Below are 57,400 nucleotides of genomic sequence, written 5' to 3'. Positions count from 1 at the left end.
TAATAAGACGTTTAGGCCGTTAACTTTTCGAAGTGAGTCTTTCGAGTCACACCTCGGCGGGTCGCAAAGGGCAGGGGCGGCGGGCCTTCATACCTGCTCTGCGCCGCCGGAAAAACTCCTAACGCAGCCCTGCCAGCTTCTTCGCCCTGCGCCGCTCGGCGCTCGATCCCAGCCCGATCGCCTCGCGATATTTCGCCACGGTGCGCCGGGCGAGGTCGAAGCCCTCGTGTCGGAGCATTTCGGCCAATTGCTGGTCCGACAGGATGTTTTTCACGGTCTCGGCATCGATCAGGGCCTTGATTCGCGCCTTGATCGCCGCGGATGATGCGCCTTCTCCGTCGGCCGACCCTACCCCGCTGGTGAAGAAATATTTCAGCTCGAACGTCCCGCGCGCGCAGGCGAGATATTTGTTGCTGGTCACCCGGCTCACCGTGCTTTCGTGCATTTCGATCTGCTCGGCCACTTCGCGCAAGGTCAGCGGGCGCAGTTCGGCCACACCGCGGCGGAAGAACCCGTCCTGCCGCTTCACGATTTCCGCAGCGGTCTTGAGGATGGTCTTCTGGCGTTGATCCAGCGCGCGAATCAGCCAATGCGCATCGGCCAGCTTCTCCTTGAGCCAGCCTTGTGACGATTTGTCCGCCGCACCCGTGGTGAGTTCGAGGAAATAGCCGCGATTCACGATCAGCTTGGGCAGGGTTTCCTCATTAAGCGCGATGTCCCAGCCGCCGGCTGCGTTGGCGGTGATCAGGATATCGGGCACCACGGTGCTGGTGGCCGACGGCGCGAAGGCGAGGCCGGGCTTGGGGTCGTAACTGCGCAATTCGCGCAGCATGTCGGCGAAATCCTCGTCATCCACCCGGCACAGGCGCTTCAGCCGCTCCACCTCGCCGCGCGCCACCAGTTCGAGGTTGGCGATCAGCGCCGCCATGCACGGATCGTATCGATCCGCCTCGCGCGCCTGAATCGCGATGCATTCCGCCAGACTGCGCGCGCCGACGCCGCTGGGGTCGAGCGTTTGCACCACGGCCAGCGCGTCTTCGGCTTCGAACAGATCGACGCCGAGATCGCTGGCGACCTCGTCGATCGGGGCGGCGAGGTAGCCCGCATCGTCGAGCAATCCGATAATGTGGCGCGCGATAAAGGCGCTGCGCGGGCCGGATGCGGCAGCGCCGATCTGGGATTCGAGATGTTCTGCCAGCGTCACTTCGGCGGCGCGCAGCTGCTCCCAATCGGGCATATCGCTGAAATCGGTGCCGTTTGATGCGGCCGCGCCCCATTCGGCATCCCGGCTGTTGCTGCCCGCGCCGTCACCGTCGCCGGTGTCCCAGTCGCGGTCGACCGAGGCGAGATCGAGCGGCGCATCGCCCTCACCGCCGCCCAGCGCCATTAATTGATCCGCGGGCGCATCTTCAGGCAGGACAACCGCGATCTCGCCGCGTTCCGGCTCGGCGCCGTCGGCTGGCCCGCCGGTGTCGAGCAGCGGGTTGGCCTCGAGCGCTTCGGCGATGAAGCTTTCGATTTCGAGGTTGGAGGCCGCCAGCAGCTTGATCGCCTGCTGCAACTGCGGCGTCATCACCAGAGATTGCGATTGCCGTAGGTCGAGGCGGGGGCCGAGAGCCATCAATCAGGCCCTAAACGGGGAAGGGGGTCGCCCCCTCCATCACAGCGTGAAGCTCTCGCCGAGATACAACCGCCGCACGTTTTCGTCCGCCACCAGCTCCTGCGGCGAACCGGCGAACAGCACCTGTCCGCCATAGATGATGCAGGCGCGGTCGACGATGTCTAGCGTTTCGCGAACATTGTGGTCGGTGATCAGCACCCCGATGCCGCGCGCCTTCAGATCGCGCACCAACTCGCGGATGTCGCTGATCGACAGCGGATCGATCCCCGCAAACGGTTCATCCAGCAGCATGATCGAAGGCTTGGCCGCCAGCGCGCGGGCGATCTCGCAGCGCCGCCGTTCCCCGCCCGACAGCGCCATCGCCGGGCTTTCGCGCAGGCGCGCAAGGCCGAATTCGTCGAGCAGCCGTTCCAGTTCGGCGGCGCGGGTGGTGCGATCCGGCTCGACCAGTTCGAGCACGCTGTTGATGTTCTGCTCCACGGTCATGCCGCGAAAGATGCTGGTTTCCTGCGGCAGATAGCCCAGGCCCAGGATCGCGCGGCGATACATCGGCAGCTTGGTCACATCCTCGCCATCCATCAGGATGCGGCCCGAATCCGGTTTGACCAGACCCATGATCGAATAGAAGCAGGTGGTCTTGCCCGCGCCATTGGGGCCGAGCAGGCCGAGCACTTCGCCCTTCGCCACGGTCAGCGAAATATCGGTCAGCACCGCGCGCTTGTCATAGCTCTTGGCGATCGAGATCACCTCCAGCCCGCTGCCTGTCGGGTGGCTTGCCGGGGCGGTGTCGGCCACCGCGTCGGGGGAAAGGGAGTCGTTCATCTCAGCGGTCTTTAGCAGCCTTGAGGGTTCAGAAAAGACCCGCAACGCGTTTGGCAGGTTTTTTGCTTTGTCACGGTGCCGACCGGTTGCCGGAGAAAGCGCGCGCGCAAACTAGCTGCGAATTCCGATGCTTGCCATGCGGATCATGCGCATAACGCAACAAAATGACGATTTTTTTCGCCTTATTGCAACCTTCGGCGCGCTTTGCGATACTGCCGCTATTGCATCACACCGTTGGGGATCGGCAAAAGATGGGCAAAGCAACCGAACAGCGACAGGGCATGGCCTCCGCCGGAACGCGCGCGCGCGACTGGCGCAAGGCGATGAGCGATCATGTCGCCTACGGCCTGCTGGTCTATACCGGCCTGCAGATTTTCGTGACGGTCAAGGCGCTGAGCGAGGGCACCTCCAGCCTGCTGCCCTATCTTGCGCTGATCGTTCTGGTGGCGGGCATCATCCCGGCGCTGCGCTGGTTCGAGGGTCGCTGGATCGGCCTGAACGACGATGAGGCTGCAGACGAAGCCTATGCCGCCGCCTTCCGCCGCGATGTGGCGGGATTGTGGACGCTGGCAATCGGGCTACCCTTCGCACTGGCGCTGGCGTTCAAGGGTTTGCTGAGCATTTTTTGATTGCAAGCGGCCCTGCGGTCCCTGGTGCGATTGGGATCAGCTCTCAACTTTTAGCATTGCTGCGATCTTCGGTCGCGCCAGCGACCGTGAGGGCACGCGCCCGAGCCGCAGGTGCCCCGTTGCGCAGCAACGGGAATAGCGCCGAGGATGCGCGCACGGAGGTGCGCGCTACTTCGAAGAAGCGTAACGCTCGATCGAATCGATCACGATCTGACGCGCTTCGGCGGCGTCGCCCCACTTGCCCACGCGCACCCACTTTTCGGTTTCCAGATCCTTGTAGTGCGTGAAGAAGTGCTCGATCTGCTGGAAGATAATCGAGGGCAGATCGCTCGTTTCGACCACGTCGGCGTAGTACGGGAAGGTCTCTTTCACCGGCACGCAGATCAGCTTTTCATCTCCGCCCTGTTCGTCTTCCAGATTGAGCACGCCGATCGGACGGGCGCGCACCACGCAGCCCGGGATGAAGGGCGAACGCGCGATCACCAGCGCATCGAGCGGATCGCCATCGGGGCTGAGGGTGTGCGGCACGAAGCCGTAATTGGCGGGATAGCGCATCGGCGTGTGCAGGATACGATCGACGAACAGCGCGCCGCTATCCTTGTCGAATTCGTACTTTACCGGCTCGCCGCCGGTCGGCACTTCGATGATGACGTTGAGATCTTCGGGTGGGTTTACGCCAGTCGGGATCTTGTCGATGCGCATGATGGTCTCTTCTGTTGGGGCCGCGCGTGTTCGCTGTCGGCGGAGAGGATGAAACTTGCTACGCCCCTTAATGCGCCGCGCAGGATTGCGAAAGACCCTGTGTAAGCCTAATCGCGCGCCATATGAGCAAGAAAACCCCGCAAGCTATTCGTGGCACCCAGGACATTTTCGGAAGCGACGCCGAGGCGTTCGCTTTTGTGGTCGAGACGTTCGAACGCGTGCGGCGGCTGTACCGCTTCCGCCGTGTGGAAATGCCGGTGTTCGAAAAGACCGAGGTGTTCGCGCGCTCGCTGGGCGAGACGACCGATGTGGTGTCAAAAGAGATGTATTCCTTCGACGATCGCGGTGGTGAGAGCCTGACCCTTCGGCCCGAATTCACCGCCGGGATTGCGCGCGCCTTCCTTACCAACGGCTGGCAGCAATATGCGCCGCTGAAGGTGGCGACCCACGGCCCGCTGTTCCGGTACGAGCGCCCGCAAAAGGGCCGCTACCGCCAGTTCCACCAGATCGACGCCGAAGTGATCGGCGCGGGCGAGCCGCAGGCGGATGTGGAGCTGCTGGCGATGGCGGATCAGCTCTTGAAGGAGTTGGGCATCGCGGACGTGACGCTGCACCTCAACACCTTGGGCGATGTGGAGAGCCGGGACGCGTGGCGGGCGGCTTTGATCGATTACTTCCGCGCGGTGAAGGATCAGCTGTCTAAGGACTCGCAGGATCGGCTGGAGAAGAACCCGCTGCGGATTCTGGATTCCAAGGATCCGCGCGACAAGCCGTTCCTCGCCGATGCGCTCAAGATCGACGCGTTTTTGTCTGACGAGGCGCGGGCGTTTTTCGCCGCTGTCACCAGCGGTCTGGATGCGGCGGGGGTGAAGTGGGTGCGCGCGGAAAGCCTTGTGCGCGGGCTCGACTACTATCGCCACACGGCGTTCGAATTCATCCCCGACGAGGGCAGTGCTTCGGCTGCGGCCTTGGGGAGCCAGAGCACGGTGCTGGGCGGCGGGCGTTATGATGGGCTGATGGAAAGCCTCGGCGGCGCGGCTACGCCTGCGGTGGGCTGGGCTGCGGGGATTGAGCGGCTGGCGATGCTGGTGGGGGCGCGGGAGGAGGCTAAGGCTGATGCTGTGATCGTGGTCGAGAACGATGAGCGTCTGGATGATGCTATTTCGTTGCTCGGCAAGCTTCGCTCATGTGGTTTCTCGGCTGAAATGATTGCCAGCGGCTCGCCCCGCAAGCGGTTCGACAAAGCCAAGAAGATCCCGGCGCACGCCCTTGTGTCCTTCGTAGTGACTGACGAAGGCTCTCCTATGCGCATTATGGGCGATGGCGGCGAATGCCACACAGCGGTCGAGAGCTTTATTCTGACTGGCCGTTAGCCTCCCTCGTCACCCTGAACTCGTTTCAGGGTCCATCGCGCCGCATTTACCGCGGCCCGCAACGGCAAAATGGATGCTGAAACAAGTTCAGCATGACGAGTGAGAGAAGATCGAAATGCAAATCCCCCCTGAACGCCTTGACCAGATCGCGCACCGCTTTGCGGAGCTGGAAGCGCGCATGGCTTCGGGCACTCTCGAGGGCGAGGCCTTTGTGCGCGCCTCCCGCGACTATGCCGAGCTTGAACCCGTCGCCAAGATTGCAGCGGAAGTGAAATCGGCGCGGGAGGAAATGGCGGGGCTTTCCGAAATGCTCGCTGACCCCGAAATGAAAGCCATGGCCGAGGAGGAACTCGGCGAAATCAAGGCCACGCTGCCCGATCTCGAACGCCGCCTCGCCATCGCGCTGCTGCCGCGCGACTCTGCCGACGCAAAGCCCGCGATGCTCGAAATCCGCGCCGGGACGGGGGGCGATGAAGCCGCGCTGTTCGCCGCCGACCTGTATCGGATGTACGAGAAATACGCCGCCGAACAGGGCTGGAAGGTCGAAGCGGTCAGCATCAACGCCTCCGACATCGGCGGCTTCAAGGAAGTGATCGCCAACGTCACCGGCACCGGCGTCTTCGCCAAGCTGAAGTTCGAAAGCGGCGTCCACCGGGTCCAGCGCGTCCCCGTCACCGAAAGCGGCGGGCGCATCCACACCAGCGCGGCGACCGTGGCGGTGCTGCCGGAGCCGGACGACGTGGATGTTTCGATCGAGGAAAAAGACCTCAAGATCGATGTTTACCGCGCGTCCGGCGCGGGCGGGCAGCACGTCAACACCACTGACAGCGCCGTGCGCATCACTCACCTGCCGACCAATACCGTCGTCACGTGTCAGGATGGCCGCAGCCAGCACAAGAACAAGGAAAAGGCGATGCAGGTGCTGCGCACGCGGCTGTATGATGCCCAGCGCGAGGCCACGCAGGGCGCCGAGGCCGAGGCGCGTAAGGCGATGGTCGGCAGCGGCGACCGTTCCGAACGCATCCGCACCTACAACTTCCCCCAAGGCCGCGTCACCGATCACCGCATCGGGCTGACCCTGCACAAGCTCGAAGAAGTGCTCGCCGGGCCGGGGCTGGCCGAACTGGTAGACGCGCTGATTGCCGAAGACGAGGGCAAGCGGTTGGCGGCGCTGGCTGAGTGACCGAGGGCGGAATGACCGTCGCCGAAGCCATCCGCGCCGCCGTAACGCGCCTCGCCGAAACCAGCGATACCGCGCGGCTCGATGCCGAACTGCTGATGGCGCACGCGCTGGGGGTGAGCCGGTCGGACATGCTGCTGCGGGCGATGCGCGAATCGGTGCCAGAAACCTTTGCCGCGCTGGTCGCGCGCCGCGAGCGCCACGAGCCGGTCGCCTACATCACCGGAACCGCCGAGTTCTACGGCCTCACCCTTGCCGTCACGCCTGCCACGCTGATCCCGCGCGGGGACAGCGAGACGCTGATCGAGGTGGCGCGCGAGGCTTTCGCCAACCGCCCCGCTCCGCGACGCATCCTCGATCTCGGCACCGGATCGGGGGCGTTACTGCTGGCGGCGATGTCGATCTGGCAGTCCGCCGAGGGAGTGGGTCTCGATCAATCAGCCGCGGCGCTGGTCGTGGCGATTGGCAATGCGCAAACACACGCCAATACGGCGATCGGGGTCATGGGAAATCGAGAGGCCGACCTTCCCATGCCTCGGCTTGATCGCGGGATGGCCCGATTTATCCAGCGCGACTGGCGCAAGCGCGGCTGGGCCGAGGATCTCGGCACCTTCGACCTCATCCTGTGCAACCCGCCTTACGTCGAGGCCGAGGCCGTGCTCGAGCCGCAGGTGCGCGACCACGAACCCGCCACTGCGCTGTTCGCCGGGCCGGAGGGGCTTGACGACTACCGCGTGCTGATCCCGCAGCTTGGCAAGCTGCTTGTGCCCGGCGGAGTCGCAGTGTTCGAGATCGGCGCGGGTCAGGCCGACGCGGTCAGCGCCATTGCCTCCGCCGCCGGTTTCACGCCCGAATTGCGTCATGATCTTGCCGGGCGACCGCGCGTTTTGACACTTCGTTGAAGGAAAAACCGCGTGGGGCTTGGCAAAGCGCTTATCCATCGCTACTTCGATCTCAGGACAGACGAATTGCGAAGGGCGCAAATCGCTGAGCCAAGCTCCACTTTTCGCTTGAAACGGCCGTCTGGGCACGTCCCCGGTCATGTCAGCGCGGAGCGCGCTTCACGCGTTGGCACGGCCGGACCGGCAATGCCAAAACGGTGAGGTGCAAGGACAAGGGGTCTGTTGGCCGCGCGTGCATTCGTATTTCGCACCGGGCCGCTGATTAAGGAACAATTTCCTTGAATAACAATCGCAATAACCGTCGCCGCGGGCGCGGGAACCGTCCGCAGGGCGGCAATGGCAACCAGCTTAACCGGATCGACAGCCGGGCGCGCGGCAATGCCCCCCAGATGCTCGAAAAGTACAAGAAGCTTGCGCAGGACGCCCATCACAATGGTGACCGCGTGCAGATGGAACAATATCTGCAGTTCGCCGATCACTATTTCCGCGTGATCGCCGACAACAAGGTGCGTCAGGACGAAACGCGCGGGCCGCGCCGCAATGACGACCGGGATCAGGCCGAAGAATACGGCGACGATGATCTCGATTTCGACCGCGGCCGCCGCAACGAGCAATCGTCGCGCACCCGCTACGAACAGCAGGATAATGATTCGCGCGGCGATCAGGCCGAAGGCGAGCAGGGGCAGGAGGGCGAATCCTCCGCGTCCGACGACCGGGGCAACGACCGCAGCGATGATCGCGGCGGGCAGCCGCAGCGCCAGCAGAGCGCCCGCCGTCAGCCGCGCAAAGCCCGTGAGGACAATCGCGGCGAACGCCCCGAACGTGCTCCCCGCGCAGAACGCAGCGAACGGGCCGAGCGTCCGGAACGCAGCGAGGCTCCGCGCACCGAAAAGCGCGCCGAGAAAGCGGCTGACAAGCCCGACGCCAAGCCCGCGCCGCGCGCTCGCAAACCGCGCAAACCTGCCGATGATAGCCGCGCCAACGAACAGGGCGGCATCGACAGCTCGATCCTGCCGCCTTCGATTCGCAGCGACGATTCGGACAGCAAGGCCGGCAATGGCTCCGGCGACAGCGACGGCACGCTCGAGGCGGTCGGCTGATTGATTGCTGGCACGGCGTAATCCCGTGACGCTTTCCGCAAGGCTGGGCGCTTGGTTCGACCCGATCTTGGCGCTGATGCAACGCCGACCGGCGCTGTCGGCGATTGCGTTGGGGCTGATTGCCGCCTGCGCCTATCCGCCGCTGCATCTGTGGCCGCTGGGCCTGGTCGCGCTGGCGGGGTTCGTGTGGCTGATCCACACCGCGCCCGATTGGCGTGGCGCGCTGTGGCGCGGATGGTGGTTTGGCTGGGCGCATCTGACGCTCGCGAATAACTGGATCGCCACCGCCTTCACCCATCAGGCCAAGATGCCCGAGGTGCTGGGCTGGGCGGCGGTGCCGCTTTTGTGCGTCTATTTGGCAATCTATCCCGCACTTGCGGCGCTGGCTTCGCACCTGTTGGCGCGGCGTGCACCATCGTGGGCGTTCGGACTGGTGCTGGCCGGGACGTGGACGCTCACCGAATGGGCGCGCGGGACGTTTTTCACCGGCTATCCGTGGCCGCCGCTGGGGCTGATGCTGCTGGGCGGATGGGAGACGCAGGGGCTGGCGCGCTATCTGCCTTTCTTCGGTACCTATGCGCTGTCCGGTCTCACCGTGTTTCTTGCTGCGGGCCTCGCCTTCGGACTTGCCGAACGGCGCTACGCGGCGACCGGCGGTTTCGCGGCCCTGATTGCGGCGGGGATGCTGTTTCCGGCAAGCGCTCCGCGCCCGAACAGCGACATCCGCTACACTCTCGTCCAGCCTTACCTCCCGCAGAGCGAGATCAACGATCCCGCCAAATTCGACGAGCAGTTCGCCCGGCTGACCGCCTTGAGCGCGGGCGCGCGCGACCAGTCGCGGATCGTGCTGTGGCCCGAGAGCGCGGTTCCCGACTACCTTGAGGAAGGCTATCCCGAACGCTTCTATCTGCAGATGACCGCCGGCGGCGATCCCGTGGTTGCCCGGCGGCGCATCGGCACGGTGATCGGCCCGCAATCGACGCTGCTGACCGGCGTGGTCAATCTCGACATTGCTCCGCTGGCGCACGGTACTCTGGGCGCGGTCAGCGCGCGCAATTCGGTGATGGCGATCGATGGTGCGGGTCAAATCAAGGCGCAATATGCCAAGGCGCATCTGGTGCCTTACGGCGAATATCTGCCAATGCGCCCGCTGCTGGAACCGCTCGGCATTTCGCGGCTGGTGGCGGGCAGCATCGATTACCTGCCGGGGCCGGGGCCGGGCACGCTCGATCTGGGTGAACACGGCAAGGCGGGCATCCAGATCTGCTACGAAATCGTGTTTTCCGGCGAAGTGGTCGATGATGCAAACCGCCCGGATTATGTCTTCAATCCCTCCAACGATGGCTGGTTCGGCCATTGGGGCCCGCCGCAGCATCTGGCGCAGGCGCGGATGCGGGCGATCGAGGAAGGGCTGCCGGTGCTGCGTTCGACCACCACCGGGATCAGCGCGGTAATTGATGCGAACGGGATCGTGCGCGGCGCTATCGCGCGGGGCAAGGCCGACGCGCTCGAAGGCTTCGTGCCCGCAGCCAAGCCGCCGACGCTGTTCGCGCGGGCGGGCCACTGGCTGACGCTGGCATGGGCCGCGCTGCTGATCGCGCTGGGACTGGCCCTGCCAAGAGCGCTTGCGCTGGCCCGCGCGCGCAGCTAGGGCGGTTCGGCACGAAGCCGGACATAAAGGTTTCCTTATATCTGCATAAGGTGCCGCGTCCGGCGGATAACCGATCATCACAGCCCCTGGGGGACTCATGCGCACCGAATACCTCTTCACCTCCGAAAGCGTCTCCGAAGGCCATCCCGACAAGGTATCCGACCAGATTTCCGACGCGATCGTCGATCTGTTCCTGTCGAAGGACGCCGAAGCGCGCATCGCCTGCGAAACGCTGACCACGACGCAATTGGTCGTGCTGGCCGGCGAAATCCGCTGCAAGGGCGTGTTCGAGAACGGCGAATGGGCGCCGGGCGCCGAGGAAGAGATCGAAGCGACGGTACGCGAAACCGTGAAGCGGATCGGATACGAACAGGACGGCTTCCACTGGGAAACCTTCCGCTTCGAAAACAACCTGCACGGCCAGTCTGCGCACATCGCACAGGGCGTGGACGCGGGCGACAACAAGGATGAAGGCGCAGGCGATCAGGGTATCATGTTCGGTTACGCGACCGACGAAACCCCCGATCTGATGCCCGCGACGCTGTATTACAGCCACAAGATCCTGCAGCGCATGGCGGCCGATCGCCACTCGGGCGTAGCCCCGTTCCTCGAACCCGATGCCAAGAGCCAGGTGACGCTGCGGTATGAAGAATCGCTCCCCGTCGCAGCGACCGCTGTGGTAGTTTCGACCCAGCACAAGCGAGGCTATTGCCTCACCGGCGAGCACGCCGATCCGGCCAAGTACCGCGAGCTGGAAACCTATGTGAAGCGCATCATTTCGGAGGTGATCCCCCCGGTGCTGCTGCGCGGGACGAAGTATTACATCAACCCGACCGGTGAATTCGAAATCGGCGGGCCGGACGGCGACGCGGGCCTGACCGGGCGCAAGATCATCGTCGATACCTATGGCGGTGCGGCTCCGCATGGCGGCGGTGCGTTCAGCGGCAAGGATCCCACCAAAGTCGACCGTTCGGCCGCCTACATCACCCGCTATCTGGCGAAGAACGTCGTGGCCGCCGGCCTTGCGACGCGCTGCACGATCCAGATCGCCTATGCCATCGGCGTGTCCGAGCCGCTGTCGCTGTATGTCGACACGCATGAAACCGGCACGGTTGGTGACGACACAATCGAACAGGCGCTGCTCGGCATCGCCAAGCTGGGCGGGCTGACCCCGCGCAGCATCCGCACGCATCTCGGCCTCAACAAGCCGATCTACCAGAAGACCGCCGCCTACGGCCATTTCGGCCGTCAGCCGGATGGTGATTTCTTCCCGTGGGAACGGCTCGATCTGGTCGATGATCTGAAGGCTGCGCTGGGCTGACATCCGGGCTAGGGCGTCAGCGATGGTGACGCCCGCCACCCCCTTATCCGGACAGCGGATCCTCGCGCTCGATGCGCTGCGCGGGATCGCGGTGATCGGGATCGTGGGGATGAATGCCCACGCGTTCGCGCTGCCGGGGCCGGCCTATTACAACCCGGTGGCCTATGGCGGCGACAGCGCGGGCGATTACTGGGTGTGGCTGGCGAGCGTCATCTTCATCGAGGACAAGTTCCGCACGCTGTTCGCAATGCTGTTCGGCGCAGGCTGCCTGATCCTGCTGGAAAAGGGCGGCGCGCCGGATCGCATTGGCCCGTGGCGGGCGCATTATGCGCGGATGCTGGTGCTGTTCGCTATCGGCCTTGTCCACGCCACGGTGTTTGCCAGCAATGATGTGCTGCGCGCCTATGCGCTGGCCGGGCTAGCGCTACCGCTGCTGGCCGGGCTATCGGCGCGGGGGCTGATCGCGGTCGCGATCGGGTTGATCACCGTGCATTTCGGGCTGGGTCTGGTGGCTTTCGGCGGGGCCGTGATCGATTTCCACGTCGGACGCATGACCAGCGACGCGATGCTGTTTGTCGAGCGCAATTTCGGCAGCGACCCCGCGCAACTCGCCGCGCTGCTGGAGCAGGGGCGCGAAGGGCTCGCTGACCGGATCGTGCGGCGCGGCGCGGCAATTCCCGCCCAGCTGACGACACTGGTCGCTTCGCTACCGCTCAATCTGGCGGCGATCACGCTCGGTATGGGGCTGTGGAAGGCGGGGATGCTGAAAGGCGAATGGCGCACTTTCCGGCTGCAACGGCTGGCAGGGGTTTGCGCGCTGATGGCGCTGCCTGGGCTGCTGGGGCTGGCGGCGTGGCAGGTGGCGCAAGGCTTTCCCGCGGCGCTGGCCGGGGCTGCGGCGCTGGTGCTGTCGGCGCCGTTCGATACGCTGCTGGGGGTCGCCTATGCCGCGCTGGCGATGGCTTTTCTGGGGGCCGATAACCCGGTGACGCGCACGCTTGCCGCCGTCGGCCGAATGTCGCTCACCAATTATCTGATGACCAGCGTGATCCTGTCGGCGGTCTTCGCTGCGTGGGGACTGGGGCTGTTCGGCGAGGTCAGCCGGTGGCAGGCATTCGCGCTTGGTTTGGTGCCGGTGGCCGCGATGCTGCTGTGGTCGCCGCCGTGGGTGGCGCGGGCCGGGCAGGGGCCGTTCGAGCGGCTGTGGCGTGCCGGAGCGAAGGTGCTGTCCTAACCGTCCTCGCCGTGCAGGGGCGAGGGCCGGTCGAGCGCGAGTTCGGCGTCGGAGAACACGAACGGGCTGCGCACCCCCGCCATCCCGCCAAGATCGACGCGCAATCCGCGCGCCACCACCTGCGGGTCGGCGAACACCTCGTCCAGCCGGTTGATCGGCCCTGCTGGCACTCCGGCACCGTGGCAGGCATCGAGCAAGCCTTGCTTCGTCCACGCAGCCGTCGCCGCCGCGATTGCGCCGTCCAGCGCCGCAGCATTCGCCGTCCGGTCGCCATTGGTCAGGAAACGCGGATCGGCGGACAGGGGGCCGAGGTCCAGCACATCCATCAGCTTGTGAAACAATCCGTCGTTCGCGGGCGCAAGGATCACGTGACCGTCGCTCACCGCGAACACCCCGTAAGGCGCGACCTGCGCATGGGCATTACCCATCCGCGGCGGATTGGTGCCGGTGGTGAGGAAATAGGTCGCCTGATTGGATAGCAGCGCGACCGAGGAATCCATCAGGCTGATATCGATCTGCTGACCTCTGCCTGTCCGCGCCCGCATCAGCAGCGCCGCCTGAATCCCGTTCGCCGCCCACACCCCGGTGGAAAGGTCGGAGATCGAAATGCCCATCTTGACCGGATGCCCCTCCGGCTCGCCGGTCAGCGACATGAACCCGCTCATGCCCTGCACCACGAAGTCATATCCCGCCTCGTGCGCGCGTGGGCCGGTCAGACCGAAACCGGTGATCGAGCAATAGACGAGACCCGCGTTGGCAGCGGCGCAGGCAGCGTAATCGAGCCCGAATTTGGCGAGGCTACCGGTCTTGAAATTCTCGATTACCACGTCGGCGTCAGCGATCAGCGCCTTGACCCGCGCCAGATCCTCCGCCGCGCCGAAATCGGCGATGATCGAGCGTTTGCCGCGGTTGCAGGCGTGGTAATAGGCGGCTTCGCGGTGGACTGTGCCGCTCGCATCGGTGCGTTCGACCCACGGCGGCCCCCACATGCGCGTGCCGTCGCCTTCGGGGCTTTCGACCTTGATCACATCCGCCCCGAGATCGGCGAGGATCTGCCCGCAGAACGGCCCCGCCAGTACGCGGGCCAGTTCGACCACCTTGAGGCCCGCCAGCGGTGCGTCGGAATTGCGGGGCTGCGTCAACCACATGGCTATTCGCCCATCTGCGCCTTCAGGAACCGGGCGCTGTCGGCCAGCACCGGGCCTTTGCTGCGGAACGGTTTGGACAGCGCCATCACCACCTCTTCGTGATCGAGCGGGCCGTAATTGATGACTTCCACCGGCGCGCCCAGCTCCCGCAGCTTTGCGGCAAGGTTGTTGGTGTTGCGCGGCCGCACGGTTTCGTCGCCCTCCGACGTCACCAGCACCAGCGGCGGCGCGTCGGCGCTGGCATAGGTGATCGGCTGCGTCTCCTCAGGCTGCGGCCATTGGCTGAACGCCGCGATCGAACGCGGGCTGTCGAACGGGTAGAAATCATACGGGCCGGACAGGCCGACCGCCGCTTTGACGTTGGACGGATCGGCTCCGGCCGCGACCAGCCGCTTGCTATCCAGCGCCAGCATGATCGCCTGATAGGCGCCTGCCGAATGGCCCATGAACGCGAGCCGCGTCGGATCGCCGCCGTATTGAGCGATGTTGTCCTCCACCCACGCCGCCGCCTCGGCCCCGTCGTCGAGGAAGGCGGGAAAGCGCACTTGCGGCACCTTGCGGTAATCGGGAATCACCACGAGAAAGCCCTGATTTGCCAGCGCGCGCCCGGCAAAGGCATAGGCGGTGCGGTCCCCCTTGGCCCAGCCGCCGCCGTACCAGAAGATCACCACCGGCAGATCGGCGTCGCTCGCCGCGCTCTCGGGCAACCAGATGTCGAGGCTCTGGCCGTGGCTGCCGAAAGCGACTCCCTCTGCCACCTGCCGCGCCCCCGCGCCGCCGCCCGCCGCCCGGTCATACAGCGACAGCAGCCGCGGGGGCGAGGTGAAGGCAAGGATCCCGCCGATCACGACGACCAGCGCAAGGGCGGCGACTGCAAGGACACGCCGCATCAGGCCACGTAACGCGCGGTTGTGGTCGCCGCGATATCGGCTTCGGTCACGCCCGGTGCCATCTCGATCAGCCGGAACGGCGAGGCATGGTCGGGCCGCTGGAACACGGCGAGGTTGGTGATGATCATGTCGACCACGCCCGCACCGGTCAGCGGCAGGGTGCATTCGGGAATGAACTTGGGACTGCCGTCCTTGGCGGTATGGTCCATCACCACGATGATCTTCTTGACGCCTGCGACCAGATCCATCGCGCCGCCCATGCCCTTGATCATCTTGCCGGGAATCATCCAGTTGGCGATGTCGCCGTTCTCGGCCACTTCCATCGCGCCCAGCACGGTCAGGTCGATATGCCCGCCGCGAATCATCGCAAAACTGGTCGCGCTGTCGAAATAGGCGCTGTGCGGCAGTTCGCTGATGGTCTGCTTGCCCGCGTTGATCAGGTCGGGATCGACCTCGTCATCATAGGGGAACGGGCCGATGCCGAGCATCCCGTTCTCGCTCTGCAGCGTCACCAGCATCCCTTCGGGGATGTGATTGGCCACCAGCGTCGGGATGCCGATGCCGAGATTGACGTAGTAGCCGTTTTTCAGTTCGCGCGCGGCGCGGGCCGCCATCTGGTCGCGGCTCCAGCCTTCGGGAAGCGTGGTCATTGGTGCTGGTGTCCTTACTTGGCCGCGGGGAGGGCCGCAGGGAATAGGGGCTCGATCAGGAACCACCCGTCGCCGATCGCGGTTTCGATCGCAGCCCCCGCTTCGGGATTTTTGAGATATTTGAAGCGTTCGTCGAAATCGGCCTTTTCGTCGCCGGCGATCGCGACGATGCAGGACGTTGCGGCGAGCGATTCCTTGCGCGACTGTTTAAGGTCTTTGGGGTTGCGTTGCAGCGAGACGATATCCTCCCCGCGCGGGTCGAGGCCGGATTGCTCCAGCGTGGTGCGCACGGCACCGATCTGGCTGACCGGCACGTCGGATACCCAGGCGATCTGCACCCCGGCTTCGCGCAAGACCGCAAGCCCGAGCGCCAGACCATCATTCTTCACGATTTCGGCAGGCCGGGCGAAGAGGCCGCCTTGCGGGTCAAGAACGACGACCGCCACCGGCTGTTCGCCTGCATCGCAGCGCTTGCGCATGCCATCGAGCGCGATCGGATCGGCCAGCATCGCGGAAAGCGGCCTGCTGGCCTGCGCGCTGACCGCTGCCACGCCGCTACCATAGCGCACGAACTGGGCGAAGCCGAACCGCTCGGCGCGCGGTGCAGCGCTCGGCAAGACCGTGGCGGCTGAAATGGCTGGCGCAGCAGCGTTCGTGGTCGGGGCGCTTGGCACCGGAGCGACCGGCGCGGCGACTGCGGGAGCAGGTGCGGCAGCAGGGGCCGCAGCGGTTGTCGCTGCAGGCACGACCGTAATCGATGGCGCCGGAACCGGAGCGGCAGCCGCAATATCGGTTACGGGTCTGCTGGGCGCAGTCTGGTCCGGCCCCTGGCCATCCACGCGGCTGCCCACCATTGCAGTGCCAGCCAGCGCAGGGATCGCCACGGCAATACACCCGGAAAGCGATGTCCTTGCCAAAACCAGCAAGGGTAGCAAAACGATCCTGCGGTTCATCACGCCGTCTCCCTCTCCCGAACAGTACGGAACTCGATTCTTTTGTCATAGGGCGCGCCGCACACGATCCGGTTCACGAACACCCCGGCAAGGTGGATCTGATCGGGCTTGAGGCTGCCTGCGGGCACCACTTCCTCGACCTCGGCGACGCAAATCTTGCCGCAGGTCGCAGCGGGCAGGTTGAAATTGCGCGCGGTCTTGCGGAAGATGAGGTTGCCGGTTTCGTCCGCCTTCCACGCCTTGACGATCGACAGGTCGGCAAAGATGCCGCGTTCGAGGATGTAGGTCTGCATCACGCCGTCACGATCGGGAAAGTCCTTGTGTTCCTTGCCTTCGGCCACCGCGGTGCCGACGCCCGTGCGGGTGTAGAAGCCCGGAATTCCTGCGCCGCCTGCCCGCATCCGTTCGGCCAGCGTGCCTTGCGGACAGAATTCGACTTCGAGCTCGCCGGAAAGATACTGCCGCTCGAACTCCTTGTTCTCGCCGACATAGGAGCTGATCATCTTCTTGACCTGCCGGGTGCGCAGCAGCTTGCCGATGCCTTCGTTGTCGATCCCGGCATTGTTGCTGGCAAAGGTCAGTCCCGTCACGCCGCTGTCGCGAATCGCGTCTAGCAGCCGTTCGGGAATGCCGCACAGGCCGAAACCCCCTGCGGCAATCAGCATGTCATCACTCAGAACGCCTTCCAGCGCGCTGGCGGCATCGGGGTAAAGCTTTGTCATCGGGCCTGCCTGACTTGATTTGTGTTCAGCACGGACAATCCCAGCGGGATATCCCGAGGGTGATTAGTGCGTTCGGGCGCCGCTGTCACCACCGGGGCTACGCGAAGTTGAAAGCTAGTTCATGTTGCGGCGCAATATGACAAGTATGACATTTTTTGCCTACAAGTTGACCGAATGCCCGATTTTTAGGCAGAGAATGTGCGTTTCTGACACCAGCGGCTGTCCGCAACGCCTGCTAGTTGCGTGTGTTGCAACCTCACAAGCGCTTTACGCACTTGCACAAATTCCGAATCTGCTGCAAATGCGAAGTGCCTTTTAGGCATCCTCTCCCAAACTTATGAGCCCGGCCTCAGTGCCGGGCTTTTTTTGCCCGGTGCAATCGTAAGGCGTGCCGGGCTTTTTTTGTCCGGCACAATCGTGAGGCGTGAAGGGCTTTTTCGCCCGGCGCAGATCCGCGATGCGCCGTCGTCTTTCCGGACGAGAGCGACCTGTGGCGCATCCACGGTTTCGCTTACCTGCCGTCTGCGGCAGCCCGGCCAAGCTTGATTGCAATCGCCGGGGGCCATGCCTAGCTAATCGTGCACGTCACGCAAACACAGGCAAGCGCAGGAACACCCCATGGCCGAAGCAGAAACCTCCGCGCCCACACGCACCGTCCGCTTGCAGGTCGCGCCTGCACGGCAGGAGGAATCGGGGCAGGGCATCGCCCGCATGCCGCGCTCGGCGTTCCAGAAGCTCGGCATTACCGAGGGCGATGTGGTCGAGATCGTCGGCAAGCGCACCACCGCCGCGATCGCGATGGCCGCTTACCCCGAGGATGATGCGCTCGACGTGGTGCGGCTCGACGGGTTGCAGCGCGGCAATGCCGAAGCCGGATCGGGCGAGCATGTCGAAATCGCCCGCGCCGAATCGCGCCCTGCCACCCGCGTCGTATTCGCCCCGGCGCAGCGTGAAATGCGGCTGCAGGGGCCGACTCAGGCGCTGAAGCGCAATTTCTCCGGGAAGCCGCTGTTCGCGGGCGATCTGGTCGCCACCACCGGCCAGCAGCCGGTGCAGAACATGCCGTCCGACGTGCGCCAATTGCTGCGCGCGCCCGCCTATGCGCTGACCCAGATCCGGCTGTCGGTGCATTCGACCAGCCCCAAGGGCATCGTCCACATCGATGAGAACACCGAGGTCGAACTGCGCGCCGAGTTCGAGGAGCCGCGCGATGGCCGTGCGGTCGTCAACTATGACGATGTCGGCGGGATGGAGGACACCATCCGCCAGCTGCGCGAGATGGTCGAACTGCCGCTGCGCTATCCCGAATTGTTCATCCGCCTCGGCGTGGAACCGCCCAAGGGGGTGTTGCTGCACGGCCCGCCGGGCACCGGCAAGACCCGCCTCGCGCAGGCGGTGGCGAATGAAAGCGACGCGGAATTCTTCACCATCAACGGCCCTGAAATCATGGGGTCGGGTTACGGCGAGAGCGAAAAGCGCCTGCGCGAAGTGTTCGAGGAAGCCAGCCGCGCCGCGCCCGCGATCATTTTCATCGACGAGATCGATTCGATCGCGCCCAAGCGCACGCAAGTGCCTGGTGAGGCGGAAAAGCGCCTTGTCGCGCAGCTGCTGACGCTGATGGACGGGCTGGAGCAGCGCGCCAATCTGGTCGTCATCGCCGCCACCAATCGCCCCGATGCGATCGACGAGGCGCTGCGCCGTCCGGGCCGGTTCGACCGCGAGATCGTGATCGGCGTGCCCGATGAACGCGGGCGGCGCGAAATCCTCTCGATCCACACCCGCGGGATGCCGTTGGAAGAAACGGTCGACCTGAAGGAATTGGCGCGCGTCACGCATGGCTTCGTCGGTGCGGACATCGCCGCGCTCACCCGCGAGGCGGCGATCGAGGCAGTCCGGCGGATCATGCCGCGGCTCAACCTCGACGAACGCACCATCCCGCAGGACGTGCTGGAGGATCTGTGCGTGTTGCGCGACGATTTCCTCAGCGCGCTTAAACGCGTCCAGCCATCGGCCATGCGCGAGGTGATGGTGCAGGTACCGAATGTCGCGTGGAGCGATATCGGCGGCGCGGGCGAGGCGATCGACAAGCTGAAGGAGGGGATCGAACTTCCCCTGAAGAACCCCGACGCGTTCCGGCGGCTGGGCATCCGGCCCGCGAAAGGCTTCCTGCTCTACGGCCCGCCGGGCACCGGCAAGACCCTGCTGGCGAAAGCCGTGGCGAAAGAGGCCGAGGCGAATTTCATCTCGATGAAAAGCTCGGACCTCTTGTCCAAATGGTACGGCGAAAGCGAACAGCAGATCGCGCGCCTGTTCGCCCGCGCCCGCGCTGTGGCGCCGTGTGTGGTGTTCATCGACGAGATCGACAGCCTGGTTCCCGCACGCGGTAGCGGGCAGGGCGAACCGCAGGTGACCGGCCGCGTGGTCAACACCATCCTTGCCGAAATGGACGGGCTGGAGGAGTTGCAATCGGTGATCGTGATCGGCGCAACCAATCGTCCGACGCTGGTCGATCCGGCGCTGCTGCGTCCGGGCCGGTTCGACGAACTGGTCTATGTCGGCACCCCTGACAAGGCGGGACGCGAGCACATCCTTGGCATCCACACGGAAAAGATGCCGCTGGCGAACGGCGTCAATCTGGCGGCGCTCGCGGACAAGACCGAGCGCTTTACCGGCGCCGATCTGGAAGACCTGGTGCGCCGCGCCGGCCTGTCCGCGTTGCGGCGAGTGGGCGGCGACGTGAGCGAAGTCAGCCAGCAGGATTTCGACGAGGCGCTGAAGGATTCGCGTGCCACCGTCACCGAGGCGATGGAGAGCGAATACAAGAAGATGCGCGGCGAGCTGAAAAAGCGCGCTGCCGAGGTGCAGCCGATCGGCTTCATCACGCCCGAAATGCTCACACCGACGCGCGAGAAGAAGCACGATTGAGGTGGCGACCTTCCGCTAATGATTCACGTGAAACATTAGCGGAACATTGCTCTATCGTCGCTCTATCGGTTTCGCGCCATCAGCCCCGCGACCATCCCGACCAATCCCGCAGCGACAGCAAGCATCGCATAGGCATCAACCGATTGCTGGTGCACGACCACGGCGGTTTCGGGATCGAAATAGCGGCCTTCGCTGTTGAAGGGCAGGGTCCGGCGCGCATTCCAGATCAGCGCGCTACCGAAGGCGATGCCCAGTCCGGCCAGTGAGGCCAGTATCAGCAGGCCTCGCCGGATCAATGCGCCGCGTCCCAGCTTGCGCCGGTGCCGATATCGATGCCGAGCGGAACCGTGAGGTCGACCGATGGTAGCGCGGCTTCGGCCATGACCCGCCTGATGATCGGGGTTGCCGCTTCGACGCGGGCTTCGGGCAGTTCGAACACCAGTTCATCGTGCACCTGCAGCAGCATCCGCACATCGTGCAGACCTTCGTCTGCCAGCGCCGGGAGCATCCGCACCATCGCGCGTTTGATGATGTCCGCGCTGGTGCCCTGAATCGGTGCGTTGATCGCGGCGCGCTCCGACCCCTGCCGTTCGGCCTGGTTCTTTGAATTGATCCGCGGGAACCATGTCTTGCGGCCGAACAGCGTCTCCGAATACCCGCAGGCCCGCACACTTTCGAGCGTTTCGTGGATATAGCGCTGGATGCCGGGGAAGCGCTGGAAATAGGTGTCGATCATCGCCTGCGCCTCGTCCGGCGCGACTTCGAGCCGGGTCGCCAACCCCCAACGCGAGATGCCGTAAAGGATGGCGAAGTTGATCGTCTTGGCCCGCGCCCGGGTGTCGCGGGTGACTTCGCCGAACATCTCGCGTGCGGTGCGAGCGTGGATGTCCTCGCCCGCCGCGAAAGCCTCCTTCAAGCTGTCGACGTCGGCCATGTGCGCCGCCAGCCGCAGTTCGATCTGCGAATAATCCGCCGCCAGCAAGACGTTGCCGGGTTCGGGAACGAAAGCCTCGCGGATCTGGCGGCCGATGGCGGTGCGCACCGGGATATTCTGCAAATTGGGATCGGTCGAGGACAACCGCCCGGTCTGCGCGCCGACCAGACTGTAACTGGTATGGACGCGGCCCGTCGCCGGGTTGATCGCGGCCTGCAGCGCGTCGGTATAGGTCGATTTCAGCTTGGCGAGCTGCCGCCATTCCAGCACCTTGCGGGCGATCGGCGCGCCGTCTGCGGCAAGCTTTTCCAGCACCGAGACATCGGTCGAATACTGCCCGCTCTTGCCGCGCTTGCCGCCCTTGTGGCCGAGCTTGTCGAACAGGATATCGCCCAATTGCTTGGGGCTGCCGACGGTGAATTCCTGACCTGCGAGTTCGTGGATTTCACCCTCCAGCCGGCCGATCTCGACCGCGAATTCCTCCGACAGTTTGGCGAGGCGCGCACGGTCGACGCGGATGCCTTCGCGCTCCATCGCCGCCACCACCGGGATCAGCGGGCGGTCGACCCGTTCATGGATGCGCGTCCCGCCCTCGCTGGCGAGGCGCGGCTTGAGGTGGCGATAGAGCCGCAAGGTCACGTCGGCATCCTCGGCGGCGTATAGCGTGGCGCGGTCGATTGCGACTTCGCTGAACAGGATCGCCTTCTTGCCGGTGCCGCACACATCCTTGAACGGGATCGGGCTGTGGCCGAGGTGGCGCTGGCTGAGTTCGTCCATACCGTGCCCGCCGCCCATGCCTTCCTCGCCGCGCCCGGCATCGAGCGCGAAGCTGATCACCATGGTATCGTCGATGGGGGAAACGCCGATCCCCTGACGGGCGAGGACGTTGAGATCATACTTGCCGTTCTGGAACACCTTGAGGACGGAATCGTCCTCCAGCAGCGGCTTGAGCGCGGCGAGCGCGGCCTGCATCGGCACCTGCTCGGGCTTTTGCGCGAACATGTCGTCCCCGCCGTGGGCCAGCGGGATGTAGCAGGCATCGTTGGGGCCGATCGCCAGACTGACGCCGCACAGATCGGCGCGCATCGCGTCGAGCGAGGTTGTCTCGGTATCCACCGCCACCAGCCGCGCTGCTCGGGCGCGGGCGATCCAGCCTTCGAGCTGCTCCAGCGTCTGCACGGTCCGATAGGCGCTGTGATCGATGGGGGGCATGTCCGGCAGGGGCTGCTGGCTGGCCCCGTCATCGCCGTTGCCCTTGGCGATATCGCCAGCCGTCGTCGGTTTGGGCGGATTGAGATCGGTCTTTCGCGCCGGGCTGCCATTGCCGCCGCCCAGCCGCCTCAGCAGCGACGTGAAGCCGTGCTTTTCGAGGAAAGCGGCAAGCGGCTCGGGCGGGATCTTGCCGAGCTTCATCTCGTCGATCGGCTGGGGCAGAGTGCAATCCTCTTTCAGCGTCACCAGCACCTTGCTGAGTTCGGCGTCGGCCCGGCTTTCGATCAGGCGTTCCCTGAGCTTGGTCGGCTTCATGTCTGGCGCGGCGTCGAGCGCGGCGGTGAGCGAGCCGTGTTCGGCGATAAGCTTGCTCGCGGTCTTGGGGCCGATGCCGAAGATGCCGGGCACATTGTCCACGCTGTCGCCCATCAGCGCCAGCACATCGCCCACCAGCTCGGGCGGCACGCCGAATTTCTCCTCGACCTCCTCAAGGTAGATGCGCTGGTTCTTCATCGTGTCGAGCATGTCGATACGGGCCGGACCGTGCGGGCTGTCGGCCTCGCCCACCAGCTGCATCAGGTCCTTGTCGGACGACACTATGGTCACGTCCCACCCCATGCGCTGGGCTTCGCGGGCGTAGGAGGCGATGATGTCGTCGGCCTCCAGCCCCGCTTCCTCGATACAGGGCAGGCTGAAGGCGCGCGTGGCATCGCGGATCAGCGGGAACTGCGGGACGAGATCTTCCGGCGGATCGGGGCGGTTGGCCTTGTACTGGTCGTAGATGTCGTTGCGAAAGCTGATCGATCCGGCATCCAGAATCACGGCAAGGTGCGTCGGCCCCTCGGCTTCGTCGAGATCGGCGGCGAGCTTCCACAGCATCGTCGTATAGCCATAGACCGCGCCCACAGGAGTTCCCTCGGGGTTGGTGAGCGGCGGCAGCCGGTGATAGGCCCGGAAGATATAGGACGATCCATCGACGAGATAGAGATGTTGCTTGGTGGATTCTTGGGGTTCGGCCATGCGGTCTGCTAGCACCCGCAAGCTGTGCGGGGTAGCCGGTTTTCTTGAGGGTTCCGCCCCCGTCACCTGTCCTGAGCGAGGCAGTTGGCCTGCCCAATTATGGCGAGAAGATGGCAGAATTTGGGCGGCTACGCCTTATTTGCCTTGCATTGCCTCAATCCTGCCATTATTTGAGACCTCGAACCGGGGTTCAGATTCCGGTTTCGCCACGCTCCGAAAAAGGCGTGGGGTATTCATCGAACAAGGATTTCAGAATTATGCGCAAGATCATTCTCGCCGCCGCCATCGCCACTTCGGCTCTGGGTCTCGCTGCTTGCGGTGAAACCGCCACCACCGAAGAAGCCGCCACCGAAGAAATGGCTGCTGACGCCGAAGTCAACGCCGACGCTGCCGTGATGGAAGCCGAAGCTGCTGTCGACGCGACCGCTGAAGAAGTTGCTGATGCGACCGCCGAAGGCGCCGAAGCTGCTGCCGACGCCGCTGCTGACGTGGCTGCCGAAGCTGAAGCTGCTGCCGAATAATTCGGATTGATCGCGCCGCCCCGGCGGTGCAGATCAAACAGAAGGGCGGTGCCGCGAGGCGCCGCCCTTTTTGTTTGCCTTCTCAGGCCTCAGGCCGCAGCGGCATCAGCCGCCGGTGTTGTAAGGTGCTGCCGTCCAGTTGCGCACCGGGTTCTGCTGCTTGGCGCGAACGGTGAAGCCATCATACAGCGCGCGCGCAATCGCCGCGATCCGCTGCTCCCGCGCAAGGCGCGTGCCTTGGCCAGTGACATAGATCGCCACCGCAATGGTGCGACCATCGGGGCATTCGATCAGGCCGATATCGCTGGATGTGTTGTAGAGCGAACCGGTCTTGTGGCTCACCCGCGCATCGTCCGGGATGTGGGCAACGATGCGGCGCTTGCCCGTCACCGTACGGCTCATCGCGGAGAGAATGACGCGGCGGCTTTCGTCCGACAGGTAATCGCCGCGGTAAAGCCCCGACAGCAATTGCGCCATGGCACGCGGGGTCGCCGCGTCGCGCGTGTCGATATGGTTCGCCGGATTGAATTCGCCATCGTCGCGCACCAGTGTGGCGATGTCGCGGTTGATGCTGAATTCATTGATGCCGTTACGGCGCACCCAGTCGGTCACCACTGCCGGCCCGCCGACCGCTGCGAGCAGCGCATCGGTTGCCGGGTTGGACGACCGGGTGATCATGATCTCGATCAGGTCGATCGCGGGCATGTACTGCCCTTCGCGCACGGGCGCACGCGACGAAGAATATTTCGCCGAGCGCACCGGCAGCATCAGCGGGAATTCCGACGTCAGCGAATACCGGCCCTGTTCGACCATTTCGAGGAAAGTCGCAGCCACCGCGATCTTGCTGGTGGAGGCCATCGGAAACAGCTGGTCGCCCAGCACCATGATTTCCTCGCCCGTGGCCAGATCGACCGCGGCCACGCCGATGCGGCCCTGCGCGGGATCGGCCAGTTCGGCAATCCGCTGCGCAAAGCTGTTGGCGTAGATCGCCTCGAAGCTTTCTGGTTGGCGCGGATCGGTGCCGAATGCCTGATCGAAGTTTGCTTGCAGCTCGTTGGCGCCTGCCTGCGCCGGCATGGCGAGCATCGCGAAGGCGGCAGCAAGGCCGGTGACGAAAGCGGAAAGGCGGGTGCGTACCATGGCCTGATGTTACTCCTTCATGGTTGCCGGCAACTTAATGGTCATACTAGTCATGGGCGATTCGTCGCGGCAAGCCTTCGTTTCGCCTCGTGCGGTGAAAGGTGCGCATGACGCGACCGGGCTGCCGTGCGGCGCCCCATGCTCCTCCTCGGACAGAATCGTAATTCCGTCGAAAGCGGACTTGCCGCGTCATTCACTCTCTTGACTGCGCTGACATTGGAGGCAGGTTGTCCGTCAACCATTCCGGTTTGAAGGGACATCATGACCAACGCACCAGCCTTGCGCGCCTCGGGCGCCATCCTTTCCGCTTTGCTGCTCGGCACGTCGGGCCTTGCCCTGGCCCAGAACGTGCCGATCGTTCAGCCCGGCGCGCCGGGGCAAAGCAGCCGTACGCTGAGCGCCGAGGAAGCGACCAAGCTGGCCGCGGCGAGCTATGCGCCTGCCGATGTCGCCTTCATGCAGCACATGATCGTCCATCATAACCAGGCGGTGGCAATGGCGGTGCTGGTCAAGGATCGCACCAATACCGAGGAAATCGTCGCTATCGCGGGCCGGATCGAATCGAGCCAGGCGGACGAAATCGCCTTCATGCAGGAATGGCTGGCCGAGCGGGGCGAGCCGGTGGAAGACCCGGCGATGAAGGGGCACGGCCACCACATGCACCATATGATGGCGGGAATGGCATCGCCGGAGCAGATGCAGGCGCTCGCCGCAGCCGATTCGGTCGAGTTCGACCGCCAGTTTCTCGAACTGATGATTGCCCACCACGAAGGCGCGGTCGAGATGGTCGAGAAGCTGCTTGAGGAGCCGGGGACGGCTGCCGACCCGGTGCTCTTTCGCTTCATCGGCGATATCGAAAACGAACAGACCGGCGAGATCGAGCGGATGGACGTGCTGCTGGCCGGCCTTTCGGAAGACCCGCGCGCCGGGCTGGCCGCCGGGTTCGCCGACGCCGGCGAAGCGATCATGAACCTCGAAAAGGTCGCCAGTCTGCGTAAGCCCGCCGGGTTCTTCAACCCCGGCAACCCCGCCGACCTGCGCCCGCCGGTCGCTCCGAAAAAGGACGACAAGGCCAAGGCCGAGCCCGCTGCCGAAGCCACCCCCGCACCGGAAGCGGATGCAAGCGAAGCGTCCGAGCGCGGCGAGGAGGAAACCCTCACCGAATTCGCCGAGCGTTCCCCGCTGCTCGATTTCGCCAATACCGACATGGCATTCTTCGACGATATCATGGTGGCGGGCAGTTACCACGGCTTCAACATCTACAAGCTGGGCGCCGACGGTGTGCCGAACCTGATGAGCTCGGTCGTTTGCCCGGGCGGGCAGGGCGATGTCTCGGTGGTCGGCGACCTGCTCGTGATGAGTGTCGAGCAGACGCGCGGCCGCGTCGATTGCGGGCTGCAGGGCGTCGCCGGAGACGTCAGCGAAGAACGCTTCCGGGGCTTGCGCATCTTCGACATCTCCGATCTCAGCGCCGTGCGCCAGGTCGGCGCGGTGCAGACCTGCCGGGGCAGTCACACCCACTCGGTCGTGAGCAGCGATGCTGAAAAGATCATCGTCTACAATTCGGGCACCAGTCGGGTGCGCGAGACCGAAGAGCTTGCGCGCTGCGTCGACGACCCGTCGAGCACCCGCACCGCGCTGTTCAGCATCGATGTGATCGAAATCCCGGTGGCGGATCCGGGCAAGGCACGCATCGTCAGCAGCCCGCGCGTCTTTGCCGATGAAGAAACGGGTGAGATCGCCGGCCTGTGGAAGGGCGGCCAGATCGAGGAGGGCGCGCAGGATAGCCGCCAGACCAATCAGTGCCACGACATCACCGTGTTCCCCAGCCTCAACATCGCCGCGGGCGCGTGTTCGGGCAACGGCATCCTGTTCGACATCGCCGATCCGCTCAATCCCAAGCGGATCGATGCGGTGACAGACACCACCTTTGCCTATTGGCATTCGGCGACCTTCAACAATGATGGCACCAAGGTGATCTTCACCGACGAATGGGGCGGCGGCGGGCGGCCGCGCTGCAAGGCGTCCGATCCGAAGACCTGGGGCGCCAATGCGATCTACGATATCGTCGACGGCAAGCTGGTGTTCCGCGCCCATTACAAGCTGCCGGCCCCGCAGAGCGACATGGAGAACTGCGTCGCCCATAATGGCTCGATCATCCCGGTGCCGGGACGAGATCTGTTCGCGCAGGCGTGGTATCAGGGCGGGCTTTCGGTGATGGATTTCACCGACAGTGATGCGCCCAAGGAAATCGCCTATTTCGACCGCGGCCCGATCAATGACGAGCAGCTGGTACTGGGCGGATACTGGTCGGTTTACTGGTACAACGGCCACCTCTACGGCACCGAAATTACGCGCGGGATCGATGTCTTTTCGCTGGAGCCGAGCGATGCCCTGTCCGAGGCGGAAATCGCTGCGGCCAAGGCGGCGACATACGCAGATGGCCGCTTCAATCCGCAGACCCAGACGCAGGTGACGTGGGACGACGAAGTGATCGAAGCCGCCGAAGCCAGCCGCAAGGGCGGCTGACGGGGGAGCTTGCATCCCGCCTTCGGCTCACCCGTTCAAACTTGGCCGATGACGTCGACCCTTCGGCGTTCCCGTCCGAGGTGAAGGCCCACCGGCACGCAGACACCGATCAGTGCTGCGACCCACAGGCCGGACACCGGATCGGCGATCACCACCGCTGCGAACAGCGCGGTGGTGATCGCCAGGATCAGCGCGGGCAGCACCGGGTGCCCGATCGCGCGGAACGGGCGCGGCATATGCGGCCGTTTCAGCCGCAGCGCGAAGTAAGCCGCGTTGTAGAGCACGGCTGCCAGCAGTCCGGCGGCGACCTGGATCTTGAAAACGAAGACATAGGCGCCGGTCAGGATCATCGGGATCGCCACCACCGCCCCGATCAGCAGCGCCACCCACGGCGTGCCGCCGCGATTGACCAGTATGGCGCTGTGCAGGAACAGTCCGTCGCGCGCCATGCCATAGAGTATGCGCGGCTGGGCCATGATGATCGCATTGAGCGTAAGCAGTGCCATGATCGCCGCCGATAGGCCGGTTATCTTGAGTCCGACCGGCCCCAGCAGTGTCTCGATCAGCAGCGCCACCGGCAGATCCGACCCGCGCAATGTCTCGACATCGAGCACGCTGAACACGCTGAGATTGATGGCGAGATAGATCGCCATCAGCATCACGGCCGAAACGAAGAACGCGCGCGGGATGTTGCGGGCCGGGTCCTTGTCCTCCTCGGCGAAAAAGGCCGGCGCTTGCCAGCCGTCATAGGCGCCGAGCACGATCTGGAAGGCGGTGATGAAGGCGATCCAGCCGATTGCCGCCTCGCCAGGGGACACTAACGAGGCGGCGCTTCCGGCACTGGATGAACCGGAAGATTCGAGGGTGAAGGCGGCGACGATGACGCCCGACAGCAGCAGCAATTTGAGAGCGAGCCCGAAGATGTTAGAGATCCGGCCTTCTTCGACCCCGATCGCGTTGAATCCCGTCACCATCAGCAAGGCGGCGACCGCAACCGGCGCGGTGAAGGGCGACATTGCGGGGATGGCGACGGCAAGAAATTCGGCGAAGGCCAGCGACAACGCCGCCATGCCCGCCGCGCCGCCCGCCCACATGGCCCACCCCGCCAGCAACCCGAGACCATCGCCGAATGCTTCTCGAACCGGCACATACATTCCGCCCGCTCGCGGCAGGGCGGTGGTCAGTTCGGACGCGACATTGACCGAGAGCAGCACGTAAACCCCGCCCAGCGCCCATACCGCCATCGCCGCCCAGAACACTGGCACCTCGTTTGCGACCACGCCCGGCGTGCGCAGAATGCCTGCACCGATCACCGATCCGGCCATGATCGCGATGGCGAACGGCAGGCCGAGCCGTTTTTGCAGGGTGGTGGAGGCGGCCTGCCCGCTCATCATGCGACCGCGGTGTCGCGCCGCAGTGCGGGCAGTTCGCCATAGGTCAGGCCGCGCCACAGCCATTCGAGCGGGCCCATCCGGAAATGGCGCAGCCACAGGGGGCTGGCGATCAATTGCGCGCCCCAGATCGCAAACACGACATAATAAAGCTGGTGCCGCTCAAGCTGCCCGAAATAGCCCAGCCCGACGAACAGGGTCGCGCAGACCACCGAATGCGTCAGGTAATTGGTGAACGCCATCCGCCCGACGCTGGCCAACGCGTGCTGGAACCACGGGAAAATGCCCGAACGCGCGATCAGCAGCAGCAGGCCCAGATGCCCCGCCGTGGTGGCAAGACGGCCCAGATCATAGGTCATCTGCGATTGGCTGAAGGCGAGCATGCTGAAGCCGTTGTCGATGATCCAGCGGGTCTCGAACACGTTGACGGTCAGTCCGATGCCATATCCGATGACGACCAATGCCGCGTAGAACCGGGTGGAGCGTTCGAGCGTGAAGACGCCCAGTTTGAACAGCCCGAGGCCGATCAGCATCATGCTGAAGACATCGAAGAAGATGTAGCGATAGAACGCCCAGCTTTGCGCGCCCCGCGTTTCCTCGGCGACCTGCGCGAAGGCACTGGTATAGCTGGCGGTTCGCGCCGCGACATAGGCCTGTTGTTCTTCTGCCGTGTATTCGAACTGTTCGAGCGCGCCCTCCCACTCCTTGGCATGCTTCTCCTGCTCCGGCGTTGGCGCTCCGTCCTTGGCTGCAACCACTTCGTAGGCCGCGTGCTTTTCCAGCTGGTCCATGGTGTCCAGCACGCCCCAGCTGGCACCGAAGGCGAGCACGCCGGCCGCGATGGCGAACAGCCATTTGGGCGCGAGCTTGCGGAACGGAAATGCGATCAGCGCAATCAGGCCGTAATAGAACAGGATGTCGCCGCTCCACAGGAAGATGAAGCCGTTGACGAGGCCGAAAAAGGTCAACCACAGATTGCGCCGGGCATAGATGTCGGCGACATCGGTGCGGCCCTTCGCTTCGAGCCGGGACGTGAACAGGATGATTCCTGCGCCGAACAGCATCGAGAACAGCGCGCGCTGGGTGCCTTCGAACCCGACCACGATGATGATCCAGGACAGCAGATTGATCCCTTCTGCACCGCCTGCATTGGTGGGGTTGCCATAGGCGTGCGGCAGACCGAAGCCGGAAATGTTCATCAGCAGGATGCCGAACAGCGCCGCACCGCGCACGAAGTCGAGCGCCACGATCCGATCATTCGTCGGCCCGGTTCGCGGCGTATCGGGTGTCGCCTGCGCCGGGGCGATCAGCGGGGCTTCAGGGGCTGCGGTCGCCATAACTTGTCCAATGCTCAAAAGCGGTTGAGGTCAGAAGGCAGGATGCTCTTTCGATTGGGGCGAAGGTGCCGCCCGATCAGCCGTCAGCGCGATGCGCCATCAGGCGCACAGCACTTCGAGCCGCCCGCGGATCGGCGAAACCGGCGCGGCAAAGTCCATCGCCAGCAAAGCGGCATCGCTTTCCCCAGCGCGCAGCCGGGCCAGCCATTCGGCCGGATCATATTCGGTGCCGACCGGATTCTGGCCGATTTTCTCACCCGCGAAATAGTCGCGGCACTCGTCCTTGCTGGCAAAGCAATCGATGCTGAATTCCATCTGGTTGCCATCGGGATCGGCATAGTAGAGCGAGGCGCTCATGCCGTGATTGACGGCCCAATAGGGTTCGATCCCGTTGGCCTTCAGGTCTTCCCACGTTTCCAGCAGGGCCGTTAGCGAGGGCACTTCATAGGCGATATGGTCGACGCCGATGGGTGCCTGTGCGGTGTCCTCGGCGTCGGGCGCGATCACTGAAAGATCGGCAAAGGCAAGCCGGTGGTGATCATCATCGAAGGTCAGGAACGCCAGCGCCGGATTGCGATAGACGATGGTTGCGCCGAACACGTCGGCATACCATTGCAGCATCACATCCAGCTGGCGTGTGCGATAGACGACATGGGCGAGTTTGGGTGCTGGCATCGCCATGACGGGTCTGCTCCTGTTTGATTTGGGGGACGAACTCCGGCGGGCGATCGGGTCGCATCACCGCCCGCCGGAGCTCTGGTCGCGCATACCCCCCCGGGTCAGCGCGGCATGTATTCCTGCAGCAGCATCGAGCCCATCACCGTGCGATATTCGCCGCGGTTGCCGCTGGCGGCGGCCTGTTGCTGGTAAGTGGTCTTGGCCCAGGCATCATAGGCCTTGTTGCGGCGCTCCCCCTCGGCAGCGTCGGGCAGGCTGGCGAACTGGGTCACCAGATAGATATCGGGTTCGCCCTCGCGCGCATTGACGTTGGAATAGATGCCGTAATCGGTGATCCAGCCCTGCGACTTGGCGTATTCCGAATTGCGCTTCCATTCGGTCGCCAGCCATTCGGCATATTTCAGACCGCCTTCGCCGTCCTTAACCTCGATGCCGGTCATCTCGACATATTCGCCTGCCACCAGCGGGAATTCCTGCGCGGCTGCCGGTGCGGCAAACGGCAGTGTCATGGCCATGGCGGCCAGTGCGAGCGTGATCGTCTTCATCGGTTCTCTCCCTGTTGGACGGTTCACCCCTGAACCCGTCCGTCTTCCCCCCGAACCGCATCGGCAAACCTTCCCCGCGCGCGCCTGACCCCTCGGTCGGCGCGCTGCGCGATTTGGCTTGATTTCAGCTTGTTCTGGTGCAGCGAGAGTGCCCGCTCGGGGCAGGTGCGGTCAACCGGGGCGACCGTCAAAAAAGCGTCAATTCGTGCCGGTTCAGGCCCCGCGCGGGTCGGCGGGCATAAGGTCGGGCCAGCCGTGGCGGTTCCACGCTTCGATCAGGCCGACGTCTTCGGCGAAGTCCATGAAGCCCGGATGCAGGCGCACCTGCCGGATCGGTTCGGCATCGGCCCACAGGCTCATCAGACCGAACATGTTGGCCGGGTGGATGCATTCCCGGTAGATTGTCATCACCAGCTCGGCGTGCCCCATCCAGATCGCCGGGAAGGCGATCGTCGGATCACAGGGATCGGGCATGGTCTGGTGAAGCCCGTCGAGCATCGCGCAATAGGCTGCCCGTGCGACCTCGTCGCCGCTGCAGATGCCCCTTGCGGCGATCCCCCAATAGGCGTCGCGCATGGCTTCATTCATCGGCTCGGTCCCGGCGGGCGGCAGGATCACCGTGTTCATCAGCATCCGCTGGGCATAATAGGTCGCGACGGCTTTCTCGTGGTCGCCGTTGGCCGCCTCGAACACTGCCAGCCACATCCCCGGCATCCCCAGATCGACCGTGCGCTGTGCGGCTGCCAGCGCGCGCTCCATGTCCCCAAGGTTGAAATACGCGGTCGCCAGCAACACATGGTTGCGGCCATAGGCCGGGTCCTGCTCGACCCCCGCCTCGATGAACGGAAGCGCCGCGCGGGTCCGGCCAATATAGAGCAGGAACGATCCAAGCCGCAGCGCGACATCTGCGTTGCGGGGCTCGCGGGCATAGGCTTCGAACGCCAGATCCAGCGCACCAGCCGGGTTCTTGCGGCTCCATTCGTGGATCCCCTGGATAGCGAGGGCGTGGCCTTGTCCCGGATCGAGCGCCTCGGCGCGCCGGGCACATTCCGCCGCCTTGCGCGAGCGTTCGACCCGGTCGAGGCATGGAGTATAGACAGCATTGTGGACATGGGCATCGGCCAGCGCGGTCCAGCATTCGGCAAAGTCGGGATCGAGCGCCAGCGCCTGCTCCAGCAGTTCGACCGACTTCGCCGCCGCGCCGTCGGTCATCGAGCGCCGCACCAGCGAGCGCCCCTGCAGGTATAGGGAATAGGCCGTGCGGTTGGCGGTCATCCGCCGCATCGGTGCGGGCGAGAGCGCGAGGCCCAGAACCCGGCAGATCGCGGCGATGACGTTGTTGCCGATGACTTTGCGGGATTCGAAGAAATCCTCGATCGAGCCTTCCATCCGGTCGGCCCAGAGCTCGGTGCCGGTGGTGCCTTCGATCAGCGCGATATTCACTGTGATGCGATCGGCAGTGCGCCGCACCTCGCCTTCGATCAGATGCGTCACCCTGAGACTGGCGGCCATCTCGGTGAGCGTTTGCCCGCGTGCGGCCACGGCCAGCACCGATGTGCGCCCGGCCAGCATGATGCCTTCAAGCTTGCCCAGCCGCGAGACCAACTCGTCGGTCACGCCCTCGGCCAGAAAGAAATCCCCGCCGACCTGATCGATCTGGCCGAACGGCAGCACTGCCAGCGCCACATCGGCAAGGCTGCGGATCGCGGGATAGCGGGCCAGCACCGCGCCGCTCAGCCGCGCGCTGGTTCCGGTTTCGCCCGCGGCGCGCAATTGCCCCACCAGACGGGCGCTGGCGTGCCGCAGCCGTGCCTCGACTTCCTGCCGCTTCATTGCCAGCCAGCTATCGAAATCGGGATTGAAGGTGACCGCCTGCAGCAATGGCAGATTGCCGATCTGTTCGATCAGGGCCGCGGCATGCAGCGCGTCACCCTGCGCCAACGCATCTTCGAGCGCGGCCAGATCGGATTGCACCGCATCGCGGTTCAATGCGACCGCCGAACGCGTCACGACCAACAGATTGGGGCAACCTTCCACTTCGCATTGGCGGCGCAGATCGAGCAGGCATTGTCGCAAGCTGGCCTTGGCCTGCGCGGGGAATCTGTCCGGCCAGAGCAATTGGCACAATCGTTCGCGATCAAGGCTGTAATCGGGTTGCAGGCACAGCAGCGACACCAGCAACATGCCGCGCCGATTGCTTGGCAATAAAGGCGTTCCGCCTACAGTATCCAGCCGGAATTCGCCGAACATCCGGACAAGCGCTGCAGTCGCCGGCGAGACGCATTCTGATCGATCATGCCTCATTCCGTTCCCCCGCGTTAGTCGTAGTCAGTGCAGAGCATCTTGCAATGCTTTTTGCCTGCTACGTCGGCGGGGTCACGGTGCCGCGAGTGCTGGCTTGTCCCTTGTTACTCCGCTGCGACGATCGCCGATTCAATCCGATCGGTGGACTGTCCGGTAAGGGTCTTGTCGATCTCGCCCACCAGCCGCTGCTTGAGTTCGACGTGGTAGTGCTGGCGCATTTCACCCAGCGTCTTGGGATCGGCGATGATCAGCAGCGCCTCCAGATCGCCGGCGATGGCTCTGGCGTTGAGCCATTCGGCGGCGGCGGCTCCGTGGGCCAGTTCGTCCAGATCGGTGCTGTCGGGCTTGCGTCCCGAGTCCTGATGGCGAACCCCGGCGCTGTAATTGGTCACTTCGAGATCGGGCTTGTCCACTTCGACGAGGCTCGGTTCGAAAATCTGCCCGTCATTGCGGAACAGCGTGAAGCTTTCTCCGTCTATCAGCGCGACGTGGGCCTTGTGCGGGAGTTTCATATTGGTTGTCCTTGTGTTCGGATCTCGGTTCCCCTGCTTGCGGCCATGCATAACAGAAAAGCCCCGGAAGGTGCGACCTTCCGGGGCTTCCTGTAGTCGGATGTGAGCAACCGGCGGGCTTAGAAGCCCATCCCGCCCATGCCGCCCATGCCGCCCATGTCGGGCATGCCCGGCGAGGAGGACTTGTCTTCCGGACGCTCCACGATCGCCGCTTCGGTGGTGATCAGCAGGCCGGCGACCGAAGCCGCATCCTGCAGTGCCACGCGAACGACCTTGGTCGGATCGATCACGCCAGCCTTCACCAGGTTCTCGTAGGTGTCGGTCGCGGCGTTGAAGCCCTGCGTTTCGTCATTCTCGCGCAGCAGGTTGCCTGCAACGACGGCGCCATCATGGCCGGCGTTCTGGGCGATCTGCTTGATCGGGGCGGTAATCGCCTTGCGGATGATGTCGATGCCGCGGGTCTGGTCTTCGTTCGCGCCCTTCAGCCCTTCGAGAGACTTGGTGGCGTAAAGCAGAGCCGTGCCACCGCCCGGAACGATGCCTTCCTCAACCGCAGCGCGGGTTGCGTGGAGCGCGTCGTCGACGCGGTCCTTGCGTTCCTTCACTTCGACTTCGGAAGCACCGCCGACCTTGATCACGGCAACACCGCCAGCCAGCTTGGCCAGACGTTCCTGCAGCTTTTCACGGTCGTAATCGCTCGAGGTGTTGTCGATCTGGGTGCGGATTTCGGAAACGCGCGCCTTGATGTCGTCGGCAGCACCGGCGCCATCGACGATGGTGGTGTTGTCCTTGTCGATCGAGACCTTCTTGGCTTCCCCGAGCATGCCCACGGTGACGTTTTCGAGCTTGATGCCGAGGTCTTCGGAAATCATCTCGCCCTTGGTCAGGATCGCGATGTCCTGCAGCATCGCCTTGCGGCGATCGCCAAAGCCGGGGGCCTTGACCGCAGCAACCTTGAGGCCGCCGCGCAGCTTGTTGACCACGAGGGTCGCCAGCGCTTCGCCTTCGATATCTTCGGCAATGATCAGCAGCGGACGGCCCGACTGCACAACAGCTTCGAGGATCGGCAGCATTGCTTGCAGGTTCGACAGCTTCTTTTCGTGGATCAGGATATAGGGATTTTCCAGCTCCACGGTCATCTTGTCGGGGTTGGTGATGAAGTAGGGCGACAAGTAACCACGGTCGAACTGCATGCCTTCGACGACATCGAGTTCAAATTCGAGGCCCTTGGCTTCCTCGACGGTGATCACGCCTTCCTTGCCGACCTTGTCCATAGCTTCGGCGATCTTTTCGCCGACTTCACGGTCGCCATTGGCCGAGATGATCCCGACCTGCGCGATTTCCGAGCTGTCCGAAACGTCCTTCGAACGGCTCTTCAGATCGGCGACGACGGCGGTAACGGCCTGATCGATGCCGCGCTTCAGATCCATCGGGTTCATGCCGGCAGCAACCGACTTCATGCCTTCGGTGACGATCGCCTGAGCCAGCACGGTGGCGGTGGTGGTGCCATCGCCCGCGCTGTCATTCGCCTTGCTGGCGACTTCGCGCAGCATCTGCGCGCCCATGTTCTCGTACTTGTCCTTGAGCTCGATTTCCTTGGCGACGGTGACGCCGTCCTTGGTGATGCGCGGGGCACCGAAGCTCTTGTCGATCACGACATTGCGGCCCTTGGGGCCCAACGTGACCTTGACGGCGTTGGCGAGGATATCGACGCCGCGCAGAATGCCTTCGCGGGCATCGCGGCCGAACTTTACGTCCTTGGCAGCCATGATTGTTTCTCCTGAGATTGGTTTATGGATTGAAGGTAGCGAAAGGGATCAGGCGATCAGCCCATGATCCCCATGATGTCGCTTTCCTTCATGATCAGCAGGTCTTCGCCGTTGATCTTGACTTCGGTGCCCGACCACTTGCCGAACAGAACGCGATCGCCGACCTTGACATCGAGCGCGATGCGATCGCCATCGTCGTCACGTGCGCCTTCGCCAACGGCGACGATTTCGCCTTCGCTGGGCTTTTCCTGGGCGCTATCGGGGATAATGATGCCGCCAGCGGTCTTCTGGTCGGCTTCGATGCGACGGACCACAACGCGGTCGTGCAGCGGACGAAATGCCATGATGATGACCTTTCCTTGAATGGGTGGATTGCTTGGCACTCTCCTCTCGAGAGTGCCAACGAGCCGCATTTGGTCCTATCGGCAGCGTGAATCAAGGAGGCTGATGCAAATTTTTTTGCATCGCCGCGCGATTTTCCGGGCGGGGTGGCCACAGCGGCCCGGCTGATCTATCCCGCGTGGCCGAACCCGGAAGCGCGCACTTTCAAAGGGCTTCAGCCAGTGCGCGGCGATAATAATGGAGCAAACCCCCGTCCATGACCCCGCAAGACCTTGCCAACCTGCCGGCCAAAGTCACCAACGAACTGGATATCGTAGCCGCCGTCGTCGGATGGCTGCGCGAAAATCTGGTGCATATGGCCGGGGCGCTGGCTGTGCTGGTCATCGGCGTCATTCTGGCGCGGCTGCTGTCGGGCGCGGCTGACCGGGCGCTGTCGCGGTCTGGCCGGATCGAGCCGACGGTCGCCAAGTTCCTCGGCAACATCATCAAATATGCGCTGTGGGCCGTGGTCGCGGTAACCGTCCTGACCCAGTTCGGGGTGCAGACCACCTCCATCATCGCAGCGCTGGGCGGTCTGGCGCTTGCGGTCGGGCTTGCGCTGCAAGGCACGCTCAGCAACGTCGCGGCGGGCGTGATGATCCTGATCCAGCGTCCGTTTCGGGTGGGCGAGACGATCAGCGCCGGTCCGACGCTCGGCACCGCCACTGCCATCGGCCTGTTCACCACCGAGCTGGTGCAGCCCGACGGGCTGTACGTCATGGTCCCCAATAACGAGCTGTGGAACAAGCCGATCATCAATTTCAGCCGGATGCCGACCCGGCGGTTCGAGCTGCTGATCGGCATTTCCTATTCGGACAGCATCCAGCAGGCGCGGGAGGAATTGCTGGCCTTGGCACAGGGCGATGAGCGCGTGCTGGCCGAACCTGCGCCCGAAGTGTTCGTGGCGGCACTGGCCGATAGCTCGGTCACGATGGGCATGCGGGTGTGGTCCGCAAGCAGCGATTATCTGGTGCTGTCGCGCGACCTGACCGAAGCGGCGAAGGAGCGGTTCGACGCGGCCGGACTGACGATTCCGTTCCCGCAGCGCGAAGTCAGGACAATAGTGGCTCCGGCCGAGGCGGCGGCGTAACGGTGACGTTGCCCGCGCGGATCGTCAGACCCAGCCGTTCCCGGCGGAGCCAGCGGACGATCAGCAACAGCGCGGCGAAGAACAGCCCCGTGGCCAGCCCGATCCACACTCCGGTCCCTTCGAGCGGGGTGAAAAAACCGAGCCCGATGGCCGTGCCGATCCCCGGCACCCAATAGCTGAAGATCGCGATCCACATCGGCACGCGGGTGTCCTGCAAGCCCCTGAGCGCGCCCGCAGCCACCGCCTGCACGCCGTCGGCCAGCTGGAAAATCGCAGCCAGTACCAGATATTGCAGCGCGAACACCACCAGCGCGGCGTTGGCGGGATCGGACGGATCGACATAGATCGTCAGCAGCAATTCGGGCGCTAGCACCATGGCGAGCGCCGTCAGCGACATAAAGCCGGTGCCGATCGCGATCGCCACCCACCCGGCGCGTTTCACACCAACGGGATCGCGCGCGCCGTAGAAATAGCCGACCCGGATCGCCGCCGCCTGCCCCACACCGAACGGCACCTGAAACGCCAGCGCCGCAAGTTGCAATGCCACCGTGTGCCCCGCCAGCTCCGCTGCGCCGAAGCGGCCCATCAGGAAGGCGGCGGCACCGAAGATGCCCGCCTCTGCCGTGATCGTCAGCCCGATCGGCGTGCCGATCAGCAGGATCAGCCGGAACCGCTGCCAATCGGGCGCCCACCAGCGGCCGAACACGCGGTAGCGATGAAGCCGCAGATCATGCCTGATCGCCGCGACATAGGCGCCCAGCGTGAACAGCGAGGTGAGGATCGTCGCCACGGCGGCACCTGCAAGCCCCATTTCGGGCGCGCCAAGATTGCCGAAGATAAAGGCGTAGTTGGCGAGCGCATTAACGAAAATTCCGAGCCCGGTGATCGCGGTCGCGAAAATCGGGCGGCCCAATGCCGAGACGAAATTGCGCAGCACGGCAGCCAGCAGCATCGGCACCATCGAGAAGACGATGACGTTGTTGTATTCGTTCGCCAGATTGCGGATTCCGGCTTGCTGGCCGGAAATCTCCATCACCGGATCGAGCAGCAGGCACAGGCCCATGCCCACGATCCCGCTCAGCACCGCCAGCCACAAAGCCATCCGCACCGAACGCCGCACCGGGCGCACCGAGGGTGCGCCGGTGCCGAGCGCTTCCGCGATCAAGGGCGCTACCGCGCCCGTCAGCCCGGTCAGCGCCCACAGCACGAGGCCGAACAGCGACACGGCCAGCGCGGAGGCAGCCAACTGCTCTTCGCCCAGCCGTGCGATGAAGACGACATCGACCGCATAGGTCAGCATCTGCAGCAGATTCGCAGCCGCCAACGGTCCCGCAAGCGCCAGAGTCGCGCGGATTTCCTGCCCCCAGCCGGGCGTCGAGAGAGGTGCGGTGTGCTGCATGGTCGGTCTTTGCCCGCCAGCAGGCGAGCCGGTCGCCATACGGCGATGGGCGATTCGTTGAAAGGGGAATTGGTCGTCCCGGGATCCTAGCATGGTCGAGCAGGCACGGACCATTCATTAACGAATACGCCGCTGACATCGCCGGAGTTCTCATTGGGAGCCGGCGACCTTGGCTGGTCAGCAAACCCCGCTAACGCTCATGCGTGAGGCGGTGCCGATTTAAAATTTCCTGCGCCGTCAGGGCCGCGATCAACGCTGGAGATTATTTCTGAAGGTCGCCCGCAAGGTCGCCCGCCGGCGTGATGAACAAAAAAGGCGGCGCCGTTGCCGGCGCCGCCTCGTTGGTTATCCGACAGAGCCGGAAGAAGGCTTACTTGAGCTCGACGGTGCCGCCGGCTTCTTCGATCTTCTTCTTTATTTCTTCGGCTTCGGTCTTGTTGATGCCTTCCTTAACGGCCTTCGGCGCGCTTTCCACGAGCGCCTTGGCTTCGGTCAGGCCGAGACCGGTGATCGCACGGACTTCCTTGATGACCTGGATCTTCTTCCCGCCGTCGCCGGTCAGGATGACGTCGAATTCGGTCTGCTCTTCGACAGCCTCGGCAGCAGCGGCCGGGCCGGCAGCAACCGCGACAGCAGCAGCGGCGCTCACGCCCCATGCTTCTTCAAGGGCCTTGGCAAGGTCAGCCGCCTCGAGGACGGTCAGCTTCGAAAGTTCTTCAACAAGCTTGGCAATATCAGCCATGATGGTTCACTCCAATTTGTGGCGGGGCCGGACACCATGTCCTGAACCCCGAGATTGTATCGTCTGGCGAAAAGCGTCTCTTACGCTGCCTTGTCCGCGTACGCGGCAAACACACGGGCGACCTTCGCGGCGGGCGCGGTAACGACCTGGGCGATTTTCGTCGCAGGTGCGTTGACCAGACCGACGAGCTTGGCGCGCAGTTCGTCGAGGCTGGGCATCGAGGCAAGCGCCCGGATCCCGGCTTCGTCGAGAACGACCGAACCCATCGAACCGCCGACGATTTCGAGCTTGTCATTCGTTTTGGCGAATTCGACAGCGGCCTTTGCAGCCGCGACCGGGTCAGTCGACCAGGCCAGCCCGACCGGACCGGTGAGCATGTCACCGAGCCCGACATAGTCGGTGTTTTCAAGAGCGAGATTGGCGAGACGGTTCTTCGCAACCTTGTAGGTGGCGCCAGCATCGCGCATCTTCAGGCGCAGGGCGGTGGACTGAGCCACCGTCATGCCGACGTTACGGGTGACAACCACCACAGCAACTTCGGAGAAGACCGCATTGAGCTGGGCAACCGCGTCGGCTTTCTGCGAACGATCCATGCCATACTCCTTCACTAATGGCCGCGCAGGATGGCTCCTGAACGACCGGCTACGTTGTCCATGGCAGAGCCGGGGCTCCGTCACGGGCGAGTCCGTCGAAAGGGAAGGAGGGTGTGTGCCGCCATCATGGCAGAGCACGCGGGCGGCTGCTTGCGCTGGGCCGCCGGAATCTCGTTTCCCCGTCTAGGCTGGAAATTAAGAAGGCCAGATTGCCCTCACCAACTGTCTCGGACGGATGACCGGCGAAACCTAACAAGGCCCGCCGGACAATCCCGTTAAGGGATCGGGGCTGGCCTCTACGGATTTGCGGCCGATAGTCAAGCATGGAACATTCCGGCGCGAAACATCCTTCTTGTGGTGGTCAACAACAAGGAGAAGAACGATGGGACGGAATGTTACCATAGGACTCGGAACGCTGATCATCATCCTGATCGTGGTTGCGCTGCTGTTCTGATGCAGGGGCGGGGATGCGTTCGGTCGCATCCCCGCGAGCCTTTTCAGCTTTCGCTTTCGGTCCCGGCATAAGCGAGCAGATCGCCCGGCTGGCAGTCCAGCTCGCGGCAGATTGCGGCCAGCGTGGAGAACCGGATCGCCTTGGCCTTGCCGGTTTTGAGGATCGACAGGTTGGCGAGCGTCAGGCCCACGCGCTCCGCCAGTTCGGTCAGCGTCATCCGGCGGGCGTGGAGCAGGTCGTCGAGCTTCACCATGATCCGGGTTCCTTCGAGATCGTCGTTGATGGGGGGCATCACACGGTCCCTTCCAGATCATCGCGCATCGCAGCGCCTTGGCGGAACACGCGGGCGAGGATGAACAGCACCAGCACCATCAGGATGCCGGTCAGATCGAATCTGGCGTCAATCGTAATGTCCTCGTGTCCGGCTTGATCGGCCCACTTGGCCACCAGCAGGCCGAGGCCCGCGGCAGGCAAGGACAGAAGCTGGGTGCCGAGCAGCAGCCAGGCCATCAGGTTCAACCGGTCGGCATTGGCCGGTGCGAAGGCGTCCCCTTCGGCCACCGTATCGATGATGGCCCGCAACTTGGCGAAGAAGACGAACAGGGCGATCACGATCGCCAGCACAGTCAGCAGCAGGCCTGCGATCGCCAGCATCGGCGCCTGATCCACCGGCACGCCGCTGCCGTCGGCAAAGCCGCTGACGAAATCGGCGCCGAAAATCAGGGCGAGGGGCAAGGTGATGGCGACAACCACGGCTGCGAGCGCCATCAAACCTTGCATGAACAATACGATCACCTTGCCTGCAAGCAGCAGCGGGTCGTGTCCGGGAGCTTTCATGGATTGTCTCCTTGATGCGATGAGGCTTAGGCCAGCGCGGGCAGGGGCAGGGGCAGCGCGGCTGAGGCCTGCGCCGGCGGCACAGTCACGATCGCGCCGATCGAGCCGAATGCGAGCGCGACGGCGGCGAGGGCGGTAAGAGCGCTGTTTGCGAAGCGGGGACATATCGTTCTCCTTGATTGGGCATATTGCGATTCGATAAGGAGTGTCTATCGGTGAGCGCGCATATCGTCAACCAATAATATTGAAAAACGATGCGGTTCGCATTGGATAACGCTAAATGGAGGCTCTGCGGCGGGTCGAGCCGGTCGGGGCGTTGACACCGGGCGGCGGCGATCCTACATGCGCCCCTCACGCAAGCTTCGAGCAAGACCGATTCATACGCGGGGATCGGTCCCGAAATGGAAGCGGCGGATAGCCAATTTCGCGATGCAAACAGAATGCTGCGGCCAGCGCCCACCGAAGAGGGGGGATGGCAATGCGGCGTTTTTGCGTCGGATCCGGCACGTTTTCTGCGTCGAACGACAGCGATTTTACCCGTCCGCGTGGCACCGTCGCGCGGCCCAATCAAAGAGGCCAACTCCTCCATGGCAACCAAGGCGAAGACGCCCGTCATCCGCAGCCGCAAGGCGCAGGGCACCGCGAAAAAGCGCATCCGCAAGATCTTCGGCGACATCCACGAAGTGGTGCAGATGCCGAACCTGATCGAGGTTCAGCGCGAAAGCTACGAGCAGTTCCTGCGTTCGGACAAGGCGACCGGCTATGTCTCGGGCCTCGAAAAGACGCTGCGTTCGGTGTTCCCGATCCGTGATTTCGCCGGCACTGCCGAGCTGGATTTCGTGCATTACGAACTCGAAGAGCCGAAGTACGACACCACCGAGTGCCGTCAGCGCGGCATCACCTATGCTGCCCCGATGAAGGTGACGCTGCGCCTGATCGTGTTCGAAGTGGATCAGGAAACCGAAACCCGCTCCGTCCTCGATATCAAGGAGCAGGATGTCTACATGGGCGACATGCCGCTCATGACGGATAACGGCACCTTCATCATCAACGGCACCGAGCGTGTGATCGTGTCGCAGATGCACCGTTCGCCGGGCGTGCTGTTCGATCACGATCGCGGCAAGACCCATTCGTCGGGCAAGCTGCTGTTTGCTGCCCGCGTGATCCCCTACCGCGGTTCGTGGCTCGATTTCGAATTCGACGCCAAGGACATCGTCAACGTCCGGATCGACCGCAAGCGCAAGCTTCCGGTCACGGCGCTGCTGTATTCGCTCGGCCTCGATGCCGAGGGCATTCTCTCGCACTTCTACAACACCGTGGTGTGGGACCGCGCCAAGGATGGCTGGAAGATTCCGTTCGTGGCCGAACAATGGCGCGGGTCGAAGCCGACCTTCCCGCTGATCGACGCTGCGACCGGTGAAGAAGTGTTTCCCGCCGGTACGAAGATTTCGCCGCGCGCCGCCAACAAGGCTGCCAAGGATGGCCTCGCCGATCTGTTGTTGCCGACCGAAGAAGTCGTCAGCCGCTACGCCGCGTGCGACATGATCGACGAGTCGACGGGCCGCATCTACATCGAAGCGGGCGATGAACTCACACTCGAACACGTCGAAGCCTTCGACAAGGCCGGGATCGACCGGCTCGAACTGCTCGACATCGATGAAATCAATACCGGGCCGTGGATTCGCAACACGCTGAAAGCCGACAAGGCCGAAAACCGTGATGAAGGCCTCGAGGCCATCTACAAGGTCATGCGTCCGGGCGAACCGCCGACGAAGGAAACTGCCGAAGCGCTGTTCGAAGGCCTGTTCTTCGATGCCGAACGCTATGACCTTTCGGCCGTGGGCCGCGTGAAGCTGAATATGCGTCTCGGCCTCGATGCCGAAGACACCGTGACCACTTTGCGCAAGGAAGATATCCTCGCCGTGGTCAAGGAACTGGTCGGCCTGAAGGATGGCAAGGGCGAAGTCGACGATATCGACAACCTCGGCAACCGCCGCGTGCGTTCGGTGGGCGAGCTGCTGGAAAACCAGTACCGCGTCGGCCTGCTGCGCATGGAGCGCGCCGTGAAGGAGCGCATGTCGTCGGTCGATGTTTCGACCGTGATGCCGAACGATCTGATCAACGCCAAGCCGGCTGTGGCTGCGGTGCGCGAATTCTTCGGCTCCTCGCAGCTGTCGCAGTTTATGGACCAGACCAACCCGCTCTCGGAAGTCACCCACAAGCGCCGCGTTTCGGCCTTGGGCCCGGGTGGTCTGACGCGTGAGCGCGCAGGCTTCGAAGTGCGCGACGTTCACCCGACCCATTATGGCCGCATCTGCCCGATCGAAACGCCGGAAGGCCCGAACATCGGTCTGATCAACTCGCTGGCGAGCTTCAGCCGGGTCAACAAGTACGGCTTCATCGAAACCCCCTACCGCAAGGTGGTGGACGGCAACGTGACGACCGACGTGATCTACCTTTCCGCAATGGAAGAGCAGAAGCACACCGTCGCGCAGGCTTCGGCCGAGCTGAACGAAGACGGCAGCTTCGTCGAGGAACTGGTTTCGGCCCGCCACAACGGTGACAACCTGATGGCGCCGCGTGAACACGTGACGCTGATGGACGTTTCGCCCAAGCAGCTGGTTTCGGTCGCCGCCTCGCTGATTCCGTTCCTGGAAAACGATGACGCCAACCGCGCGTTGATGGGATCGAACATGCAGCGCCAGGCCGTGCCGCTGGTCAAGGCAGAAGCGCCTTGGGTCGGCACCGGGATGGAAGAAACCGTGGCGCGTGATAGCGGCGCGGCGATTGCCGCCCGTCGCGGCGGGATCGTCGATCAGGTGGACGCCACCCGTATCGTGATCCGCGCGATCGGCGATGTCGAACCCGGCCAGTCCGGGGTGGACATCTACACGCTGCAGAAGTTCCAGCGCTCCAACCAGAACACCTGCATCAACCAGCGTCCGCTGGTGAAGGTGGGCGACGTGATCGAACAGGGCGACATCATTGCCGATGGCCCCTCGACCGATCTCGGCGAGTTGGCGCTCGGCAAGAACAGCCTCGTCGCGTTCATGCCGTGGAATGGCTACAACTACGAAGACTCGATCCTGATCAGCGAACGTATTGTGAAGGACGACGTCTTCACCTCGATCCACATCGAGGAATTCGAAGTCATGGCGCGCGACACCAAGCTCGGGCCGGAAGACATCACCCGCGACATTCCCAATGTCGGCGAGGAAGCGCTGCGCAACCTCGACGAAGCGGGCATCGTCTATATCGGCGCAGAAGTGCACCCCGGTGATATCCTCGTGGGCAAGATCACGCCCAAGGGTGAAAGCCCGATGACCCCGGAAGAAAAGCTGCTGCGCGCGATCTTCGGTGAAAAGGCTTCGGATGTGCGTGACACCTCGCTGCGGCTGCCGCCGGGCGTTGCGGGCACCATCGTCGAAGTCCGGGTGTTCAACCGCCACGGGATCGAGATCGACGACCGTACCCGTGCGATCCAGAACGAGGAAATCGAACGCCTCCGCAAGGATGCCGCCGACGAACGTGCCATCCTCAACCGTGCGACCTACAACCGCCTGCGTGACATGCTGATCGGCCAGACCGCATCGGCTGCCCCGAAGGGTTCGAAGAAGGGCGTCGAGATCACCGAGGAAATGCTCGAGGAAATCGAACGTCACGAATGGTTCAAGTTCGCGGTCGCCGATGACAATCGTCAGACACAGATCGAAGCGGTGAAGACCCAGTACGACGAAGCCGTAGCGGTGATCGATGCCAAGTTCGCGGACCGCAAGGAAAAGCTGGAACGCGGCGATGAACTCGCCCCGGGCGTGCTCAAGATGGTCAAGGTGTTCGTCGCGGTGAAGCGCAAGCTGCAGCCGGGCGACAAGATGGCCGGCCGTCACGGGAACAAGGGCGTGATCAGCCGCATCCTGCCGGCCGAGGACATGCCGTTCCTCGAAGACGGGACACCGGTCGATCTGGTGCTCAACCCGCTGGGCGTGCCGTCGCGCATGAACGTCGGGCAGATCTTCGAAACGCACCTCGGCTTTGCGGCACGTGCATTGGGCCACGAGATCAAGGCAAAGCTGGAGGAATGGCATGCCGCCAATCCGAACGCTGCCGAAGATTACGCCAATGTTCCGCCGCCGGCTGCGGTCGTGGATCGTCTCAAGGACATCTACGGCGAGCAGTATTTCGAGGATCTCGACAGCCGCACCACGGCCGATATCGTCGAACTGGCGGGCAACCTCGAAGCAGGCGTTCCGATGGGGACCCCGGTGTTCGACGGTGCGCGCGAGCCGGACGTGTCGGAAATGCTGATCAAGGCAGGGATCGACTCCTCAGGTCAGTCCACGCTGTATGACGGCCGCACTGGCGAGGCGTTCGACCGCAAGGTCACCGTGGGCATCATCTACATGCTCAAGCTGCACCACTTGGTCGACGACAAGATCCACGCGCGTTCGATCGGGCCGTACAGCCTCGTCACCCAGCAGCCGCTGGGCGGTAAGGCGCAGTTCGGTGGACAGCGTTTCGGCGAAATGGAAGTCTGGGCGCTGCAGGCTTACGGCGCGGCCTACACTTTGCAGGAAATGCTGACGGTGAAGTCCGATGACGTGGTCGGCCGCACCAAGGTCTACGAAGCGATCGTCAAGGGTGACGATACCTTCGAGGCCGGTATCCCTGAGAGCTTCAACGTGCTCGTCAAGGAAATGCGCTCGCTGGGTCTGAACGTCGAATTGAAGTCGATCCTCGACGAGGATGACGGCGACCAGACCGATTACAGCGCGATCGCAGCGGAATAGAGGCGCGGCGGGCCGGGACGTAAGTTTCCGGCTCCCGCACCCCTCGCCCATCTGAATTCATCCCATCAGCGGGAAGCAAGTCATGAACGAACTCACGAAATTCACCAACCAGCTGGCGAAGCCCGAAACTTTCGACCAGATCCAGATCGGCATCGCCAGCCCCGAGCGTATTCGCTCGTGGTCCTACGGCGAGATCAAGAAGCCGGAAACCATCAACTACCGCACGTTCAAGCCCGAACGTGACGGCTTGTTCTGCGCGCGCATCTTCGGCCCTGTGAAGGATTACGAGTGCCTGTGCGGCAAGTACAAGCGCATGAAGTACAAGGGCGTCGTCTGCGAAAAGTGCGGCGTCGAAGTCACCGTCACCAAGGTGCGCCGCGAGCGCATGGGCCACATCGAACTGGCCGCGCCGGTTGCGCATATCTGGTTCCTGAAGTCGCTGCCGTCGCGCATCGGCCTGCTGCTCGACATGCAGCTGAAGCAGCTGGAGCGCATTCTCTACTTCGAAAGCTACGTCGTGATCGAGCCGGGCCTGACCCCGCTCGAAAAGTACCAGTTGCTGACCGAAGACGAACTGCTCGAAGCGCAGGACGAATATGGCGAGGACGCCTTCAGCGCCAGCATCGGCGCGGAAGCCGTGCAGATCATGCTGGCCGAACTCGATCTCGAGAACGAGCGCGACGTGCTGATGGAAGAGCTCGCGACCACCAAGTCGCTGCTCAAGCCCAAGAAGATCATCAAGCGGCTGAAGGTCGTCGAAAGCTTCATCGATTCGGGCAACCGCCCCGAGTGGATGATCCTCGAAGTGATCCCCGTGATCCCGCCCGAACTGCGCCCGCTGGTGCCGCTCGATGGTGGCCGTTTCGCGACGTCCGATCTCAACGATCTCTATCGCCGCGTCATCAACCGCAACAATCGTCTGAAGCGCCTGATCGAACTGCGTGCGCCGGACATCATCGTCCGCAACGAAAAGCGGATGCTGCAGGAAGCGGTTGACGCCCTGTTCGACAATGGCCGCCGTGGCCGCGTGATCACCGGCGCCAACAAGCGCCCGCTGAAGTCGCTGTCCGATATGCTCAAGGGCAAGCAGGGCCGCTTCCGTCAGAACCTGCTCGGCAAGCGCGTCGACTATTCGGGCCGTTCGGTGATCGTGACCGGGCCTGAGCTCAAGCTGCACCAGTGCGGCCTGCCCAAGAAAATGGCGCTCGAACTGTTCAAGCCGTTCATCTACGCGCGTCTGGATGCCAAGGGTTTGTCCATGACCCTGAAGCAGGCCAAGAAGTGGGTCGAGAAGGAGCGCAAGGAAGTCTGGGACATCCTCGACGAGGTGATCCGCGAACACCCGGTGCTGCTCAACCGCGCGCCGACGCTGCACCGCTTAGGCATTCAGGCGTTCGAGCCCGTCCTGATCGAAGGCAAGGCGATCCAGCTGCACCCGCTGGTCTGCTCGGCCTTCAACGCCGACTTCGATGGCGACCAGATGGCGGTCCACGTGCCGCTTTCGCTGGAAGCCCAGCTCGAAGCGCGCGTGCTGATGATGTCGACCAACAACATCCTCTCGCCCGCCAACGGCAAGCCGATCATCGTGCCTTCGCAGGACATGGTTCTGGGGATCTACTATCTCTCGATGGAGCGGCAGGAGAAGTTCCCGGAATACCTCGAAAACGCCGATGGCACCAAGGTCGAGCGCCTGCCGCGCTTCTCCGACATGGCCGAAGTGCACCAGGCACTCGAAGCCAAGGCGGTCACGCTGCACACCCGCATTCTCGCCCGCGTTCCGCAGGCCGACGAATCCGGCAAGGTTTCGATGCAGCGTTTCGAAACCACTCCGGGCCGGATGCTGATCGGCGAATGCCTGCCCAAGAACTACAAGGTGCCGTTCGACATCATCAACCGCCTGCTCACCAAGCGTGAGATCGGCGACGTGATCGATCAGGTTTACCGCCACACCGGCCAGAAGGACACGGTGCTGTTCGCCGACGCGATCATGAGCCTCGGCTTCCGCTATGCTTTTAAGGCCGGGATCAGCTTCGGCAAGGATGACATGATCATCCCCGACGCCAAGATCAAACTGGTGGACGAGACCAAGGATCTGGTGGCCGGATACGAGCAGCAGTATCAGGACGGTCTGATCACGCAGCAGGAAAAGTACAACAAGGTGATCGACGCCTGGTCGAAGTGCGGTGACATGGTCGCAGACGCGATGATGGCCGAGATCAAGGCGACTCCGATCGATGCAGAAACGGGCAAGGAAGCCCAGATCAACTCGATCTACATGATGAGCCACTCCGGTGCGCGTGGTTCGCCAGCGCAGATGAAGCAGCTTGCGGGGATGCGCGGGCTGATGGCCAAGCCTTCGGGCGAGATCATCGAGACGCCGATCATCTCGAACTTCAAGGAAGGTCTGACCGTTCTTGAATACTTCAACTCCACCCACGGCGCTCGTAAGGGCCTCGCGGATACGGCGTTGAAGACGGCAAACTCGGGTTACCTCACCCGCCGTCTGGTCGACGTGTCGCAGGATTGCGTCATCGTCGAGGAAGATTGCGGCACGGAAAACGCGCTCGAAATGCGCGCCATCGTTCAGGGCGGTTCGGTGATCGCCTCGCTCGGCGAGCGCATTCTCGGACGCACGACGATGGAAGACATCGTCAACGCCGCGACCGGAGAGGTTATCGTTCCGAAGCTGACCCTGCTGGACGAACCGATGGTCAAGGCGATCGAGGATGCCGAAGTGCAGTCGGCCCGGATCCGTTCGCCGCTGATCTGCGAAGCCGAACAGGGTGTCTGCGGCACCTGCTACGGACGCGATCTGGCCCGCGGAACGCCGGTCAATATCGGTGAGGCCGTCGGCGTCATCGCGGCGCAATCGATCGGTGAACCCGGCACCCAGCTGACGATGCGGACGTTCCACATCGGCGGCGCGGCGCAGCTCAACGAAACTTCGCACCTCGAGGCGATTTCGGATGGCCGCGTCGAGCTTCGCGACATGCCTACCATCACCGACAAGCGCGGTCGTATCCTCAGCCTTGCCCGCAACGGCGAGATTGCGGTGATCGACGCCGAAGGTCGTGAGCGCGAGATGCACAAGGTGCCTTACGGTACGGTGCTGATGTTCAAGGATGGCGAGCACGTGAAGATCGGCGCTCGTCTGGCCGAGTGGGATCCGTTCACCTTGCCAATCATCACCGAGCAATCGGGCGTGGTTAAGTATCAGGATCTGGCCGAGGGCATCACGCTCGAGGAAGCGGTCGATGATGCCACCGGCATTGCGCAGCGCGTGGTGACCGAAAACCGGGCGACGGGTCGCAAGAAGAAGGAAGACCTGCGTCCGCGCCTCACCCTGCTGGCCGAAGGCTCGGGTGAGATCGAAGCGGCACGTTACATGCTCGCTCCGGGCACCACCCTGTCGGTCGAGGATGGCCAGACGGTTGAAGGGGGCGACATTCTCGCCCGTGCCAGCCGCGAAGCCGCCAAGACCCGCGACATCACGGGCGGTCTGCCGCGCGTGGCCGAACTGTTCGAGGCGCGCATGCCCAAGGACGTGTCGGTTATCGCCAAGATTTCCGGACGGATCGAATTCGTCCGCGAATACAAGGCGAAGCGCAAGATCGCGATCATTCCCGAGGAAGGCGATCCGGTGGAATACCTGATCGCCAAGACCAAGGTGATCGACGTGCAGGAAGGCGATTTCGTGAAGAAGGGTGACACCCTTGTTTCCGGCTCGCCCAACCCGCACGACATCCTTGAAGTGATGGGCGTCGAAGCTCTGGCCGAATATCTCGTCAACGAGATCCAGGAAGTCTATCGCTTGCAGGGCGTGAAGATCAACGACAAGCACATCGAGGTGATCGTTCGCCAGATGCTGCAGAAGGTCGAGATCACCGATGGCGGGGACACCACCCTGCTGCCGGGCGAGCAGGTCGATCTGGCGGAAATGCTGGAGATCAACGGCAAGCTGGGCAAGGGCAAGCAGGGCGCGAGCGGTACTCCGGTGCTTCTCGGGATCACCAAGGCTTCGCTCCAGACGCGCAGCTTCATTTCGGCGGCCTCGTTCCAGGAAACCACCCGCGTGCTGACGCAGGCGGCGGTCGAAGGGAAGAAGGACACGCTGATCGGGCTGAAGGAAAACGTGATCGTCGGCCGTCTCATCCCCGCCGGTACCGGCGCGGGCATGAACCGCCTGCGTGTCACCGCCAACAGCCGCGACGCCGCGCTGAAGGCCGCATGGAAGAAGCAGCAGGACGCGCTTGCCGCAACCGGCCAGCGTGAAGCCGAACCGGCACCGGATGCGGTCGGATCGGAAGAGAAGATGAAGGCGGCGATGGCAGCGATGGCGGCCGCGGCCCCGGCTGCCGATGCGGAGGACGCCGGCGAGGAATAAACCCCTCTCGCGCACCCGCGTGACGCAATGAGAGACCCCGTCGGAGCTTCGGTTCCGGCGGGGTTTCCTTTGGCCGGTTCGCGTGCCCCTCCGGCTGCAGTAAATCCGCTATTGCAAATCACTCGCATAAAGCCTAGCCCGATGTCCGTCCCATCGGCGCCCAACATCAGCGAGGTTTCATGTCCCGGCAGCTCCCGTCCTCCGCCAAGGCCCGCGATATCGTTGCCGCGCTGGCCGCTCCGCCGCGCATCGAGCAGTTGGGTCCGATCGCGGGGCGTTTCATCCATGCTCTGCGGCTGATCGCGCTGCATGAACGGATGGGGCGTGACCCCGTGCCCGAACTGGCAGTCAGACTCGGAAGCGTCGACGTCGCCGCCAAATCGCTGATCCTGGCGCAGACCATCTCCGCGAACTGGCCGGAAAACATTCATGTCTCGCGCTTTTGCTGCCGTCTGATGAGCCACGACGAAGCGACTATCGGCGCATTTGTCGACGCCGCTGCCGCTGCGGACCGGATCGGCTTCGAAGCTGCGCTTACCGGTCTGATCCGCAACGACCGGCTGCACCGCCTGTGGGAAGGGGCGCTGGCGCTCGCCGCGGCTGAACTGCGGGCCGTCTGATTTCGGCTCGCACGCCGCCGAAGTGATGGTAGGCGGTATACATGAAGAAGCTCATTCCTCTCGCCTGCCTCGCACTGCTCGCCTGCGGCCCCAACCGCGAAATTTCGACTGCGCCCGATACCGCGCCGAACAATCCACCTGCGGGTTCTCCCGTCGTCACGCCGGTCGTCAGCCTTGTCGGCGAATATCGCGTCGCCGGAATTGACGGCGCGCCGATCGATGCGCCTATCGGCCTTGCCCTGACGGTCACAGACAGCCGCATCATCTTCGATGCAGCCTGCGGCGGATTTGCGTGGGATTACGCGCTCGAAGGGAGCGCCCTCGCAACAACCCGCGTTGTTTCGCCCGCGCCCGATTGTCTTGCACGCACGAGCTCTCCCCGCGTCGTCTTCGATCTCGCTGCGGTGATTGATGCTGTCAGCGAGGCGCAGCGCACGCCCTCGAACGGGATCGAATTGGCGGGCGGTGGCCGATCCGTCACGCTCTACTCGCAATAGTGCTCAAGCCGCGCTAACGGGCGAGCCATGAGCACCATCACCCGTTTCGCCCCGTCGCCCACCGGCCGCCTGCATGTCGGCAATATCCGCACTGCGCTGCACAACTGGATGTTGGCGCGCAAGGCCGGAGGCAGCTTCATCCTGCGCATCGACGATACCGATGCGGCCCGCAGCCGCGAGGAATATGTCGACGCAATCAAGGCTGACCTCACCTGGCTCGGCCTCGATTGGGATCGCGAGGAACGCCAGTCACATCGGCTGGAGCGCTACGAGGATGCTTTCGCGCGGCTCAAGGACGCTGGCCGGATATACCCCTGTTACGAAAGCGCGCAGGAGCTGGAGATCAAGCGCAAGATTGCGCTCGGCCGGGGATTGCCGCCGATCTATGACCGCGCTGCGCTGGGCCTGACGGAAGCCGAACGCGCCGGGAAGGAGGCGGAAGGCACGCCAGCGCACTGGCGCTTCCTGCTCGACCATGAAGAGCCGATCACGTGGGAGGACGGCGTTCGCGGGCCGCAGAAATTCGACGCTGCGCAGCTTTCCGATCCGGTCATCCGCCGCGCCGATGGTTCATGGCTCTACATGATGCCGAGTGCGGTCGACGACATTGATATGGGCACCACGCAGGTGCTGCGCGGCGAGGATCACGTTTCCAACACAGCGGTGCAAATTCAGATCTTTACTGCACTTTTTGCTGCAGGCTTTGCTGCGGCAGAAAGTGCAGCAAAAAAGGTGCCCTCCTTTGCCCATGAAGCACTGCTGGTCGGGCGCGAGGGGAAGCTGTCGAAGCGGCTCGGTTCGCTCAGCAGCGATGCCTTGCGCGAGCGCGGGATCGAGCCCGAGGCTGTGGTCGCCCTGCTGGCCCGGCTCGGCACATCGCTGCCGGTCGAACCGATCGCGGATCGCGCGGCGCTGATTGCCGGCTTCGATCTTTCGACCTTCGGCCGCGCGCCCGCCAAGTTCGATGAGGAAGACCTTGAGCGCCTCAACGCCGCGATCGTCCATCAACTGGATTTCGAAGCGGTGAGAGCGCGTTTGCCCCACGGCATGGACGAGGCTGGCTGGCACGCGATCCGTCCCAACCTTGCCCATGTCGATGAGGCCGCCGAGTGGTGGCGGCTGGTGACCGGCCCGATCGAGCAACCCGAACTTTCGGACGAAGACCGTGGCTATCTCGCCGCTGCCGCTGCGACGCTTGAATGGGGAAGCGATCCGTGGGGCGGTCTGACTGCGGCGCTGAAGAGTTCCACCGACCGCAAGGGCAGGGGCCTGTTTCTCCCGCTACGGCAGGCTCTCACAGGCATGGACCATGGCCCGGACATGGGCGAATTGCTCCCCCTGATCGGTGAAAGCGAAGCCCGTGCGCGGCTGGAGCGGGCGGCGGGTCAATAGTACCGGGTCAGTCAGTGCACTCCCGATCCGTCTTCAGAAGGATGACGGCTTCTTCTTCGTCCACCAGCATCAGTCGCGGCGGCGTATCGAGGCCGAGCTTGTCCGCCATCTCGTTCTCGGTCCGGGTCAGATCACGGCAGGCCGCCGCAAGCCGCTGACGGGTGCGCTGGGGGAGCGCCGAAAAGCGGGGAACGCCGCGGCGCCTGGTAAAAAGCTTGTCCAAAAGTGACATCGCTAAAACCCTCCGCGATGGAAAGGCAGGATCAGCAAGGCGATTGCTTGCAGAAGGAGAGCGAGCAGGATCAACCGGAGCGCCCATGTCCGGCGGATCGCGCTGATCGCATTGCCCTTCAGCAGCTCTTCATAGGCCACGGCATAGCTTGCCGCGAGAACGCCCCTCGTTCTCTCACTGTCATCCGCACCGTCATTACCACCGCGCGCTCCGCCCCCGGCGGCAAGATCGGGCAGCCGCGGAGGCTCATGATAGACGAACAGCCACTCTGACAGCAGCACCTGATAAGCCGAGGCAGCCAGCGCCGCCACCGAGCAAGTGGCGAGGCAAAGGACAGCCAAGGTCGAGATATGCCCCAGTCGGGCAACGTCGATCTCAACGCTCAGCGTGCCAAGAGCGTACACCGCGAAGGAAAGGGCCGCGACCGGCGTGCTGAGGCTGCCCCGGATCGCCTCCCGCCGCGACTTTTCGGCAAAGAACATCTGCCGGGCGTGTTCCAGATGTTGATCGTCAACCTTCGCCATGTTCATCGCATCCTGCGCGTATGGCGGAAGCGCGCGTAGCGGTTGAGCAGATCGTTGATCAGCTGGTCTTGCGTGAAGCCGGTAACGTCGTGCGGCTGGTCGCCCTCCGAACTATGCGCCATCACCCGGAAGTGGCGCTGTTCCGCACCCGATGATTGGGGCCGCTCGAGCCAGATAAAACTGGGCGACAGGAAGCTTCGCGACCGCAGCGTGTACTGGAAATCGCCCCGTTCGCCGTGCGGGATGCGCAGGTCGAGCCGGCCTTCTTCCTCCGACAAGTGCGGTGAAAAGCCGCTCTCGCGCATCTGATCGGCGACTGCATCCAGCGCCGGGCGAGCGGTCGAACCGATGTAACTTGCGATTTCGTCGGCGCTGAAGTGATGCATCAGCGATATCAGCCGCTGCTGCCAGCTGAGTTCGGGATCGGTGGCGGCCGTTTCGGCATTGGAAAGATCGATGGCGGAATCGGCGCTCTCCATCTGCAACGCCCGCAGCAGACCGACACAGATGAAAATCATCACGACGGCAAATGGCAGGGCACTGGCGATGGCGGCGGTCTGCAGCGCCTGCAGCCCGCCGGCGATCAGCAACACGCCGGCAATGGTGCCGGCGCAAACAGCCCAGAAAATGCGCTGCCACACCGGCGGGTGTTCGGCCGCGCCCGATGTAATCGTGTCCATCACCAGAGCGCCGGAATCCGCCGACGTGACGAAAAACGTGATCACCAGCAGAGTCGCGATGAACGACGTCACAGCGCCGAATGGCAGCGCGGCCAAGGTCTCGAACAGGGCGACGGGAAGGTTGGCAAGCGCAGTTTCGGCAATGGGCGCGACCCCGCTCATGTCGAGCGCGATCGCGGTGTTGCCGAACACCGTCATCCACAGGAAGCTGAACAATACCGGCACCAGCAACACGCCGCCGATGAATTCGCGGATCGTCCGGCCCCGCGAGATCCGGGCGATGAACATGCCGACGAATGGCGACCAAGCGATCCACCATCCCCAATAGAACAGCGTCCAGTCGCCGAGCCACGGGTTCGGCTCGTAGGCGTAAAGACGAAAGGTGCGCTGGATCAGCGAATCGAGATAGGCGCCGATATTCTGCAGATAGGCGTCGAGCAGGAAGATCGTCGGCCCGGCAAACAGGACGAAGCCGAGCAACAGCACCGCCAGGATGATGTTGAGTTCGGACAGGCGCTTCACCCCTTTGTCCAGCCCGAGGAACACCGACAGGGTGGCGATGGCGGTGATCATCGCGATCAGCAGCAATTGCGTCGTCGCCGAAACGGGAACGCCGAACAGGTAGGCGAGGCCGGCATTCACCTGCAGAACGCCTAGGCCCAGCGACGTGGCCACGCCGAACATCGTGCCGATAACCGCGAAGATGTCCACCGAATGGCCGATCGGCCCATGGATGCGGCGCCCGATCAGAGGATAGAGCGGCGAACGCGGTGCCAGCGGCAGCCCGCGGCGGAACGAGAAATACGCCAGCGCAAGGCCGACCACGATGTAGATCGCCCAGGCGTGCAGCCCCCAGTGCAGGAAGGTCAGAACCATCGCCTGACGTGCCGCCTCGAACGTGCCGCCTTCGCCGATTGGCGGAGCGGCATAGTGCTGGATGGGTTCGGCAACGCCGAAGAACACCAGCCCGATTCCCATTCCCGCGCTGAACAGCATCGCGAACCAGGAAAGATAGCTGTAATCGGGCTCGCTCTCGTCCGGGCCGAGCTTCACATCGCCGTGGCGGCTGAACATCAGATAGATGACAAAGATCAGAAACCCGGCGACCGCGGCAACGTAGAACCAGCCGAAGTCCGCCACGATGAACGCTTGCACGCGGGCGAACAGCACCGCCGCCGGCTGCGCGAACACAGCGCCGAAAGCGGCGAACAGCAGGATCAACGCCGCCGAGGTATAGAAGACCGGCGGGTTGACCGCGATACGCGCGCTTTTTCGCAAGGGCGCGGCTTCTTTCAGAACCGGATCGGACAAGTTTTCTTCCTGCTGTCTTCTGATCTCCCCAACGAAACGCAGCGAACGGCGCTGTGTTCAAAAAAACCCGAAACGCTAATCAGCGGCGCGCGGAAGCGGATCCAGTTCGGCAGCCGCAGGCGTGGTGCGCGGCAGGATCTGGTAGGGATGTTGCAGCTCGCTCGGCACCGGCTCGCCGCGGAACTGTCGCCACAATGCGAACATGAGCGCCAGCAGGGCGCAGCCGCCGATGAACAGGAACAATCCTCCGACACCGACAGCCATCATCACCCCCGAAGCCGCCGTCGGCCCGACCGCTGCCCCGACCGAATAGATCAGCACAAGCCCGCCGCTTGCACTCACCCGCTGCTCGGCATTCAGGTGATCATTCGTGTGCGCAACGCAGAGCGGATAGAGCGCAAAGCTCAGCCCGCCGAACGCCGCCCCCAGGATCATGAGCATGGCGCCCGGACGCGCAAGCCACCCCAGCGCGCCGCAGACCACTGTTGTGCCCAGCAGCGTCGCCACGATGACCGCGCGCCGATCGAACCGATCGGACAGCCACCCGACCGGCCACTGGAGCGCGACCCCTCCGGCGATCACCGCGCTCATGAACAGCGCCACTTCCGACATCTCCAGGCCCACGCGGCGCGAATAGACAGCGCCCAGACCGTAGAATGCGCCGAGCATCAGCCCGGTCATGCCGCACCCTGCCACCCCCAGCGGCGATGCGGCGTAAAGGCCGCGGATCGTAAGCGGCGATTGCTGCGCCACGACCGGTTCCTGCAGGCGGGTGAGTGCGATCGGCAGAACCGATAGGGAAACGAGCAGCGACGATGCTACGAACGGGGCTGCGACAAACGTATCGAGATTGAGCAGGAATTGTCCGAGCGCCTGCCCGGCATAAAGCGAGATCATGTAAGCCGCGAGAACCAAGCCGCGGGTGCTGGGTTCCGCCCGCTCGTTCAGCCAGCTTTCGAGGCAAATGAACACGGCTGCGATGCACAGCCCGTCGACGAAGCGCAGCAGAGCCCAGAACCCTGCATTTTGGAACAGCGCATAGGCAAGCGTGGTCGCAGAAAGCAGCGATACCGCTGCTGCAAAGGTGCGGATATACCCCACGCGGCGGATGATCGGGGAGGCACGCAAAGCCCCGATGGTGAGACCTGCGAAATAGGATGTCGCCACAAGACCGATGATCCCGGCCCGCAACCCTGCGCTTTCCAGTCGGAAGCTGACCAGCGTGGACATGACGCCATTGCCCGCCATCAGCATGAAAATGGCAAGCAGCATGCTGCGAGTGGGGATGATCGAACTGAGCATGGTGGGTGAATAGCCCATGATCCGCTCTGTTCCGAGCGGTGTCTCGCTGAGGTGGGGCGATCGGCGAAGGCCTCGCCCGAAATGATGCGGCTTTGCCCTGTGCCATGTACCGGCACCACGAAGCACTGGCGAACCTACACCGTGACCTCGCGGCATGCGGCGCAGAAAGCGGCAGCCTCACCCGAGAGCGCCCAGCCGCCCGACGGCCCGAAACGGCGACATCGCGCCGACTTTTCGGCAGAGTGGTGCCAGAAGAGGATTGCCTCATCTGGCTAGAAAACGGCGGATTTCTGCGGTTTTAGGTCGCCTCAGTATGTGCCTTTATGTGCCAGTCCCCTGTGCATTGCGCAAGGGCCTGGTAGATGTGAGTCCAGAAGAGGACTCGAAAAATCCATATCGGACACTTTTAGAGCGTTTTCCGCTCATTCTGGTTCATAGCCGCATGATCTGAAGTAATTGG

General features: G+C 63.8%; 45 protein-coding genes. 17 read left to right on the top strand and 28 right to left on the bottom strand.

Going from position 1 to position 57,400, the window contains the following annotated elements:
- Positions 1–118: 118 nt before the first annotated feature.
- Positions 119–1,621, bottom strand: a complete 1,503-nt coding sequence (gene rpoN / locus Q0L48_RS15870; RefSeq protein ID WP_296722582.1) for an RNA polymerase factor sigma-54 — start codon at positions 1,619–1,621, stop codon at positions 119–121.
- 39 nt (positions 1,622–1,660) lie between these two features.
- Entirely contained in the window at positions 1,661–2,443 is a 783-nt protein-coding gene (gene lptB / locus Q0L48_RS15865; RefSeq protein ID WP_296722580.1) for an LPS export ABC transporter ATP-binding protein, read from the bottom strand.
- Between the two features lie 251 nt (positions 2,444–2,694).
- Here lptB and Q0L48_RS15860 point away from each other — a divergent pair, with 251 nt between their 5' ends.
- Positions 2,695–3,072, top strand: a complete 378-nt coding sequence (locus tag Q0L48_RS15860) for a hypothetical protein (RefSeq protein ID WP_296722577.1) — start codon at positions 2,695–2,697, stop codon at positions 3,070–3,072.
- A 168-nt stretch (positions 3,073–3,240) separates the two neighbouring features.
- Here the strand turns inward: Q0L48_RS15860 and ppa are convergent, their stop codons facing one another.
- Positions 3,241–3,774, bottom strand: coding sequence for an inorganic diphosphatase (ppa, locus tag Q0L48_RS15855; RefSeq protein ID WP_296722576.1), 534 nt, complete (start codon positions 3,772–3,774; stop codon positions 3,241–3,243).
- A 122-nt stretch (positions 3,775–3,896) separates the two neighbouring features.
- On the opposite strand from ppa, the gene hisS reads away from it, so the two are divergent.
- From hisS to Q0L48_RS15820, 7 genes are all read left to right on the top strand, one after another.
- Entirely contained in the window at positions 3,897–5,147 is a 1,251-nt protein-coding gene (gene hisS, locus Q0L48_RS15850; RefSeq protein ID WP_296722574.1) for a histidine--tRNA ligase, read from the top strand.
- Between the two features lie 115 nt (positions 5,148–5,262).
- A complete protein-coding gene (prfA, locus tag Q0L48_RS15845) occupies positions 5,263–6,330 on the top strand; it encodes a peptide chain release factor 1 (RefSeq protein WP_296722571.1) in 1,068 nt (355 codons plus the stop codon).
- Positions 6,331–6,341: 11 nt separating this feature from the next.
- Positions 6,342–7,229, top strand: a complete 888-nt coding sequence (gene prmC / locus Q0L48_RS15840; protein ID WP_296722570.1) for a peptide chain release factor N(5)-glutamine methyltransferase — start codon at positions 6,342–6,344, stop codon at positions 7,227–7,229.
- A 278-nt stretch (positions 7,230–7,507) separates the two neighbouring features.
- The gene (locus tag Q0L48_RS15835; protein ID WP_296722568.1) at positions 7,508–8,329 is read left to right on the top strand and encodes a DUF4167 domain-containing protein; all 822 of its coding nucleotides are present in this window, start codon (positions 7,508–7,510) and stop codon (positions 8,327–8,329) included.
- A gap of 76 nt (positions 8,330–8,405) precedes the next feature.
- Positions 8,406–9,980: an apolipoprotein N-acyltransferase gene (lnt, locus tag Q0L48_RS15830; protein WP_296722587.1), complete on the top strand. Its 1,575-nt coding sequence runs from the start codon at positions 8,406–8,408 to the stop codon at positions 9,978–9,980.
- Positions 9,981–10,077: 97 nt separating this feature from the next.
- Positions 10,078–11,301 (top strand): methionine adenosyltransferase, encoded by a 1,224-nt coding sequence (metK, locus tag Q0L48_RS15825; RefSeq protein ID WP_296722566.1) that lies wholly within the window; start codon positions 10,078–10,080, stop codon positions 11,299–11,301.
- Positions 11,302–11,323: 22 nt separating this feature from the next.
- The gene (locus tag Q0L48_RS15820; protein WP_296722564.1) at positions 11,324–12,535 is read left to right on the top strand and encodes a DUF418 domain-containing protein; all 1,212 of its coding nucleotides are present in this window, start codon (positions 11,324–11,326) and stop codon (positions 12,533–12,535) included.
- On the opposite strand, the gene Q0L48_RS15815 is transcribed toward Q0L48_RS15820, so the two are convergent.
- The 5 genes from Q0L48_RS15815 to Q0L48_RS15795 are packed head-to-tail and all read right to left on the bottom strand — an operon-like array spanning position 12,532 to position 16,898.
- Entirely contained in the window at positions 12,532–13,683 is a 1,152-nt protein-coding gene (locus Q0L48_RS15815) for a CaiB/BaiF CoA-transferase family protein (protein ID WP_296722562.1), read from the bottom strand. The genes Q0L48_RS15820 and Q0L48_RS15815 overlap by 4 nt on opposite strands.
- Before the next feature lie 2 nt (positions 13,684–13,685).
- Positions 13,686–14,573 carry an alpha/beta hydrolase gene (locus tag Q0L48_RS15810; RefSeq protein WP_296722560.1) on the bottom strand — a complete coding sequence of 296 codons (888 nt, stop codon included), beginning with the start codon at positions 14,571–14,573 and terminating at the stop codon, positions 13,686–13,688.
- The gene (locus Q0L48_RS15805) at positions 14,573–15,223 is read right to left on the bottom strand and encodes a CoA transferase subunit B (protein WP_296722558.1); all 651 of its coding nucleotides are present in this window, start codon (positions 15,221–15,223) and stop codon (positions 14,573–14,575) included. The genes Q0L48_RS15810 and Q0L48_RS15805 overlap by 1 nt, the downstream gene beginning before the upstream one ends.
- Positions 15,224–15,237: 14 nt before the next feature.
- Complete coding sequence (locus Q0L48_RS15800) at positions 15,238–16,176, bottom strand: hypothetical protein (protein WP_296722556.1); 939 nt, start codon at positions 16,174–16,176, stop codon at positions 15,238–15,240.
- The gene (locus Q0L48_RS15795; RefSeq protein WP_296722554.1) at positions 16,176–16,898 is read right to left on the bottom strand and encodes a CoA transferase subunit A; all 723 of its coding nucleotides are present in this window, start codon (positions 16,896–16,898) and stop codon (positions 16,176–16,178) included. Before Q0L48_RS15795 ends, Q0L48_RS15800 begins: the two co-directional genes overlap by 1 nt.
- 618 nt (positions 16,899–17,516) lie before the next feature.
- Between Q0L48_RS15795 and Q0L48_RS15790 the strand changes: the two genes are divergently transcribed.
- Entirely contained in the window at positions 17,517–19,823 is a 2,307-nt protein-coding gene (locus tag Q0L48_RS15790) for a CDC48 family AAA ATPase (protein WP_296722551.1), read from the top strand.
- A 62-nt stretch (positions 19,824–19,885) separates the two neighbouring features.
- Here the strand turns inward: Q0L48_RS15790 and Q0L48_RS15785 are convergent, their stop codons facing one another.
- Together Q0L48_RS15785 and polA are read right to left on the bottom strand one after the other, a co-directional pair.
- Entirely contained in the window at positions 19,886–20,119 is a 234-nt protein-coding gene (locus Q0L48_RS15785) for a hypothetical protein (protein WP_296722549.1), read from the bottom strand.
- Positions 20,116–22,989: a DNA polymerase I gene (gene polA / locus Q0L48_RS15780; protein ID WP_296722548.1), complete on the bottom strand. Its 2,874-nt coding sequence runs from the start codon at positions 22,987–22,989 to the stop codon at positions 20,116–20,118. Before polA ends, Q0L48_RS15785 begins: the two co-directional genes overlap by 4 nt.
- Before the next feature lie 110 nt (positions 22,990–23,099).
- Here polA and Q0L48_RS15775 point away from each other — a divergent pair, with 110 nt between their 5' ends.
- Positions 23,100–23,510 carry a hypothetical protein gene (locus Q0L48_RS15775; protein ID WP_296722545.1) on the top strand — a complete coding sequence of 137 codons (411 nt, stop codon included), beginning with the start codon at positions 23,100–23,102 and terminating at the stop codon, positions 23,508–23,510.
- A 105-nt stretch (positions 23,511–23,615) separates the two neighbouring features.
- On the opposite strand, the gene Q0L48_RS15770 is transcribed toward Q0L48_RS15775, so the two are convergent.
- Positions 23,616–24,650: a serine hydrolase gene (locus Q0L48_RS15770; RefSeq protein ID WP_296722543.1), complete on the bottom strand. Its 1,035-nt coding sequence runs from the start codon at positions 24,648–24,650 to the stop codon at positions 23,616–23,618.
- Positions 24,651–24,911: 261 nt separating this feature from the next.
- Here Q0L48_RS15770 and Q0L48_RS15765 point away from each other — a divergent pair, with 261 nt between their 5' ends.
- Complete coding sequence (locus Q0L48_RS15765; RefSeq protein ID WP_296722542.1) at positions 24,912–27,179, top strand: DUF305 domain-containing protein; 2,268 nt, start codon at positions 24,912–24,914, stop codon at positions 27,177–27,179.
- A gap of 35 nt (positions 27,180–27,214) precedes the next feature.
- Here the strand turns inward: Q0L48_RS15765 and Q0L48_RS15760 are convergent, their stop codons facing one another.
- From Q0L48_RS15760 to groES, 8 genes are all read right to left on the bottom strand, one after another.
- Positions 27,215–28,570, bottom strand: coding sequence for an APC family permease (locus Q0L48_RS15760; RefSeq protein WP_296722541.1), 1,356 nt, complete (start codon positions 28,568–28,570; stop codon positions 27,215–27,217).
- Positions 28,570–29,907: a DUF418 domain-containing protein gene (locus Q0L48_RS15755; protein ID WP_296722539.1), complete on the bottom strand. Its 1,338-nt coding sequence runs from the start codon at positions 29,905–29,907 to the stop codon at positions 28,570–28,572. The genes Q0L48_RS15760 and Q0L48_RS15755 overlap by 1 nt, the downstream gene beginning before the upstream one ends.
- Before the next feature lie 99 nt (positions 29,908–30,006).
- On the bottom strand, positions 30,007–30,588 hold the full coding sequence (locus Q0L48_RS15750; protein WP_296722537.1) for a VOC family protein: 582 nt from the start codon (positions 30,586–30,588) through the stop codon (positions 30,007–30,009).
- A 98-nt stretch (positions 30,589–30,686) separates the two neighbouring features.
- The gene (locus Q0L48_RS15745) at positions 30,687–31,130 is read right to left on the bottom strand and encodes a hypothetical protein (RefSeq protein WP_296722536.1); all 444 of its coding nucleotides are present in this window, start codon (positions 31,128–31,130) and stop codon (positions 30,687–30,689) included.
- Between the two features lie 213 nt (positions 31,131–31,343).
- Positions 31,344–33,314, bottom strand: coding sequence for a hypothetical protein (locus Q0L48_RS15740; RefSeq protein WP_296722534.1), 1,971 nt, complete (start codon positions 33,312–33,314; stop codon positions 31,344–31,346).
- A 224-nt stretch (positions 33,315–33,538) separates the two neighbouring features.
- Positions 33,539–33,946, bottom strand: a complete 408-nt coding sequence (locus Q0L48_RS15735) for a host attachment protein (protein ID WP_296722532.1) — start codon at positions 33,944–33,946, stop codon at positions 33,539–33,541.
- A gap of 119 nt (positions 33,947–34,065) precedes the next feature.
- Complete coding sequence (groL, locus tag Q0L48_RS15730) at positions 34,066–35,715, bottom strand: chaperonin GroEL (RefSeq protein WP_296722530.1); 1,650 nt, start codon at positions 35,713–35,715, stop codon at positions 34,066–34,068.
- A gap of 56 nt (positions 35,716–35,771) precedes the next feature.
- The gene (groES, locus tag Q0L48_RS15725; RefSeq protein WP_067402560.1) at positions 35,772–36,059 is read right to left on the bottom strand and encodes a co-chaperone GroES; all 288 of its coding nucleotides are present in this window, start codon (positions 36,057–36,059) and stop codon (positions 35,772–35,774) included.
- A 254-nt stretch (positions 36,060–36,313) separates the two neighbouring features.
- Between groES and Q0L48_RS15720 the strand changes: the two genes are divergently transcribed.
- Positions 36,314–37,186 (top strand): mechanosensitive ion channel domain-containing protein, encoded by an 873-nt coding sequence (locus Q0L48_RS15720; RefSeq protein ID WP_296722528.1) that lies wholly within the window; start codon positions 36,314–36,316, stop codon positions 37,184–37,186.
- Here Q0L48_RS15720 and Q0L48_RS15715 read toward each other — a convergent pair.
- From Q0L48_RS15715 to Q0L48_RS15695, 5 genes are all read right to left on the bottom strand, one after another.
- Positions 37,149–38,585, bottom strand: a complete 1,437-nt coding sequence (locus Q0L48_RS15715) for an MATE family efflux transporter (RefSeq protein ID WP_296722524.1) — start codon at positions 38,583–38,585, stop codon at positions 37,149–37,151. The genes Q0L48_RS15720 and Q0L48_RS15715 overlap by 38 nt on opposite strands.
- Before the next feature lie 370 nt (positions 38,586–38,955).
- Entirely contained in the window at positions 38,956–39,327 is a 372-nt protein-coding gene (gene rplL, locus Q0L48_RS15710; RefSeq protein ID WP_296722523.1) for a 50S ribosomal protein L7/L12, read from the bottom strand.
- Between the two features lie 80 nt (positions 39,328–39,407).
- On the bottom strand, positions 39,408–39,920 hold the full coding sequence (rplJ, locus tag Q0L48_RS15705) for a 50S ribosomal protein L10 (RefSeq protein ID WP_296722521.1): 513 nt from the start codon (positions 39,918–39,920) through the stop codon (positions 39,408–39,410).
- A gap of 497 nt (positions 39,921–40,417) precedes the next feature.
- Entirely contained in the window at positions 40,418–40,666 is a 249-nt protein-coding gene (locus Q0L48_RS15700) for a helix-turn-helix transcriptional regulator (RefSeq protein WP_296722520.1), read from the bottom strand.
- On the bottom strand, positions 40,666–41,211 hold the full coding sequence (locus Q0L48_RS15695; protein WP_296722518.1) for a DUF2975 domain-containing protein: 546 nt from the start codon (positions 41,209–41,211) through the stop codon (positions 40,666–40,668). The genes Q0L48_RS15700 and Q0L48_RS15695 overlap by 1 nt, the downstream gene beginning before the upstream one ends.
- Positions 41,212–41,798: 587 nt before the next feature.
- Here Q0L48_RS15695 and rpoB point away from each other — a divergent pair.
- The 5 genes from rpoB to gltX all read left to right on the top strand — a co-directional run bounded on the left by rpoB (position 41,799) and on the right by gltX (position 52,891).
- Positions 41,799–45,998, top strand: a complete 4,200-nt coding sequence (rpoB, locus tag Q0L48_RS15690) for a DNA-directed RNA polymerase subunit beta (protein WP_296722516.1) — start codon at positions 41,799–41,801, stop codon at positions 45,996–45,998.
- Positions 45,999–46,080: 82 nt separating this feature from the next.
- Positions 46,081–50,382, top strand: a complete 4,302-nt coding sequence (gene rpoC / locus Q0L48_RS15685; protein ID WP_296722515.1) for a DNA-directed RNA polymerase subunit beta' — start codon at positions 46,081–46,083, stop codon at positions 50,380–50,382.
- A gap of 179 nt (positions 50,383–50,561) precedes the next feature.
- Positions 50,562–51,002, top strand: coding sequence for a DNA-directed RNA polymerase subunit beta' (locus Q0L48_RS15680; RefSeq protein ID WP_296722513.1), 441 nt, complete (start codon positions 50,562–50,564; stop codon positions 51,000–51,002).
- 41 nt (positions 51,003–51,043) lie between these two features.
- Positions 51,044–51,499 carry a hypothetical protein gene (locus Q0L48_RS15675; RefSeq protein WP_296722511.1) on the top strand — a complete coding sequence of 152 codons (456 nt, stop codon included), beginning with the start codon at positions 51,044–51,046 and terminating at the stop codon, positions 51,497–51,499.
- A gap of 27 nt (positions 51,500–51,526) precedes the next feature.
- Complete coding sequence (gene gltX, locus Q0L48_RS15670) at positions 51,527–52,891, top strand: glutamate--tRNA ligase (RefSeq protein ID WP_296722509.1); 1,365 nt, start codon at positions 51,527–51,529, stop codon at positions 52,889–52,891.
- A gap of 7 nt (positions 52,892–52,898) precedes the next feature.
- On the opposite strand, the gene Q0L48_RS15665 is transcribed toward gltX, so the two are convergent.
- The 4 genes from Q0L48_RS15665 to Q0L48_RS15650 form a co-directional block, all read right to left on the bottom strand.
- Positions 52,899–53,123, bottom strand: a complete 225-nt coding sequence (locus Q0L48_RS15665) for a hypothetical protein (protein ID WP_296722507.1) — start codon at positions 53,121–53,123, stop codon at positions 52,899–52,901.
- Positions 53,124–53,125: 2 nt separating this feature from the next.
- Complete coding sequence (locus Q0L48_RS15660) at positions 53,126–53,647, bottom strand: hypothetical protein (protein WP_296722505.1); 522 nt, start codon at positions 53,645–53,647, stop codon at positions 53,126–53,128.
- A 2-nt stretch (positions 53,648–53,649) separates the two neighbouring features.
- Positions 53,650–55,638 (bottom strand): BCCT family transporter, encoded by a 1,989-nt coding sequence (locus Q0L48_RS15655; protein ID WP_296722503.1) that lies wholly within the window; start codon positions 55,636–55,638, stop codon positions 53,650–53,652.
- Positions 55,639–55,713: 75 nt separating this feature from the next.
- Positions 55,714–56,940: an MFS transporter gene (locus Q0L48_RS15650; RefSeq protein ID WP_296722584.1), complete on the bottom strand. Its 1,227-nt coding sequence runs from the start codon at positions 56,938–56,940 to the stop codon at positions 55,714–55,716.
- Positions 56,941–57,400 lie beyond the last annotated feature (460 nt).

The organism is Erythrobacter sp., from assembly GCF_024305245.1.
Classification (GTDB): domain Bacteria; phylum Pseudomonadota; class Alphaproteobacteria; order Sphingomonadales; family Sphingomonadaceae; genus Erythrobacter.
This window is presented reverse-complemented; position numbering and strand designations above follow the sequence as displayed.

Bases quoted from the DNA above. Each gene is read 5' to 3' on its own strand.
- Q0L48_RS15760 (WP_296722541.1), bottom strand. From the start codon at position 28,570: ATGAGCGGGCAGGCCGCCTCCACCACCCTGCAAAAACGGCTCGGCCTG.
- polA (WP_296722548.1), bottom strand. From the start codon at position 22,989: ATGGCCGAACCCCAAGAATCCACCAAGCAACATCTCTATCTCGTCGAT.
- Q0L48_RS15675 (WP_296722511.1), top strand. From the start codon at position 51,044: ATGAAGAAGCTCATTCCTCTCGCCTGCCTCGCACTGCTCGCCTGCGGC.
- rplL (WP_296722523.1), bottom strand. From the start codon at position 39,327: ATGGCTGATATTGCCAAGCTTGTTGAAGAACTTTCGAAGCTGACCGTC.
- Q0L48_RS15795 (WP_296722554.1), bottom strand. From the start codon at position 16,898: ATGACAAAGCTTTACCCCGATGCCGCCAGCGCGCTGGAAGGCGTTCTG.
- Q0L48_RS15715 (WP_296722524.1), bottom strand. From the start codon at position 38,585: ATGCAGCACACCGCACCTCTCTCGACGCCCGGCTGGGGGCAGGAAATC.
- rplJ (WP_296722521.1), bottom strand. From the start codon at position 39,920: ATGGATCGTTCGCAGAAAGCCGACGCGGTTGCCCAGCTCAATGCGGTC.
- groL (WP_296722530.1), bottom strand. From the start codon at position 35,715: ATGGCTGCCAAGGACGTAAAGTTCGGCCGCGATGCCCGCGAAGGCATT.
- Q0L48_RS15775 (WP_296722545.1), top strand. From the start codon at position 23,100: ATGGCAGAATTTGGGCGGCTACGCCTTATTTGCCTTGCATTGCCTCAA.
- Q0L48_RS15700 (WP_296722520.1), bottom strand. From the start codon at position 40,666: ATGCCCCCCATCAACGACGATCTCGAAGGAACCCGGATCATGGTGAAG.
- Q0L48_RS15750 (WP_296722537.1), bottom strand. From the start codon at position 30,588: ATGGCGATGCCAGCACCCAAACTCGCCCATGTCGTCTATCGCACACGC.
- prfA (WP_296722571.1), top strand. From the start codon at position 5,263: ATGCAAATCCCCCCTGAACGCCTTGACCAGATCGCGCACCGCTTTGCG.
- hisS (WP_296722574.1), top strand. From the start codon at position 3,897: ATGAGCAAGAAAACCCCGCAAGCTATTCGTGGCACCCAGGACATTTTC.
- Q0L48_RS15860 (WP_296722577.1), top strand. From the start codon at position 2,695: ATGGGCAAAGCAACCGAACAGCGACAGGGCATGGCCTCCGCCGGAACG.
- Q0L48_RS15810 (WP_296722560.1), bottom strand. From the start codon at position 14,573: ATGCGGCGTGTCCTTGCAGTCGCCGCCCTTGCGCTGGTCGTCGTGATC.
- rpoB (WP_296722516.1), top strand. From the start codon at position 41,799: ATGGCAACCAAGGCGAAGACGCCCGTCATCCGCAGCCGCAAGGCGCAG.
- metK (WP_296722566.1), top strand. From the start codon at position 10,078: ATGCGCACCGAATACCTCTTCACCTCCGAAAGCGTCTCCGAAGGCCAT.
- Q0L48_RS15745 (WP_296722536.1), bottom strand. From the start codon at position 31,130: ATGAAGACGATCACGCTCGCACTGGCCGCCATGGCCATGACACTGCCG.
- Q0L48_RS15820 (WP_296722564.1), top strand. From the start codon at position 11,324: ATGGTGACGCCCGCCACCCCCTTATCCGGACAGCGGATCCTCGCGCTC.
- rpoC (WP_296722515.1), top strand. From the start codon at position 46,081: ATGAACGAACTCACGAAATTCACCAACCAGCTGGCGAAGCCCGAAACT.
- Q0L48_RS15805 (WP_296722558.1), bottom strand. From the start codon at position 15,223: ATGACCACGCTTCCCGAAGGCTGGAGCCGCGACCAGATGGCGGCCCGC.
- Q0L48_RS15790 (WP_296722551.1), top strand. From the start codon at position 17,517: ATGGCCGAAGCAGAAACCTCCGCGCCCACACGCACCGTCCGCTTGCAG.
- groES (WP_067402560.1), bottom strand. From the start codon at position 36,059: ATGGCATTTCGTCCGCTGCACGACCGCGTTGTGGTCCGTCGCATCGAA.
- Q0L48_RS15665 (WP_296722507.1), bottom strand. From the start codon at position 53,123: ATGTCACTTTTGGACAAGCTTTTTACCAGGCGCCGCGGCGTTCCCCGC.
- Q0L48_RS15735 (WP_296722532.1), bottom strand. From the start codon at position 33,946: ATGAAACTCCCGCACAAGGCCCACGTCGCGCTGATAGACGGAGAAAGC.
- lptB (WP_296722580.1), bottom strand. From the start codon at position 2,443: ATGAACGACTCCCTTTCCCCCGACGCGGTGGCCGACACCGCCCCGGCA.
- Q0L48_RS15740 (WP_296722534.1), bottom strand. From the start codon at position 33,314: ATGTTGCTGGTGTCGCTGCTGTGCCTGCAACCCGATTACAGCCTTGAT.
- Q0L48_RS15660 (WP_296722505.1), bottom strand. From the start codon at position 53,647: ATGGCGAAGGTTGACGATCAACATCTGGAACACGCCCGGCAGATGTTC.
- Q0L48_RS15650 (WP_296722584.1), bottom strand. From the start codon at position 56,940: ATGCTCAGTTCGATCATCCCCACTCGCAGCATGCTGCTTGCCATTTTC.
- Q0L48_RS15815 (WP_296722562.1), bottom strand. From the start codon at position 13,683: ATGTGGTTGACGCAGCCCCGCAATTCCGACGCACCGCTGGCGGGCCTC.
- lnt (WP_296722587.1), top strand. From the start codon at position 8,406: ATGCAACGCCGACCGGCGCTGTCGGCGATTGCGTTGGGGCTGATTGCC.
- Q0L48_RS15765 (WP_296722542.1), top strand. From the start codon at position 24,912: ATGACCAACGCACCAGCCTTGCGCGCCTCGGGCGCCATCCTTTCCGCT.
- Q0L48_RS15720 (WP_296722528.1), top strand. From the start codon at position 36,314: ATGACCCCGCAAGACCTTGCCAACCTGCCGGCCAAAGTCACCAACGAA.
- gltX (WP_296722509.1), top strand. From the start codon at position 51,527: ATGAGCACCATCACCCGTTTCGCCCCGTCGCCCACCGGCCGCCTGCAT.
- rpoN (WP_296722582.1), bottom strand. From the start codon at position 1,621: ATGGCTCTCGGCCCCCGCCTCGACCTACGGCAATCGCAATCTCTGGTG.
- ppa (WP_296722576.1), bottom strand. From the start codon at position 3,774: ATGCGCATCGACAAGATCCCGACTGGCGTAAACCCACCCGAAGATCTC.
- Q0L48_RS15680 (WP_296722513.1), top strand. From the start codon at position 50,562: ATGTCCCGGCAGCTCCCGTCCTCCGCCAAGGCCCGCGATATCGTTGCC.
- Q0L48_RS15770 (WP_296722543.1), bottom strand. From the start codon at position 24,650: ATGGTACGCACCCGCCTTTCCGCTTTCGTCACCGGCCTTGCTGCCGCC.
- Q0L48_RS15755 (WP_296722539.1), bottom strand. From the start codon at position 29,907: ATGGCGACCGCAGCCCCTGAAGCCCCGCTGATCGCCCCGGCGCAGGCG.
- prmC (WP_296722570.1), top strand. From the start codon at position 6,342: ATGACCGTCGCCGAAGCCATCCGCGCCGCCGTAACGCGCCTCGCCGAA.
- Q0L48_RS15695 (WP_296722518.1), bottom strand. From the start codon at position 41,211: ATGAAAGCTCCCGGACACGACCCGCTGCTGCTTGCAGGCAAGGTGATC.
- Q0L48_RS15800 (WP_296722556.1), bottom strand. From the start codon at position 16,176: ATGAACCGCAGGATCGTTTTGCTACCCTTGCTGGTTTTGGCAAGGACA.